Origin of the sequence: Nitrobacter sp. Nb-311A, assembly GCF_000152905.1 — a bacterium.
Classification (GTDB): Bacteria; Pseudomonadota; Alphaproteobacteria; order Rhizobiales; family Xanthobacteraceae; genus Nitrobacter.
Genome location: NZ_CH672420.1, coordinates 1 through 57,671 on the forward strand (window position 1 = coordinate 1; position 57,671 = coordinate 57,671).

48 protein-coding genes and 2 tRNA genes are annotated in these 57,671 nt (G+C 60.3%); 27 read left to right on the top strand and 23 right to left on the bottom strand.

Features of this window, described 5'->3' with window-relative positions:
- The first annotated feature begins 120 nt into the window (after positions 1-120).
- The 4 genes from istA to NB311A_RS15960 all read left to right on the top strand — a co-directional run bounded on the left by istA (position 121) and on the right by NB311A_RS15960 (position 3,535).
- Complete coding sequence (gene istA, locus NB311A_RS15945) at positions 121-1,620, top strand: IS21 family transposase (RefSeq protein WP_009799666.1); 1,500 nt, start codon at positions 121-123, stop codon at positions 1,618-1,620.
- Positions 1,620-2,483 (top strand): IS21-like element helper ATPase IstB, encoded by an 864-nt coding sequence (gene istB, locus NB311A_RS15950; RefSeq protein WP_009796681.1) that lies wholly within the window; start codon positions 1,620-1,622, stop codon positions 2,481-2,483. Before istA ends, istB begins: the two co-directional genes overlap by 1 nt.
- Before the next feature lie 430 nt (positions 2,484-2,913).
- Positions 2,914-3,165, top strand: coding sequence for a hypothetical protein (locus NB311A_RS15955; protein ID WP_009799667.1), 252 nt, complete (start codon positions 2,914-2,916; stop codon positions 3,163-3,165).
- A gap of 85 nt (positions 3,166-3,250) precedes the next feature.
- On the top strand, positions 3,251-3,535 hold the full coding sequence (locus NB311A_RS15960; RefSeq protein ID WP_009799668.1) for a hypothetical protein: 285 nt from the start codon (positions 3,251-3,253) through the stop codon (positions 3,533-3,535).
- Positions 3,536-4,042: 507 nt separating this feature from the next.
- On the opposite strand, the gene NB311A_RS22700 is transcribed toward NB311A_RS15960, so the two are convergent.
- Positions 4,043-4,258: a hypothetical protein gene (locus NB311A_RS22700; RefSeq protein WP_245257019.1), complete on the bottom strand. Its 216-nt coding sequence runs from the start codon at positions 4,256-4,258 to the stop codon at positions 4,043-4,045.
- 46 nt (positions 4,259-4,304) lie between these two features.
- Here NB311A_RS22700 and NB311A_RS22705 point away from each other — a divergent pair, with 46 nt between their 5' ends.
- A complete protein-coding gene (locus tag NB311A_RS22705; RefSeq protein WP_245257020.1) occupies positions 4,305-4,811 on the top strand; it encodes a tyrosine-type recombinase/integrase in 507 nt (168 codons plus the stop codon).
- 25 nt (positions 4,812-4,836) lie between these two features.
- Here NB311A_RS22705 and NB311A_RS15970 read toward each other — a convergent pair.
- Together NB311A_RS15970 and NB311A_RS15975 are read right to left on the bottom strand one after the other, a co-directional pair.
- Positions 4,837-4,921 (bottom strand) — tRNA-Leu (locus NB311A_RS15970).
- Positions 4,922-5,049: 128 nt separating this feature from the next.
- Positions 5,050-5,292, bottom strand: a complete 243-nt coding sequence (locus NB311A_RS15975; protein WP_009799670.1) for a FliM/FliN family flagellar motor switch protein — start codon at positions 5,290-5,292, stop codon at positions 5,050-5,052.
- Positions 5,293-5,356: 64 nt separating this feature from the next.
- Between NB311A_RS15975 and lipB the strand changes: the two genes are divergently transcribed.
- The gene (lipB, locus tag NB311A_RS15980; protein ID WP_009799671.1) at positions 5,357-6,052 is read left to right on the top strand and encodes a lipoyl(octanoyl) transferase LipB; all 696 of its coding nucleotides are present in this window, start codon (positions 5,357-5,359) and stop codon (positions 6,050-6,052) included.
- Between the two features lie 68 nt (positions 6,053-6,120).
- Here the strand turns inward: lipB and NB311A_RS15985 are convergent, their stop codons facing one another.
- The 6 genes from NB311A_RS15985 to NB311A_RS16010 form a co-directional block, all read right to left on the bottom strand.
- Positions 6,121-6,894, bottom strand: coding sequence for a TonB-dependent siderophore receptor (locus NB311A_RS15985; protein WP_009799672.1), 774 nt, complete (start codon positions 6,892-6,894; stop codon positions 6,121-6,123).
- Positions 6,895-7,003: 109 nt separating this feature from the next.
- Positions 7,004-7,990: a FecR domain-containing protein gene (locus NB311A_RS15990; protein ID WP_040675720.1), complete on the bottom strand. Its 987-nt coding sequence runs from the start codon at positions 7,988-7,990 to the stop codon at positions 7,004-7,006.
- Between the two features lie 105 nt (positions 7,991-8,095).
- On the bottom strand, positions 8,096-8,599 hold the full coding sequence (locus tag NB311A_RS15995; RefSeq protein WP_040675723.1) for an RNA polymerase sigma factor: 504 nt from the start codon (positions 8,597-8,599) through the stop codon (positions 8,096-8,098).
- Between the two features lie 254 nt (positions 8,600-8,853).
- The gene (locus NB311A_RS16000; protein WP_040675726.1) at positions 8,854-9,153 is read right to left on the bottom strand and encodes an acylphosphatase; all 300 of its coding nucleotides are present in this window, start codon (positions 9,151-9,153) and stop codon (positions 8,854-8,856) included.
- 75 nt (positions 9,154-9,228) lie between these two features.
- Positions 9,229-11,244, bottom strand: coding sequence for an acetyl/propionyl/methylcrotonyl-CoA carboxylase subunit alpha (locus NB311A_RS16005; protein ID WP_009799676.1), 2,016 nt, complete (start codon positions 11,242-11,244; stop codon positions 9,229-9,231).
- A gap of 395 nt (positions 11,245-11,639) precedes the next feature.
- Positions 11,640-12,212 (bottom strand): hypothetical protein, encoded by a 573-nt coding sequence (locus NB311A_RS16010; protein ID WP_009799677.1) that lies wholly within the window; start codon positions 12,210-12,212, stop codon positions 11,640-11,642.
- A 373-nt stretch (positions 12,213-12,585) separates the two neighbouring features.
- On the opposite strand from NB311A_RS16010, the gene NB311A_RS16015 reads away from it, so the two are divergent.
- Both NB311A_RS16015 and NB311A_RS16020 read left to right on the top strand, forming a co-directional pair.
- Complete coding sequence (locus tag NB311A_RS16015; protein WP_009799678.1) at positions 12,586-13,245, top strand: peroxiredoxin; 660 nt, start codon at positions 12,586-12,588, stop codon at positions 13,243-13,245.
- Positions 13,246-13,460: 215 nt separating this feature from the next.
- A complete protein-coding gene (locus NB311A_RS16020; protein ID WP_009799679.1) occupies positions 13,461-14,588 on the top strand; it encodes an S-(hydroxymethyl)glutathione dehydrogenase/class III alcohol dehydrogenase in 1,128 nt (375 codons plus the stop codon).
- A gap of 64 nt (positions 14,589-14,652) precedes the next feature.
- Here NB311A_RS16020 and NB311A_RS16025 read toward each other — a convergent pair whose 3' ends face one another.
- Both NB311A_RS16025 and NB311A_RS16030 read right to left on the bottom strand, forming a co-directional pair.
- Positions 14,653-16,914 carry a CHASE2 domain-containing protein gene (locus tag NB311A_RS16025; protein WP_009799680.1) on the bottom strand — a complete coding sequence of 754 codons (2,262 nt, stop codon included), beginning with the start codon at positions 16,912-16,914 and terminating at the stop codon, positions 14,653-14,655.
- 367 nt (positions 16,915-17,281) lie between these two features.
- Complete coding sequence (locus NB311A_RS16030; RefSeq protein WP_009799681.1) at positions 17,282-18,625, bottom strand: lipopolysaccharide assembly protein LapB; 1,344 nt, start codon at positions 18,623-18,625, stop codon at positions 17,282-17,284.
- Between the two features lie 346 nt (positions 18,626-18,971).
- Here NB311A_RS16030 and NB311A_RS16035 point away from each other — a divergent pair.
- The 4 genes from NB311A_RS16035 (at position 18,972) to NB311A_RS16050 (ending at position 23,828) form a co-directional block, all read left to right on the top strand.
- Positions 18,972-19,048 (top strand) — tRNA-Arg (locus tag NB311A_RS16035).
- A gap of 1,471 nt (positions 19,049-20,519) precedes the next feature.
- On the top strand, positions 20,520-22,076 hold the full coding sequence (locus tag NB311A_RS16040) for a SulP family inorganic anion transporter (RefSeq protein WP_009799684.1): 1,557 nt from the start codon (positions 20,520-20,522) through the stop codon (positions 22,074-22,076).
- Positions 22,077-22,439: 363 nt separating this feature from the next.
- Positions 22,440-23,090: a carbonic anhydrase gene (locus NB311A_RS16045; protein ID WP_009799685.1), complete on the top strand. Its 651-nt coding sequence runs from the start codon at positions 22,440-22,442 to the stop codon at positions 23,088-23,090.
- Between the two features lie 387 nt (positions 23,091-23,477).
- Positions 23,478-23,828 (top strand): GrlR family regulatory protein, encoded by a 351-nt coding sequence (locus tag NB311A_RS16050; RefSeq protein WP_009799687.1) that lies wholly within the window; start codon positions 23,478-23,480, stop codon positions 23,826-23,828.
- 264 nt (positions 23,829-24,092) lie between these two features.
- Here the strand turns inward: NB311A_RS16050 and NB311A_RS16055 are convergent, their stop codons facing one another.
- Positions 24,093-26,774, bottom strand: coding sequence for a PAS domain S-box protein (locus NB311A_RS16055; protein ID WP_009799688.1), 2,682 nt, complete (start codon positions 26,772-26,774; stop codon positions 24,093-24,095).
- A gap of 134 nt (positions 26,775-26,908) precedes the next feature.
- The gene (locus NB311A_RS16060) at positions 26,909-30,403 is read right to left on the bottom strand and encodes an indolepyruvate ferredoxin oxidoreductase family protein (protein WP_040675732.1); all 3,495 of its coding nucleotides are present in this window, start codon (positions 30,401-30,403) and stop codon (positions 26,909-26,911) included.
- Positions 30,404-30,893: 490 nt separating this feature from the next.
- Between NB311A_RS16060 and NB311A_RS22710 the strand changes: the two genes are divergently transcribed.
- On the top strand, positions 30,894-31,154 hold the full coding sequence (locus NB311A_RS22710) for a GCG_CRPN prefix-to-repeats domain-containing protein (protein WP_009799690.1): 261 nt from the start codon (positions 30,894-30,896) through the stop codon (positions 31,152-31,154).
- A 314-nt stretch (positions 31,155-31,468) separates the two neighbouring features.
- On the opposite strand, the gene NB311A_RS16070 is transcribed toward NB311A_RS22710, so the two are convergent.
- Both NB311A_RS16070 and NB311A_RS16075 read right to left on the bottom strand, forming a co-directional pair.
- A complete protein-coding gene (locus NB311A_RS16070; RefSeq protein ID WP_009799692.1) occupies positions 31,469-33,589 on the bottom strand; it encodes a sodium-translocating pyrophosphatase in 2,121 nt (706 codons plus the stop codon).
- A gap of 247 nt (positions 33,590-33,836) precedes the next feature.
- Positions 33,837-35,024 (bottom strand): pyridoxal phosphate-dependent aminotransferase, encoded by a 1,188-nt coding sequence (locus tag NB311A_RS16075; protein WP_009799693.1) that lies wholly within the window; start codon positions 35,022-35,024, stop codon positions 33,837-33,839.
- 224 nt (positions 35,025-35,248) lie between these two features.
- Here NB311A_RS16075 and NB311A_RS16080 point away from each other — a divergent pair, with 224 nt between their 5' ends.
- The 9 genes from NB311A_RS16080 to aat all read left to right on the top strand — a co-directional run bounded on the left by NB311A_RS16080 (position 35,249) and on the right by aat (position 44,272).
- On the top strand, positions 35,249-36,688 hold the full coding sequence (locus NB311A_RS16080) for a M48 family metalloprotease (protein WP_009799694.1): 1,440 nt from the start codon (positions 35,249-35,251) through the stop codon (positions 36,686-36,688).
- A 38-nt stretch (positions 36,689-36,726) separates the two neighbouring features.
- Positions 36,727-37,494: a DsbA family protein gene (locus NB311A_RS16085; protein ID WP_009799695.1), complete on the top strand. Its 768-nt coding sequence runs from the start codon at positions 36,727-36,729 to the stop codon at positions 37,492-37,494.
- A gap of 376 nt (positions 37,495-37,870) precedes the next feature.
- Positions 37,871-38,341: a type II 3-dehydroquinate dehydratase gene (aroQ, locus tag NB311A_RS16090; RefSeq protein WP_040675647.1), complete on the top strand. Its 471-nt coding sequence runs from the start codon at positions 37,871-37,873 to the stop codon at positions 38,339-38,341.
- Between the two features lie 41 nt (positions 38,342-38,382).
- Positions 38,383-38,865 carry an acetyl-CoA carboxylase biotin carboxyl carrier protein gene (gene accB / locus NB311A_RS16095; RefSeq protein ID WP_009799697.1) on the top strand — a complete coding sequence of 161 codons (483 nt, stop codon included), beginning with the start codon at positions 38,383-38,385 and terminating at the stop codon, positions 38,863-38,865.
- Positions 38,866-38,890: 25 nt separating this feature from the next.
- Complete coding sequence (gene accC, locus NB311A_RS16100) at positions 38,891-40,246, top strand: acetyl-CoA carboxylase biotin carboxylase subunit (RefSeq protein ID WP_009799698.1); 1,356 nt, start codon at positions 38,891-38,893, stop codon at positions 40,244-40,246.
- A 126-nt stretch (positions 40,247-40,372) separates the two neighbouring features.
- Entirely contained in the window at positions 40,373-41,905 is a 1,533-nt protein-coding gene (locus NB311A_RS16105; RefSeq protein WP_009799699.1) for a CHASE3 domain-containing protein, read from the top strand.
- Complete coding sequence (locus NB311A_RS16110) at positions 41,902-42,342, top strand: response regulator (protein ID WP_009799700.1); 441 nt, start codon at positions 41,902-41,904, stop codon at positions 42,340-42,342. The genes NB311A_RS16105 and NB311A_RS16110 overlap by 4 nt, the downstream gene beginning before the upstream one ends.
- Complete coding sequence (locus NB311A_RS16115) at positions 42,339-43,427, top strand: sensor histidine kinase (protein WP_009799701.1); 1,089 nt, start codon at positions 42,339-42,341, stop codon at positions 43,425-43,427. The genes NB311A_RS16110 and NB311A_RS16115 overlap by 4 nt, the downstream gene beginning before the upstream one ends.
- Positions 43,428-43,594: 167 nt before the next feature.
- A complete protein-coding gene (gene aat, locus NB311A_RS16120; RefSeq protein ID WP_009799702.1) occupies positions 43,595-44,272 on the top strand; it encodes a leucyl/phenylalanyl-tRNA--protein transferase in 678 nt (225 codons plus the stop codon).
- Positions 44,273-44,309: 37 nt separating this feature from the next.
- Here the strand turns inward: aat and NB311A_RS16125 are convergent, their stop codons facing one another.
- Positions 44,310-45,227: a DUF2155 domain-containing protein gene (locus tag NB311A_RS16125; protein ID WP_040675735.1), complete on the bottom strand. Its 918-nt coding sequence runs from the start codon at positions 45,225-45,227 to the stop codon at positions 44,310-44,312.
- A gap of 310 nt (positions 45,228-45,537) precedes the next feature.
- Between NB311A_RS16125 and NB311A_RS16130 the strand changes: the two genes are divergently transcribed.
- Positions 45,538-47,289, top strand: a complete 1,752-nt coding sequence (locus NB311A_RS16130) for a FecR domain-containing protein (RefSeq protein WP_040675652.1) — start codon at positions 45,538-45,540, stop codon at positions 47,287-47,289.
- A 54-nt stretch (positions 47,290-47,343) separates the two neighbouring features.
- Here the strand turns inward: NB311A_RS16130 and NB311A_RS16135 are convergent, their stop codons facing one another.
- Positions 47,344-47,754, bottom strand: a complete 411-nt coding sequence (locus NB311A_RS16135) for an NADH:ubiquinone oxidoreductase subunit NDUFA12 (protein WP_009799705.1) — start codon at positions 47,752-47,754, stop codon at positions 47,344-47,346.
- 266 nt (positions 47,755-48,020) lie between these two features.
- Here NB311A_RS16135 and NB311A_RS16140 point away from each other — a divergent pair, with 266 nt between their 5' ends.
- A complete protein-coding gene (locus NB311A_RS16140) occupies positions 48,021-48,302 on the top strand; it encodes a GNAT family N-acetyltransferase (protein ID WP_009799706.1) in 282 nt (93 codons plus the stop codon).
- Between the two features lie 324 nt (positions 48,303-48,626).
- Here the strand turns inward: NB311A_RS16140 and NB311A_RS16145 are convergent, their stop codons facing one another.
- Positions 48,627-49,001, bottom strand: coding sequence for a DUF3597 domain-containing protein (locus tag NB311A_RS16145; protein ID WP_009799708.1), 375 nt, complete (start codon positions 48,999-49,001; stop codon positions 48,627-48,629).
- A gap of 415 nt (positions 49,002-49,416) precedes the next feature.
- Between NB311A_RS16145 and NB311A_RS16150 the strand changes: the two genes are divergently transcribed.
- From NB311A_RS16150 to NB311A_RS16160, 3 genes are all read left to right on the top strand, one after another.
- Entirely contained in the window at positions 49,417-50,346 is a 930-nt protein-coding gene (locus NB311A_RS16150) for a DUF2189 domain-containing protein (protein WP_040675656.1), read from the top strand.
- Positions 50,347-50,621: 275 nt separating this feature from the next.
- Complete coding sequence (gene trmFO / locus NB311A_RS16155) at positions 50,622-52,055, top strand: methylenetetrahydrofolate--tRNA-(uracil(54)-C(5))-methyltransferase (FADH(2)-oxidizing) TrmFO (RefSeq protein WP_009799710.1); 1,434 nt, start codon at positions 50,622-50,624, stop codon at positions 52,053-52,055.
- A 28-nt stretch (positions 52,056-52,083) separates the two neighbouring features.
- A complete protein-coding gene (locus NB311A_RS16160; protein WP_009799711.1) occupies positions 52,084-53,184 on the top strand; it encodes a serine/threonine protein kinase in 1,101 nt (366 codons plus the stop codon).
- Between the two features lie 5 nt (positions 53,185-53,189).
- Here NB311A_RS16160 and NB311A_RS16165 read toward each other — a convergent pair whose 3' ends face one another.
- The 5 genes from NB311A_RS16165 to yajC form a co-directional block, all read right to left on the bottom strand.
- Positions 53,190-54,047, bottom strand: coding sequence for a phytoene/squalene synthase family protein (locus NB311A_RS16165; protein ID WP_040675738.1), 858 nt, complete (start codon positions 54,045-54,047; stop codon positions 53,190-53,192).
- Between the two features lie 144 nt (positions 54,048-54,191).
- The gene (locus tag NB311A_RS16170; protein WP_009799713.1) at positions 54,192-54,578 is read right to left on the bottom strand and encodes an Mth938-like domain-containing protein; all 387 of its coding nucleotides are present in this window, start codon (positions 54,576-54,578) and stop codon (positions 54,192-54,194) included.
- Positions 54,575-55,615, bottom strand: coding sequence for a protein translocase subunit SecF (gene secF, locus NB311A_RS16175; protein ID WP_009799714.1), 1,041 nt, complete (start codon positions 55,613-55,615; stop codon positions 54,575-54,577). Before secF ends, NB311A_RS16170 begins: the two co-directional genes overlap by 4 nt.
- Before the next feature lie 16 nt (positions 55,616-55,631).
- The gene (gene secD, locus NB311A_RS16180) at positions 55,632-57,233 is read right to left on the bottom strand and encodes a protein translocase subunit SecD (protein ID WP_009799715.1); all 1,602 of its coding nucleotides are present in this window, start codon (positions 57,231-57,233) and stop codon (positions 55,632-55,634) included.
- A gap of 43 nt (positions 57,234-57,276) precedes the next feature.
- The gene (gene yajC / locus NB311A_RS16185) at positions 57,277-57,663 is read right to left on the bottom strand and encodes a preprotein translocase subunit YajC (protein WP_009799716.1); all 387 of its coding nucleotides are present in this window, start codon (positions 57,661-57,663) and stop codon (positions 57,277-57,279) included.
- Positions 57,664-57,671 lie beyond the last annotated feature (8 nt).

Here is a 57,671-nt window from a genome sequence, read left to right on the forward strand (position 1 = left end):
CCTTCTTTGTCATTCGGCATGCAAAATTGACCCCGTAAGCCGGGGGATCGGCGTCCAAAATTGACCCCCTACAGGTTGGCTGTTGCGCTGCCTGCTTTGTCATGAAGCAGGTGGTCGGGGATGCTGATCGTGGAGACGATTGCGCGGATACGGCGCGAACACTTCATCAAGGGCAAGACGATCAAGGAGATCGCCCGTGACCTGAAGGTGTCGCGGAACACGGTCCGGAAGGTGCTGAGGTCGGGCAAGACCTTGTTCGAGTATGAGCGTTCGATCCAGCCGCGCCCCAAACTCGGGCGTTGGGCGGCGGAGCTTGATGAACTGCTGGCGGCGAACGCGGCCAAATCGGCTCGCGAACAGCTGACGCTGATCCGGATCTTCGAAGAGTTGCGCGGACGCGGCTATGACGGCGGCTACGATGCCGTACGGCGTTACGCCAGGCGTTGGAGCAAGGAGCGCGGGCAATCGACCGCGGCGGCCTATGTTCCGTTGAGCTTTGCGGCGGGCGAAGCCTACCAGTTCGACTGGAGCCATGAGATCGTTCTCCTCAACGGCGTGACGGCGATCGTGAAGGTCGCTCATGTCCGGCTGTGCCACAGCCGCATGCTGTTCGTGCGGGCCTATCCGCGGGAGACGCAGGAGATGGTATTCGACGCCCACGACCGGGCGTTCGCACTGTTCAAGGGTACCTGCAGCCGCGGCATCTACGACAACATGAAGACGGCGGTAGAGACGATCTTCGTCGGCAAGGATCGCCGCTACAATCGCCGCTTCCTGCAGATGTGCAGCCACTATCTGATCGATCCGGTCGCCTGCACGCCGGCGTCGGGCTGGGAGAAGGGTCAGGTCGAGAACCAGGTCGGGCTGGTCCGGGAACGGTTCTTCACGCCACGGCTGCGGTTCAAAACCCTGGACGAGTTGAACGCGTGGCTTCTGGATAAGTGCATCGCCTACGCCAAGGCGCACCGACATCCAGAACTGGCCGAACAGACGGTCTGGGAGGTGTTCGAAGCCGAGCGGCCCAAGCTCGTTCCCTATGCTGGCCGGTTCGACGGATTCCACGCGGTGCCGGCATCGGTCTCGAAGACCTGCCTGGTGCGCTTCGACAACAACAAATACTCGGTCGCTGCCAGCGCCGTCGGGCGCCCGGTCGAAGTTCAAGCCTATGCCGATCGCATCGTGATCCGTCAGGACGGGCGCATCGTTGCGGAGCATCCGCGATCGTTCGGACGCGGCGAGACGACCTACAATCCCTGGCACTACGTGCCGGTGCTCGCGCGCAAACCCGGGGCCTTACGTAACGGCGCACCCTTCAAGGACTGGGTGTTGCCGGCCGCGATCGAACGGATCCGGCGCAGGCTCGCCAGCACCGACGACGGCAATCCACAGATGGTCGACATCCTCAATGCAGTGCTGACGGACGGTTTGTCGGCGGTCGAAGCCGCCTGCGCCGAGGCGATCGCTCATGGCGTTCATTCCGCTGACGTCGTTCTCAACATCCTGGCTCGCCAACGCGAACCCGCTGCACCGGCCAACATTATGACGCCGGCGGCACTGACGCTCCGCCATGCGCCGATCGCCGATTGCGCCCGTTACGACAACCTCCGGAGGACCATCTGATGGAACGAACCCAAATCTTCGACCTCATGGGTGAGCTCAAACTCTACGGAATGAGGGCTGCCTTCGACGAGATCATGGCGACGGCCGTCAAGCGCCAGCACGAACCTCAGCACATCGTCGGCGACCTGCTCAGCGCCGAGATCAACGAGAAGCAGGCGCGGTCGATCAAGTACCAGCTCACCATCGCCAAGCTGCCATTGGCCAAGGATCTCGATGACTTCCAGTTCGAAGGCACGCCGATCAATCAGACGCTCGTCAATGATCTCGCCGGCGGCGGCTTCATCGCCCAGCAGCGCAACGTCGTGCTCGTCGGCGGCACCGGCACAGGCAAAACCCACCTGGCCATCGCAATCGCCAGAAGCTGCATCCGATCCGGCGCCCGCGGTCGCTTCTACAACGTGGTCGACCTCGTCAATCGCCTCGAGATCGAGACCCGTAACGGACGTCAGGGCCGGCTTGCCGAACATCTGACCCGGATGGACTTCATCGTGCTCGACGAACTCGGATATCTGCCCTTTGCCCAATCCGGCGGCCAGTTGCTGTTCCATCTCGTCAGCCGGCTCTACGAGCGTGCTTCCGTCATCGTCACCACCAATCTCGCCTTCGGCGAATGGCCCAGCGTGTTCGGCGACGCCAAGATGACCACCGCGCTGCTCGACCGGTTGACCCACCACTGCGACATCGTCGAAACCGGTAACGACAGCTGGCGCTTCAAAAGCCGCGACGACGATCACGCCACCCGCGCTCGTCTCGTCTCCGCAATCCCGGCCAGCTCCGACGAGTCGAGCGCTACCCTCAAACCACGCCGCGCGAAGGGGTCAAAATTGAACGCCGATACGGGGTCAAATTTGCGAGCCGATTGACACAACGCAATTGATGCGCTCGTCCGCCTGCGAAAAACGACGAAATGGGTGCCGATCGGCCTACTGAAACGATCCAGAATCGGCGCTTCGCGTCGGTGCACCGTCGACCACTCAACGGCTCCAAACAGCAAGAGCCCGAGACCGACGACCACGCCGGGCGGAAACGCACCGCCGGCAGCCGCGACGATGATTACCGGTCCGGCCGCAGTTACGACCTTCCACCAGGCATCGAGACTGAAGTCCTTCATGTCCGTGCCATCGCCAGACATCGAACGAGTCTCCTTTGCTGTCCTCAGAGGGGATTCCAGACCCGTCGCCGACGGCGAATCGGCGGCGGGTCGCTTTTGGCAACCTACCCAAAACCGCACTGCCGCATCCCGCAGATTTCACACCTATCCACGCCGGATCACACCGACATCAGGAGATACACATGCGCTCCGCTGACGTAGGCAACGTCGTTCCCCTGCCACGCTCGCGCTCGAACGACACCAGCGGCGACGTAGTCGATCGCATGGTCGCCGATCTCATCCGCTTCGAAGCAACCGGCACCGAGACCGACGCGATCCGCTCGCTGATGGCAACCCGACGCTACAGCTACGGCGATATCGCAACACTCCTTGACGATGCCCTGACCGCAGCGCGTCAGCGGATCGTGGCCGCTGAAATGGCGAGGGCGTCATGAGCAGGATCGCCACCAACATTCTGCTCTGGCTCTACATCGGAGTGTTGCTCGCCGGGACCGTCATGGACACATGGCAGGTACCCCGATGAGAAACCGCCCCTCACCCGCATTCACCGCGAAGGTTCTCGGCGCGCTGCCGGAGGACGGCAGTCCGATCACCTCACGAGGCGTTTTCATCGCCATCGGCGAGATCTCGACGCCGGCTTATGTCCGCATCGTGCTGCGCCAGCTGGCGATCAACGGCCACCTCATCGCGACCGGCCCGGGCGGCCAGCGCGTTTATCGGAGACCGCCGGCGCAACAGAAAGTCGCCGGCCGCCTGCTCGACGCCGTCACCCATGACGCCATGCCGGAGGCGACGCCGCTATGAGCAGGACGCCCGCGCGCATCACCCAGGCTGACGTTTCCCGCGCTCTGCGTGCAGCAAAGCAGGCCGGCGCCGGCTACGTTGAAGTTATGCCGGACGGGACAATCAGGATCAGCTTTTCCCCGCAATCCACTGTTCCAACAAGCAGAACCCCAGAAACTCAGCTTGAACGGCCGCCGGATGTCATCCTGTGATGGCCGACATGGCAAGGCCCCGCCCTCCTTATCTGCTAAGTGAACGAACCCGCCACGGCAAGCGGGTCTGGTACGTCCGTATCGGGACCGGCCCGAGGATTCGGATTAAGGGCGAGTACGGCAGTGCAGAGTTTATGGAAGCGTACCATGCCGCCTTGGCAGGCGAGCGCCCCCAGCCCAAGAGTGAGGCGGCGCGCGGTACGTTGGAATGGCTTTGGACGCTCTATCGCCAATCGTCGGCCTGGGCCGACCTATCGGCAGCGACCCGAAAGCAGCGCGAGAACATCATGAAGCATGTTCTCAAAAGCGCCGGTCATCAGCCCTTGTCCCATATCACCCGCGCGTCGATCGTCGCCGGGCGTGACCGCAGAGCAAAAACGCCGTCCCAGGCGAAGAACTTCATCAGCACGGTTCGCGGCCTCTTCGGCTGGGCGCTCGATGCGAACCTGGTCAACTCCGATCCGACAGCCGGCGTGAAGCGGCCGAAGCGGAAACGCTCGGAAGGATTCCAGGTCTGGACAGAGGATGACATCGAGAAATTTCAGAAGCGATGGAATCGAGGAACGCGGGAGCGCGTGATGTTCGATTTGTTCCTCTTCACTGGACTGCGACGGGGCGACGCTGCCCAAGTTGGCAAGCAGCATGTCAAAGACGGCTCCATTTCCATCAACACGGAAAAGACCGGCATCCGCGTCACCATCCCGATTCAGCCAGAACTCCAAGCCACGTTGGATGCCGGCCCGGTCGGCGATCTGGCGTTCATTGCAACTGCCGCAGGCGTTCCGATGACGAAGGAGTCGCTTGGCAATGCATTCCGTGATGCCTGTCGATCCGCCGGCATTACAAAATCGGCGCATGGCCTTCGCAAAGCTGCGGCGACCAACGCGGCGAACCGCGGAGCAACTGAGCGCGAATTGGAGGCCCTGTTCGGATGGGTTGGTGGCCAGATGGCATCGCTCTACACGCGATCGGTAAACCGGGAGGCTCTATCAAAAGGAGCCGCCGCCAAGATGTCGAGGGACGAAACGGAAACTTCTATCCCCGCACCTTTGGACGAGGTGCGGGTTTCAGGACGAAAACCTTAGTGATATCAAAGAGAGTTTCGAGGTGTGGTGCGCTCGAAAGGACTCGAACCTTCACGATGTTACTCACTGCCACCTCAAGGCAGCGCGTCTACCAATTCCGCCACGAGCGCTAGAACTGGTCAGGCTTTTGCCCAACCAGTCGACGGCACCGATGTAACAAAACAATGATGGAGGGACAAGGCCCCGCGAGACCTCCCTCCTCCCGACCGGTGGATCGGAAAAGGGCCGGGAGAAAACGTTACCGGCGGTCCGGCGCGCGCGGCAGCATCTGTTTGACTTCGACCGTGATGCGGTTCCGGTTGACCATCACGACGCCGCTGGCGATCGGCAGGTTGTTGACCAGGATCTTGACCTCGTCCTGCTCGGTGGCGTCAAGCTCGATGATGGCGCCACGGCTGAGCCGCATGACCTGATGAACAGGCATGGACGTGGTGCCCAGAACCACCATCAGATCGACCGATACTTTATCGAGCGTCGCCACGAAATACAGACTCACGAACCGTGCAAATTGCTACGGTTCCAGACCACCACATGATGGTTAGCCAATGATTAACAGCCGCCAGACCCTCGATTTGAAGCTGTTCGCGGCCTCGCCCGGCGAGCCGGTGGACTGGCGTCGGTCGGATCATCCCGTGCCCTATCCGGAAGCGGTAGAGGCGATGGAAAGGCGCGCCGCGGCAATCGCCTCGGGCGAAGCCGCGGAGCAGGTCTGGCTGCTGGAGCACCCGCCGCTTTACACCTCCGGCACCAGCGGACGCGAAGCCGATCTGGTGAAGGCCCGCTTTCCGCTATTTGAGACCGGCCGTGGCGGCCAGATCACCTATCATGGCCCCGGCCAGCGCATCGCCTACGTCATGCTGGATTTGAAGCGCCGCCGTCCCGACGTGCGGGAGTTCATTGTCTGCCTGGAGGAATGGATCATCCGCACGCTCGACGCCTTCGGCGTCAGGGGAGAAAGGCGCGAGGAACGGGTCGGCGTCTGGGTGGAGCGCCCGGACAAGGGGCCGGGCCATGAGGACAAGATCGCGGCGATCGGCGTGCGGCTGCGCCGCTGGGTCTCGTTTCACGGCGTCTCGCTCAATGTCGATCCCGATCTCAGCCATTTCGCCGACATCGTGCCCTGCGGCGTCACCGACCCGCGTTACGGCGTGACGAGCCTCGCGGACCTTGGTCAGCGTGTCGGGCTGACCGATGTCGATGACGCCATGAAGCGCACCTTCGGCGAGGTCTTCGGCTGCTGAAATCCCCCGCATTTATTTGACGGGATCGATGGCTGTATCGATCCCATGGGCAACCATCAAAGCGTAGCCTAAAACCTCGCCCGCGCGGTCAGCATGAAATTGCGCGGCGTGCCGTAGAAATTTCCACCCCAGGGATTGCTCTCCGTCACGTAATAATACTTCTTGTCGAAGACGTTGTTGACATTGAGAGCCAGCGACCAGTTCTTGCTGATGTCGTATTGTACAAGAAGATCAACCACCGCGCGGCCCGGCTCGGTGAAATCAAAGGGCGTCTCTGGGCCATCGTAAACCCCGTTGTTGAATGTTCTTATGAAACCTCTCTGATAGTAAGAGCTTTGTGCCGTCACGCCGCCGCCGACTTTAAGACCTTCAAGCTGGCCCGGAAACGCATAGGTTGTCCATAGTTTGAAAAGGTGTTTTGGCGTGATGGTGCTGTATGCGCCTCCCTCCGCCTGGTTCTCGTTGTCGTTGAAGGTATAGCCGGCATGAACCCGCCAGCGATCGACGATCTCGCCGCTGACCTCGACATCCACACCCTGACTCATGATGCGGCCGCTTCCGAGATAACAGCAGTCGGTGCCGAAATTACCGGGAGTGGGCGGATACGCCATATCCCGTATTGCCTGGCCGAAGGCGGCGAGCGCTTGATTCAAGGGTCCGGCAGGAATGTTGAAACTGGTCTGGGCCTGCGCGAGCGCCTGGCTTTGCGGGACCGCGCTGCCGCCAATCACCGCCGTGGTCGCCAGCAGCGCCGCGATCAGCGCCTTGCGAATGCCTTCGCAAAAGTCGTTCCCGCGAAACCCATAACCTAGAAACTCTTGCCCCAAAGTCCCCTGCCACATGTCCGAACCACCCCGAGCGTCATTCGGGACTGGCAGCTCGCTGTTCGATGCAGTCCCTAAGGGCTTTACGAACGGACCGTCGAATTTTCCTGTTTTTCGTGCGGATTTTTCAGACAGGCGAAATGATGGTCATGAAAGGCGTGACGGTGCGCACCTTCGCGCCGAACGGCCGAACCACGGCTTCGAGCGCCCCAAGCGGATCGGCAAGATCGAAAACGCCGCTCACCACGCGGGAGCCGAGAGAAGGATCGGCCATGACCACGCTCCCCCGCTGCCATCGCGCGACTTTAGCAACCATTGCCGAGACGGTCTCCCGCTCCGCTACGATCATTCCCTCCCGCCATGCCGCGATCTGGGAGGCTTCGCGCGTCCCGCGGGCGATCGCGTGCGAGGAATTGTTGAAGGTGATCCAGTCGCCGGGATTCAATCGTTCCGCGAGGCGGAGTTCGGAATCGGCCGCTCTCGCCTCGACCGCGCCATGGTCCACGGAGACCGAAACGAATCCCGCGTCGTTGGACACGTCAAAAGCGGTGCCCAGCGCCGTGGCCGTGAGATCGCCGGACAGGACCGAAAACGGCCGCGACGCATCGCGCGACACATCGAAATAAGCCATTCCCGCCAGAAGCCCGATGGTCCTTCGCGCATCGGTAAAATCGATCGCGACCGCGCTATCGGGGCCCAGGGTGAGTTCGCTGCCGTCGGACAAGGTAATGCGCCTGATTTCAGCGGTGGACGTCATGTGGTCCGCCCGCGCGCGCAGGAGAGCGCCCGGCACCGTCAACGATCCAGCCGCGGCAACGCCCGCGCCGATCAGGCCGCCGACGACCAGCGTGCGCCGCGAAATGCCGGCAACCCCGTTTTCAGCGGTCTTGCGCTCAGTCTTGCGCTCGGTCTTGCGCTGCTCGGTCAGAACCTTTCCGGTCATGCCGTGGATCGCGGCGACCCTGGCCCAGGCCGCCTCGTGCCGGGGACTGCGCGCCACCCATCTCCGCGCCATGTCGATGGAAACCGGGTTGGCCGGGTCGTTCTGAAGGCGGATGGCGAGGTCCGCCGCTTCGCGAAACAATCGGCGGTCCTCTGCTTGCGCCTCGGTCATGGTCTGCATCCATCATCCCGCGCTAGATTAGCGCGCGAAGCCTTCCTTCTTATCGAAGAATACGAATTGCAGGCCGAAATTTTCAGTTTTTCGAATAGCAGCCTATCAGAGGCCGGTCAGCCGGGCATCAATATGATCGTAGGCGTCCCGGATGAGCGACCAGACCCGGGACGTCGAGAGACCGAGTTCAGCCGCGACCTCGGCAATCGTCATTTCATCGAGCCGGTGCATTTCGAAGGCGATGCGGGTGCGCTCGGGCAGCTCAGCGAGCGCGGCTCTGGTCAGCGCCAGCTTCTGACGGTCGTAGACGGCGACTTCCGCAGATGGCGTGGGGTCGATGATGGCAGCAAAATCCTCGGCCGACAGATCGACGCGACGCAACACCCGCTCGCGGCGCTGGTGATCGATGCCCAGATTTCGCGCTACCCGAAACAAATAAGCTGCCGGGTTATGAACCGTCACGGCATTGCCGGGCGGCGAAACAAGAATCTTTACGAAAGTGTCCTGGGTAATATCCGCCGCCGTTTCCTCACTCAATCCCCGACGCCGCAGCGCTGCGGTAATGTCGCGTGCATGGCGTACAAACAGTCTGTGAAGGTCCCATTTCATGAACGTCTCACTGGGCGCTTGCCCGAAGCCATCCTTTGCCCGCACACGGATTCGACCAGCGAAAGGCGCCGCAGCCAAAGAGAAATGGAAGACAAAAGAACCATATTGCTAACGTGAAACAGCCAAGGTTGAAGAGACGCCGACGGATTGCCCCTCGCGCGATCGACTTTCAATCGTTTATGGCGTCCAAAATTCTTCCGCAACCGCAATGATTTGGATTGATTCTAGAAAGCGCCCTGGAAAAGACTTTCTACCTACACCGTCGGAAGTTGTGAGAAGCGTTCGCCGGTCCGGATCATCTTCAACGCGTTCTCCGCCCCTGGCTGATCCTCAATGCCGTCCACACGCGCGAACTCCGGCCCGTTCCGGCATCGCACCGCCATCTCCGCGACGGCTTCGGCCGGTCCCACAAACAACGCCTCGACGCTCCCGTCACGCCGGTTTCGCACCCAGCCGCCAACGCCGAGACGGATGGCTTCGCGCATCGTCCAATAGCGGTAACCAACGCCCTGAACGCGACCGCGGATCACAACCTGACGAACGACCTCATGCATCCGGTGCTCCGATCGGTTGCCGCCCAGCGAAAGCACGGTACGCAGTTTCAATACTTGGAGACGCCATGGAAGGATTCAAGCGAATTCGAGGATGAGCGCATCCACCGCCAGCGTCGCTCCAGGTACGGCTGCAATCGTCTTGATCGTTCCGTCTTGCTCCGCACGCAGTACGTTCTGCATCTTCATGGCCTCGATGACCGCCAGTGTCTCGCCGGCTTTGACCTCCTGTCCTTCGGTAACAGCGATCGAGACGACGAGGCCGGGCATTGGGCATAGCAGCTTCTTGCCGTTGTCAGTGGCGGTCGCCACCGGCATGAGCCGCGCAGCAGCCGCCTCGGTTTGGGTAAACACATAGACCGCGACATCGAAACCCTGATGCGCAAGCCGGAATCCGTTTATGATCGGTCTCACCTGTAGTGCGACCGGATGCCCGTCGAGCGTGCCCTGCCAGATCGGCTGGCCGGGTACCCATTGCGAGAGCAATCGATGGGCTTTGCAGACACTTTCGTCCGCATTTATAAAGCGAACCGCCATGGCGTCGCCATCGCGCGCGACATCGAGCAGGATTTCATCGTGATCGAGCCACACCGCGCGGCGGCCTTCCCTCGTTACCGGACGACCGTTCATCTGGCCGGAAATCCGCCGCTTGCGCTCGCCGAGCACATGATCGATTGCAGCCGCTACCGCCGCAAGCCTGCGCGCGGTCTCGTCTTCCGGCGCGCGCGCGGTGAACCCTCTCGGAAATTCCTCTGCGATGAACCCGGTCGAGAGATTGCCAGCGCGCCAGCGCGGGTGACGCATCAAAGCTGACAGAAACGGAATGTTGTGCCGGATTCCGTCGATATAGAATTCGTCGAGCGCACGAGCGTGCGCTTCAATGGCAGCGACGCGAGACGGCCCATGGGTCACGAGCTTGGCGATCAGCGGATCGTAATGAATTGAAATCTCGCTGCCCTCGTACACGCCTGTATCGTTGCGCACGGTGACATCATCTCGGTTCAATTCCGCCGGCGGCCGATATTTGACAAGGCGTCCGATTGAAGGAAGAAAATTTCGGAAAGGGTCTTCTGCATAGACGCGCGACTCGATTGCCCAGCCCGTCAGCGTCACGTCTTCCTGCACTATCGGCAGCTTTTCTCCTGCGGCGATACGGATCATCTGTTCGACCACATCGATGCCGGTAATCAGTTCGGTGACCGGATGCTCGACCTGTAGCCGCGTGTTCATCTCGAGGAAGTAAAAGCTCTTGTCCTGCCCGACAACAAACTCGACCGTGCCTGCCGAGTCGTAGTTCACCGCCTTGGCTAGCGCCACGGCCTGCTCGCCCATCTTGCGCCGGGTGATCTCGTCGAGCAGCGGCGACGGCGCCTCCTCGATGATTTTTTGATTTCGCCGCTGAATCGAGCACTCTCGCTCGCCAAGATGGATCACGGCGCCGTGCTTATCGCCGAGCACCTGGATTTCGATATGCCGGGGATCGACAATAAACTTCTCGATGAAGACGCGATCGTCGCCGAACGAGGCTTTCGCTTCTGCTTTCGCAAGATTGAACCCCTCGACCACCCCGGCGCTGGAATGCGCAACGCGCATGCCCTTGCCGCCGCCGCCCGCGGATGCCTTGATCATCACCGGATAGCCGATCTTCTCGGCGATCTCCGTCGCGTGCTTGTCGTCCTCGATCACGCCGATGAAGCCCGGCACCGTCGAGACTCCCGCTTCCGCCGCCACCTTTTTGGATTCGATCTTGTCGCCCATCGCGGCGATTGCGTTGGGATTGGGTCCGATGAAAACAACGCCGGCATCCGCGAGCGCTCGCGGGAATCCCTCGCGTTCGGACAGGAACCCATAGCCGGGATGGACGGCTTCGGCGCCGCTCTTGCGGCAGGCCTCCACGATTTTCTCGATGACGAGATAGCTTTCAGCGGCCGGCGGGGAACCGATCGGCACGGCCTCGTCGGCCATATTAACGTGAAGCGCATCGCGATCCACCTCCGAGTACACGGCGACGGTTTCGATGCCCATCCGGCGGGCGGATCTGATGATCCGGCAGGCGATCTCGCCGCGGTTGGCGATCAGAATTCGTTTGAACATGCCTGGCGACCTGCAACCTTCAGGCGCGGTCCAATCTTCAGCACGGTGTACGCGGTCCGGCCTACGACGCTGTAATGTTTCCTCGTACAGAAAAACCAAACAGCCGCAAAGGCTTTTCAGCAGGAACGAGCGTCGAAAGAGCCTCGACACGCCGCCCGGTTACAGAGGAATTTTCCCGCTCATTGCCCGTGACCTCGCCAAGTCGCGTCAATTGCGGCCGCGTGGTCCGGAACCCGACAAAAAACGGCAGGAGAATAACCCGCCGTTCGTTGGCTTAGAGACTTTCACCGCTTCATGGAAACGGTGAAAGTCTCTATCTTTATGTTTTGACGCGTTTTCTTCACGCGAACCGGATTCCACTTCGCTCAAAAACGCTATAGTGCGTTCCGCGCGCCTTACATGCCGAGATCGAGGATGCCTGGAAAGTGCGCCAGCGGCAGGGTCGCCGCGCCGATCAGGCTGGCGACCAGCGCCATCAGTTGGCGATTGCTGCGGCGTTTGCCACGCATCTGGCTTGCAATCCACTCCAGCACTTCGATGTTGACGCCCACTGCCCGGGTCGGCGCCCAGCTTTCGATAGCGGTATCAGGAGCCAGAGCGACGCTGCGCGCCGGCACCGGAAGCCCTGAGGCGGATGCTGCGTGGTGCACAATAGCTTTGGCAAACAGATCGTCGAACCGTCCGCCATCGCTTCGTTCGGTGGCGGCATCATTGATCTCGAATAGCGCTTCAGCCTCTTCCCGGCTTACCGGCTGGTTGTCCACCGCATCGGCCGTCAGAAGACGCGCGCACCAGGACGTATCGGTGGAATCGAGCACTCGGGAGAAATGAACCCGGCCCTTGGCAGTCGGCCCCTCCCCGGTGATGACGCCGTTACGAACGGTTGCAAGAGCGGCCGCCACGTCGTTATGGCTCGCAATAGCGGAAATATCGATAGGGCCGACGGTGGGGGACATGTCGGAAAACATGGGAATGCTTCTCTCTTCTGGATCAAATCAGCAATTTCACGCGGGCGTGAATCGTTCGTTAAAATCGGACAATCCGCTGCCACGCTTTTGAAACGGCACGCAGATGATTTAGTGGTCGCCTCGATGGCGATCCCGGTTCATGGCACCACCTTTCGGCACGCGTGGGGCGACGGCGGGGCAACTTCGGGACATCTCCGATCACAATCCCGTAGGCGTTAATTCGCCACAACTGCCCGACGCCGAAAGGAAGATGCTCCACGACCCTCGCGCGGGAAAAAGATATTGTCTTTTTCGGAACAGGTTCCGTTTCGCGAAGCTGGAGCCTATAGTCCCGCCACCCCACGGCTAACAGTGTGACACGAGGACGTGACTTATGACTCTATCGATTGGTTCGACCGCCCCTGATTTCGAAGCCGAAAGTACTGAAGGCGCCATCAGCTTTCACAAGTGGCTCGGCGATAGCTGGGGGCTATTCTTCTCGCACCCCAAGGACTTCACGCCCGTCTGCACCACCGAACTCGGCGCCGTCGCCCGGCTCAAGCCGGAGTTTGACAAGCGGGGCGTCAAGCTGATCGGCATCAGCGTCGACCCGACCGATAAGCATCACCTTTGGTCCAAGGATATCGAGGAGACGCAGGGCGTCGCGCCGAACTATCCGCTGATCGCGGATGTCGATTTCAAGGTCGCCAAGCTTTACGGCATGTTGCCGGCCAGCACGTCCGGCGACGTTAACAAGCGAACGCCTGCCGACAATCAGACCGTGCGCAACATCTTCGTGATCGGTCCCGACAAGCAGATCAAGATTGTTCTCATTTATCCGATGAGCACCGGCCGCAACTGGCAGGAGGTGCTGCGCGTGATCGACTCCTTACAGCTCACGGCCAAGCACGGCGTCTCGACTCCGTCGGACTGGAAGCAAGGCGACGATGTGTTCCTGTCCGCCGCGGTTCCGGAGGAAGAGGCCCGCAAGAAGTTCCCGAAGGGCTGGAAATCGCCGAAGCCGTATTTCCGGATTGTCGAGCAGCCGAAGTAACGCCGGCAGGCTTCAATCGAGAACGCGCAAGTCAAGGGACGCCTCCGGGCGTCCCTTGACTTTTTTGGTCCCGCGGAAAGCCGGCCGACGCTCAAAAGCAGACTGTCGTCGCCCCGCCGTTGCGGCTTTGAGGACACGACCTTATCCTGGGCTGCAATAAGCATTCCCGTGCAATCCCTCTGCAATTGCAGAACACCCGCCGAAGAGAAGTCTCCATGCATATTCGCGCCGCAGTCGCCCTTGCCGCCGGCAAGCCGCTTGAAGTCACGACCGTGGAGCTCGATGGCCCGCGCGAAGGTGAGGTCATGGTCGAGATCAAGGCAACCGGCGTCTGCCACACCGACGAGTTCACCTTGTCCGGCGCGGATCCGGAAGGGTTGTTTCCGGCGATCCTCGGTCACGAGGGCGCCGGCGTTGTCGTCGATATCGGCAAGGGCGTGACTTCGGTGAAGAAAGGCGATCACGTTATCCCGCTTTACACGCCCGAATGCCGGCAATGTCCGTCATGCCTGTCACGCAAGACCAATCTCTGCACGGCAATCCGCGCCACGCAGGGCCAAGGACTGATGCCGGACGGCACGTCGCGCTTCTCTTTCGACGGCAAGCCGCTTCATCACTACATGGGCACGTCGACCTTCGCCAATTACACGGTGCTGCCGGAGATCGCGGTCGCCAGGATCCGCGAAGACGCCCCTTTCGACAAGGTCTGCTACATCGGCTGCGGCGTCACCACCGGCATAGGCGCGGTCATTAATACCGCGAAGGTCGAACCCGGAGCCAAGGCGATCGTGTTCGGTCTCGGCGGCATCGGTCTGAACGTCCTGCAAGGGTTGAGGCTCGCCGGCGCCGACATGATCATCGGCGTGGACATCAACGATGATCGCAAGGCATGGGGCGAGCGCTTCGGCATGACGCACTTCGTCAACCCGACTGACGTGGGAAAAGATCTTGTCCCTCACCTGGTCGATATGACGAAGTCCGGCGCCGATCAGATCGGCGGCGCGGATTATACGTTCGACTGCACCGGCAACGTAAAGGTGATGCGCCAGGCGCTGGAAGCCTGTCACCGCGGATGGGGACAATCGATCGTCATCGGCGTCGCGCCCGCCGGCGCGGAGATTGCGACGCGGCCGTTCCAGCTCGTCACGGGTCGTGTATGGAAGGGCACGGCATTTGGCGGCGCGCGCGGCCGCACCGATGTGCCGAGGATCGTCGACTGGTACATGCAGGGCAAAATCCAGATCGATCCGATGATCACCCACGTCATGCCGCTCGACGACATCAACCGAGCCTTCGACCTGATGCGCAAAGGCGAGTCGATCCGCAGCGTTGTGATGTTCTGAAAGCCCCTCTGCTATGCCGGAATCAAAAGCGGATTTTTATGATTTCTGAATTGACGCGTTGTCTTCACGTCGCGTGGAGCGGTACGATCCGTTCGGCCAGGCGGTGATAGAAATCCTGCATGTCTTCGCCGGCGAACTCTTGGCACCGGGCCAGGGCGACCGTCGCCTCAAGCGCATGGCCGGATTCGATCGCGGTCAACAGCACGCCGTGCTGTCCCTTCCATTCGGTGAACTCCGGCGATGCCGCCACCGAACCGTCGCCGACGATCGCGTAAATTTTTGTGGGCCGTGACTTTCCTTTCAACAGGATCTCGCCCGCCTCGAGAAGCGCAATTCCTTTGACCCGTCTGGCCACGTCTTCCGAAACCAGAAGGTCCACATCAAGCACCTTGCTTGCCGACTCGATTCGTGCCGCCACATTCACAACATCGCCCATGGCCGAATAATTGAATCGCCTTTGCGATCCCATATTGCCGACGCAAGCCAGTCCGGCATTGATGCCGATCCCGATCCTCACACGGGAGTCTTCAAACCCACGCGCAGAGAATCCAAAGACGTCCGCATCGTTGAGCGCGCGGAGCGCCTCACGCATCTTGAGAGCGGCTTGGCAGGCCCGGGTCGCGTGATCGGGTACGTCGGCCGGCGCATTCCAGAATGCCATGATCGAATCGCCGATGTACTTGTCGATGGTCCCCAGTTCATCCTGTATCGCATCCGACAACGGCGCCAGCAGCGTATTGATGAACTCGACAAGTTCGGTCGCGGTCAGAGCTTCAGAGATCGGAGTAAACCCGCGAACATCCATGAACATCACGGAAATATCTCGGGACTCGCCACCGAGGCGCATCCCTTGCGGCGAATTTTCAAGCTGGGTGAGCAATTCCGGCGCGAGATACTGACCGAAGGCCTGCCGCACGAATTTCTTCTCTCGATCGGATGCAACGTGAAGCACGCGCTCTACGGCGATATAGACTGCCAGCGCCGCCAGCGACGGGAAGATGGGATCAATCAACAGTCGAAAATGCGAGAAGGCGATCCACGATCCCGCAAGCCCCGCGACAAATCCCACCACACCAGCATAGAACGAGAACCGGGCGCCGAATATCAGGACGAGGCCGGCGACCAATGCGCCAAATAATACGGTCAGAACGATTTCCAGTCCGTCGGTCCAATCCGGACGCTCGATGAAGTCCTGTGCGAGGATCTGCTCGATCAACTGCGCCTGGATCGCGACGCCCGGAACCGGGCCGCCCAGAGGCGTTGCGCGCGAATCCATCAAACCGGCAGCCGATGCGCCGACGAGGACAATCGCGCCGTCGATCAGCGGCTTCACCGCGACCTCCTTTGCGGGATCGAGAATGTCCTTTACCGATACGTAACGTTGTGGCCGGTCGCGACTGAAATAGATCCGGGATTCGCCGTTGCTTGTTAACGGCAACTTGAACGCGCCGACCCGCATATCGATTAGCGCGTCGCTGCCCGTATCAGTGTCGCCGCTCGCTCCCGTCCCTCGCACGACGATGCTTTTCTGGTTCTGAGCGACACGCAACGCCTCGATCGCAAGGCTGGGATAGATGCTCACGCCGTCGGAAAACAGCATAGGAACCCGGCGCACGATGCCGCCACGGTCGTGCGAGCTTAGATTGATGCCTCCGATGCCTGACGCCTTTTCGTTGAGTGCCGGCAGGCTCGACACCGTGCCATGGAACGGCGCAAGCACCTTTGTCGGATTGACGCCGACAAAGGCCAGTCCGGCCCGGACCGGCGGGCGCTTGTCATTGGCGGTGCCGAGGGCGGCAAAGCCGAGTACGACCCCTGTCTTGCCTATAGCATCGGCGAACGCCTGATCGTGGTCAGGCAGATTCGCGAGCAGCTTCACGGTCTGATCGATATCCGGTGCGCCGGAATCCTTCAAATCGTCGGCGAGCCGGCGCGGCGTCGTACGATCCGGTTCGGAAAAGATGACATCGTAGGCGACCACGCCGGCACCGAGATCGGCAAGCCGACGGGTTAGCGCGGCAAGACGTGTCCTCGGCCAGGGCCACTGGCCGTATTCCGAAATCGAGGCTTCATCGATATCGACGATCCGCACAGGCAGATCGGTATAGGCGCGTGGCTTGAGCCGCTGATAGGTGTCGAACGTACGTTCCTTCAGTTCGGTGACGATGCGCGGGTCATAAGCGCGTAGCGAAGTGAGAAGCACAAGGGTCAACACCGCCGCACCGACCGCACGAAGATTCTTGTTGCGCGTCAGTCTGCGCAGGCGCGCCCACGCCAGCATCATCCGTACGCGCAAGGTGCTGCGCAAACGCGTCGCAGCCTTCATCGGTCCGTCTCGGCAGATGTGAACAGACGAACATGATGGCCGATACAGTCTGAAAATCTTGTCGGCTCGCGACCCGCTTCCGCGGACCTTCTGCGCAAGCCTGACTCAGCGCAATCAAGGGACGACAAAGGGTCTGGATCCCGGTTTAATGATTCTATGATCGGCTCAACACTCGCGGACACAACGACACCGCGAATATAACCGGCACATTAGCCGAATCCGATCCGTTTGGCGCACAAAAACAAAATCGATCAGACTCATTTCAGATGACCGCTGATGCATCGGCGAAGGACGCGGTCGTACCTGGCGGTTCACTGTCGGCTTCGCCGCCCGGTTTTGACGTCAGGCGTATCGGCGCAGGCTAGGCTCAGAACCGCGCGGTCGGTCCGATCGAGACTGAGAAGTTGTCGGTCGTGTAGTTCGGCAGCGACGAGTCGATCTTGGTGTACAGGATCTGAGTCCGCAGGCCGACGTTCCGGTACACTTGAGCATCGAAGATCGCGCCGTACCGTTGCTCCCTATCGTTCCGCACCTGAAAAGGATCGACGATCGGATTGGGCGCATCAAAATTGGCCCAGCTAAAGCCAATCGTCGGCGCGATCACGAATCGGTGCGGCGTGCCGAACACCGGCAAGATGAACCCATACGGGAAAGCCATGTCGATGGAATAGCGCTTGTAGGAATAATAATCGAAGATAGCACGATTTTGCTCGAATCCGGCGCGCGCCGTCCAGTGCAGCGGCCCGAAGCGTAAATCCGAGGTCACCACCGCCGATAGCAGGTCTCCGGTCTGTTGGCCGGCCGTCGGAAAGTTGGACGAGTTCGAAAAATCGCGGTGCCGCTGCTCAACGAACGCTTCCAGAATACCGCGATCGCCGAGCGCCGTGCGCGCGGACACGCCGCCGCCGCCGGCCGAAAAGTAAGTGGCGTCCCCAAGCCACGCCTGGTCGCCGATGCCGTAAAGTTTGAACGATGCGTTCTGTCCAATAGCAATGCGCGGGCCGACCACGAGCTCGACCAGGCCAAGGTTGAACTGATTGAGTCTGTATTGGCGCGAATTGACGCCCAGGAAACTAGCTTCGATGGCGTCCCCCCGCGTGCCGATCTTATAGGCATAGTTGGCGGTAAGTGTCTGGAACATATTCCAGTCTGGATTCTTGCCGTACGCACTGTTGAGAATCGCGTCCTGACCGAGCGCGCGCACCATGAGGCTTGAGGGACCGAGGTTGGCGTTGGTCTGATAGCGCAGGCCGGCGGTGGTAAATACGCTGAACTCGTACCGCGCAAGCCGGCGATCGATCTCGGTCAGATAGGCGCGGACCTGAGCGCGAATGTCGTCAGGGGCGTCAGCCGCCTTGATCGCTTCCTGAAAATAGCTGCGTGCCAGTTCGTATGAGCCGAGCTTGAAATACAGCACGCCCAGTTCGAGTTTGACCCGCGGCAAATTGGGATTGAAGAACAGCATCCGTTCAAGGGCGCCGATAGCGGCTTCATAATCGCCGCGTTTGACGGCTTGCTCTGCGAACTTGAAACTGACCTCCAGGTCGGAGGGGTTTTTGTACATCTGCTGGAACAGCGCATCGTAATCCTGCTGAACGGCGGAAGCCGCTGAAATAGGAGATGATGTCGTCGATTGCGCCGCGGCCCCCGAGCAACAAGCAGTCATCGTCAACAAGACGGACGCGACTTTCGCGGTCTGAATAAATTTCACGCCACTACCCAAAACTAACTTCGATGCGAGGCTCCTTTCCATCTCCGTGGAACTAAATATGGAGCAAATTCACAGCGTTATGACGGCCAGATTAGCGACAGGCTCTCCGATTGGAACAACGATAGCCACACGTTGGCACGATTTTAGATCGGCGTCACCTTTTTACCACACATTGGTTCAGTAAAATCAATAACTTGGCGGAGGCAGCTCCAACCTGCGGCGAGAACGACCTGAGCTTCACCCAAGGATTGAGGCAGTCTGAGCTGAAGTCGCCTGATCCATGCTGAAAGTTGGGCCTTGCAAATCGCGTGACATCGGGACCCCGCAGTTCCTATAAGGAGGCCGTGCGCTCGTAGCTCAGCTGGATAGAGCATCGGATTTCGATTCCGAGGGCCGGGAGTTCGAATCTCTCCGAGCGCACCACTTAACTCCGAGTAAAATAAACACTTTCCGGATCTTGGTTTGCATCATCGCGATCGTTCGCGCGCACGCTGCCAGCATCTCTTCTCTGTTGGCTCGAGGTTCGCTGAGCCCTCCCCCTCCCACGCTGAGGCTAAGGAATCATCCTCACACGGAGCGCTTTCGCGCGGGTGTGATCCAGATTACGGTCCGCTGATTCTGAGGACGTTATCCGGCTTTCATGAAGAGAATTGCCGATGCGAAAAACGTTGATTGCTGCGGCCCTGTTCGGGTTCACTGCTTGGGCGATCGTCACGTTTGCTATGATGGTAGCGAAGTGGACCAGCCAAGTGGGGAGTGAGTCTGGATCCAACGTCACCAGCCATAGGTGACGCCAACGATCGGCAATCTGATTCTAAGCGTCCGGCTTACCCGAGAGACCGTATGGTGCTCTATTAAGAGCGCGTTCTCACGTCGCAAATAGAAACCTCACGAGAGTTACAAGCGACGGCGCGCGGCCGACAGCCGCGCGCGAGCCATAGCTCATCCCAAATTCAATGCCCGGCCCCATGCCAGCATGACGGGCCTGCCATGCTCGGCGATCGGGAGCGAACCACGGCTGCAGGTGTATGTTCAGCAGGAGGGCGGACACACACATGGAGCGTGACGTTGGAACAACACAAGGATGATGCCCGAACCAAGGCAAGTCGAACTGATCGGAAACGTAGGGAAATAACGCCGCTCGAAAAATACGTGATGGCGGTTGTCGTGCTTAGTGTCCTCGTTCCGATGGTGGCGTTATACTTTCTGCCACTCGCGTCCGGATAGAAAAGCCCCGTCGAAACGGAGCGGGCGGGCTGCTGCTCCGAAGGTAGCCAACTCGACCTTTCCCTAAAATCATTTCTCGCTGCTCGTGGCGTATCGAAACGTCACATACGAGATCTCGGTCACAAGCTGCCCGATCTCCTGCATCCTTGCATGGAAGCAGGAGATGCCGACTGTACGAGATCTCGAATAAAACATGCCTCGTTACGCAATAGGTAACAGGCCATTCCTGCTGTGAAAAGGGAACCGACCTATCCGGGTCAGAACGTCAACCCAAGCAGTTCACTTGCAGCACCGATCGGCGGAACCCTCCCAAGCGGGTCGCTGTTGGCAAAGAGTGAGAGAACCCGTTTACACCGTCGGACATTCCACTCGAACCATTTCACAAGTTTACCCGAGCCTTGATTGCTGCGGAAATTCGTACTGTGGTTGACACCCTCTGCGGAACACCGAGGAGCGGTCATTGGCTATCCTGACTAAACCTTCCACCCGGTAGAAGATTTTCCGCGCGCTCCTTGCAAACAGGTCATTAAGCGGCGTGGACATCTAGACCATTGGGCCATTAGGCTCCGTAAATGAACTCGAGCATGGAAATCCGGCTTTCGGCGCCGCCAGAGCGGAGGGCAAGGTTCCCTTATTATTTCTTTGCCGGTTCGAGGAGGAGAGGCTCATGCTTCTGTTGAAGGCGCCGCATGCGCGATCGCTCGGGCATGACATTTTCGCATCCGTCGTGGTTTTCCTTGTGGCGCTGCCGCTGTCGATGGGCATAGCGATCGCCTCCGGGGTGCCGATGGAAAAGGCGGCCTCCGTGGGCTTGGTGACGGCGATCATTGGCGGCCTTGTCGTCGGACCGCTCTCGGGCAGTCCCTTGCAGGTGAGCGGCCCCGCCGCGGGCCTCACGGTAATGGTCGTCGATTTCATTCAGAAATATGGCTTCGAGACGCTTGGGATCATCGTGACGATCGGCGGACTCGTTCAGATTGTCGCGGGGCTCTTTCGGCTGGGTCCCGTATTCCGCGCCGTGTCGCCGTCGCTCATTCAGGGAATGCTCGCGGGCATCGGCGTGCTGATCTTCGCCTCGCAGTTTCACGTCATGGTCGACGACATCCCGCCCGGCACGGGTAGGGAGTTTGGCGGCGTCATCAATCTGTGGCTCATTCCGAAAGCAGTTTTCAAAGGCATCACCGAACCAGCGCATCGGCCCGCGGCCGTCATCGGTCTCCTGACGATCACGATCCTCTTCCTATGGGCGGCCCTCGCCCCAAAAGCGCTAAAGCTCGTGCCGGCCGCGCTGCTCGGCGTCGTCGCCGCCACGGCGGCGGCATCCTCATTCGATCTCGACGTGAGGTGCGTGCCTGTGCCGGAGCGTCTGCTCGACGCGGCGCGCGCGCCACGCCTTGCCGATCTTGACGCACTGCGCGACATCGGCGTGTGGTTCGCCGGTCTGTCCCTCGCCTTCGTCGCCAGCGCGGAATCCCTGCTTACCGCCACGGCCGCGGACTCCCTCCAGCGCCACGCAGAGCGCACGGGTTACAACCGCGAACTTATCGCGCAGGGAACTGGCAACATCCTGTGCGGTCTCCTGAACGTCCTGCCGATCACCGGCGTGATCGTGCGCACCTCCGCCAATATCATGGCGGGCGCGCGCACACGCCTCTCGAGTTTTCTGCATGGCGCCTGGATGCTGCTCTTCGTGCTGCTGTTGCCGCAACTCCTCAGCATGATTCCCATCGCCGCTCTCGCCGCCATCCTCGTCTACACCGGGGTGAAGCTCATAAAAGTGGATTTCGCCAAAAACCTCTGGCGGCAGGATCGTATCGAAGTCCTCGTCTTCGGCGTCACCTTCGCAGGCGTCATCGGATTTGATCTCCTCACAGGCATCTTGCTCGGCATCGGCGTGTCGCTGGCCAGGCTTGTTTACACTTTCACCCATCTCGCCATCAGGATCGAAAAGGATGACGATTCACGCTTCGTGCATATGTTCCTGGACGGCGCCGCGACGTTCATCCGCCTGCCGAGGTTCGCGAGTGCTTTGGAAGAGATTCCGCCAGGCTATCACGCGCATATCCATCTGGGCCGACTTACCTATATTGATCACGCTTGTCTGACGATGCTCATAGACTGGGGGAAGAATTTCGAAGCAGCGGGCGGTCGTCTCCATCTCGACCGGGACATATTGCACCGCCTCTTCGACGAACAGGCATCGCGCTCGGCGAATGCGACCTGAGCGTGGTGCGCTTTCCGATGCAGTGCGCCACGCTTTCGGCCGGTGGTGCGGCCCTGGCCCGGTAGGAATGTGCAATCTCTATTCGATGACGAAGAACATCGACGCGATCGTCGACTATCCGGGGCGATCAATACCAGGTCGGCAATCTGCCATCCCTGCCCGGCATCTGATTACCCTGCCCCGATCGTGCGTAATGCGGTCGGCGCTAGACTAGTATTGTGAACGACGTATAATAGGTGGACTGCTCCGGATGGTCAGCGCAACAATGGCATTTGTTTTTTTAAATTTTCGCCAAGGCGCGGTTACTCGTGAAAACCATATCGCGATCCTTGTTTTGTCCGGTGCCGCTTTTCCCGGTGCGACATGAGCGCTTTCCCACAACGCCTGATCGACGGCTATCGCGCCTTCACCACACAACGGCTACCGATCGAGCAATCACGCTATCGCGCGCTGTCCGAACGCGGGCAGTCGCCTGAAACGATGGTGGTCGGCTGCTGCGATTCGCGCGTTTCCCCGGAGGTGATTTTCGATGCCAGGCCCGGCGAACTGTTCGTCGTGCGCAACATCGCCAACCTGGTGCCGGTCTATCAGCCCGACGCCAGCGCTCATGGTATCTCGGCCGCGCTGGAATTTGGGGTGGAAGTCCTCAAGGTGAAGCACATCGTGATTCTCGGTCACGCGCAATGCAGCGGCATCAGCGCCATCATCAACAAGGCTGCGCCGCTATCGTCCGGCGATTTCATCGGCCGGTGGATGGCGATGGTCATCAAGCCCGGCGAGGTCATCGAGCAGCGCGAAGGGGAGACGAGGAAAGAATTCGCTACTCGCATCGAAAAGACGGCGGTGTTCCGCAGCATCGAGAACCTGATGACCTTTCCGTTCGTGCAGAGATCCGTCGAGAGCGGGCATCTTCGCCTGCATGGCGCCTATTTTGGCATCGCCGAGGGTTCGCTCTATGCGCTCGATCGGGAGAGCAAGGAGTTCCGCAGAGTCGAGGGCAACAGCCTCGTCTGACTGGTTTCGGGGCCCTCGAGCATCGAGCGCGTCGGTCCAATGCTGGACATTGCCGATTATCGTCAGTTTCCGCTCGCAGCGCCGCTGTTTCCGCGCCGGCATCCGGCGACGAATGCCTGCCGATCCAGGGCCATTGCCGCCGCGCGGCTCCAGCTACTTTAACGGTGATGGTACGCCCGCGGATGGCGACGCTTTGCTCTTGCGGGTGCGATTATGCGTCGCGCAGGCTGGAGCGCGGCGCAGGCTGGCGTAGTTGGCACACAGTGACCGTGACACCACCCAACTAATAGGAGGTCGGTCCGAGCGTTGCCGCATTGACGCGCTCGCGTCCTCTTTGACATAATGACACCGGGACAAGATAAAATTTGCGGCTGCGAGCGGATCACCATGAAAAATGGGTTGTATTCGGTTCATATCGCCTTGCTTGACGGGCGTGTGGGCAAGGGCAGTGGCGTAGTGATGTTCCGCAATGGCAAAATTCTCGGCGGCGACGCCTATCTATTCTACACGGGCAGCTATTTCACAAAAGAGGATGGTACGTTCAGGGGTGAAGTTCTGGTTCAACGCCATACGCCAAGTCGTGACGTGAACCTGCTGTTTGGCAATTCGGAGTCGGTGGGAATCGGTGTTACCGGGACATTCACGGATACGACCGGCACGATGAACGGCACGGCGCTTGTCGGAAAGGCGAGTCAGATTTTCGAGGCCACGCTGCGAAAGCTGGCGGAAACGGATTGACCGCTATCCTTCCCACCGTTTGCGAGGGCGTCGGGCCCCGGCAATCCAATTCCCTGGAAACTCTCGGCCTGGTGTAACGCTCAGGTTCCAACTTTTCCCGAACTCACGATGCTGGAATGAACCGGACGTTTTGTTCCGAGGTAATCGCCAGCAGGCGATCCAGAGTCTGTTTCAACCTGCGTTGAACCAGACTCGTCGCTTATCTTTTTATTTGACCATGATCTTTTCCGAAAACCGGTTTCCACTTTTCGGGATCATGCTCTGTCATTCCGCGGCGAGTTCCATCGGGGCGACCCGCGGTAAAATGATCCTTATCCGCGTGCCCTGCCCGGTATCAGAATCAAGCTCGAGACGCCCTCCCAGGCGGTTCGTCACGATGTTGAAGACGATGTGCAAACCAAGACCGGTGCCGCCTTGATCACGCCGCGTCGTGAAGAACGGATCGAATGCCTTGCGCCGCACGTCCAGGCTCATGCCGCAGCCGTTGTCGGAGAACAAAATCTCGACATTGTCCGCGCCAAGTCCCCTCACGTTGATATCGACCGCCCCGCCCTTGCCGTCCGGAAAGGCGTGCGCCACCGAATTAAGGAAAAGGTTGGTCAGCACCTGACCGTAAGGTCCTGGATAGCTGCTCATCGTGAGATCCGGCTCGCAATCGACCGTCAGCGTCACATTGTGCTTGCGCAGACCGGGGCGCAGACTCATCACGACCTGTTCGGTGAGTTCGCCGAGATCGAAAGTTCGCTTGTCCGAATAGTTGCGGTCAGCGGCAACCTGCTTGAACGACTGAATCAGTTCGGCAGCGCGATTGAGGTTTGCAACAAGTTGAGACGCAGCATTACGATTGGCCGCGATGAAATCGCTGAGGCTTGAGCGCCGCAACTGACCACGCTCGACCTCCTCGGCGAACAGGGCAATTTTGCGTTCCAGCGAAGAGGCCACCGTCAGGCTGATGCCGACCGGATTGTTGACCTCGTGAGCAACGCCCGCCACCAGACGACCGAGCGCCGCAAGTTTTTCCGCCTCGATCAGCGAGTTCTGTGTTTCGCGCAGATTACGCAGCGCCGCCTCGGCCGCGTCCTTAGCGCGTCGCATCTCCTGTTCGCTTCGCTTGCGGTCGCCGATATCGAGCGCGACCGTCACGATGTTCTCGACGTGGCCGTCGGCGCTGAGGATCGGCAGCTTGTTGACCAGCCATTGCCGCATCTCGCCCGACGCATCCTTATACTCTTCTTCGTAGAAGCCAAGTTCCTTACCACTTTCAAGGACCCGCCTGTCGGTTTCATCCGTCTTCGCCGCATCGTGACGCGACATGACCTCGTTCGCCGTCAGTCCGATCGCGTCCGCGGGTTCGATCCCGAAGATGCCCGCCATGTAGCGATTCATCAGCACGTAACGCAGTTCGGCATTCTTGACGTTGATCACCGCGGGCACGGTGTCGATCACCAGTTGCAGCAGGCGCCGTCCTTCGGCAATCGTCTCTTCAGCTCTCCGCTGATCTGTGATGTCGCGAACCACGCCTTCATAACGGACAATGCGGCCGTTCTCGTCGCGTATCGCGGTGGCGCTATCGGAGAGCCAGAGGATGTCGCCATTGCTCTGACGCACCTGGTATTCGAACCCGCGGACGGTTCCGTCGCGCTCCATTCGTAACTGATATTTGGCGCGCGCATCGGCATCGACGTAAACCGTCTGCGCGCTGTCACCGATGCCACGGATGAGATCGTCGGGGGTATCATATCCCATTATCCGCGCCAGCGCCGGATTGGCATCGAGCAGCTGACCGGCCGGCGTCGTAACATAAATTCCGTCGACCGAACCTTCGAAGAGCTTACGATAGCTCTCCTCGGCGAGGCGTTGCTCGGCAAGCGCTCGAACGGCTGCTTCACGCGCGGAGTCCGCTTCAACGAGCGTTCTGCGAAACACCTCGGCGGCCCGTGCGATATCCCCGATTTCGTTTTTGACATCGGTTGACGGGATCGATTTTTCCTTCTGGCCGCCAGCTAGCTTCCGGATCGCCCTCGCGATCGCTTTCAGCGGACGGACCGTCCGGCGGACCACGAACGCCGCCGCAAGCAACCCGATCACGATTCCAACGCTGCCAAGAACGATGCTCTGCCATTTGGTTTCAGCAAGCGTCCGGGCAAAATCGCCCGACAGCACCCGCTCACGTTCCGCGCTGAGTTCGCGCAACAGCTCCGTTACTCGCCCGATCAGCCGCCCTTCCGCGCCCAGCACATCCCTGTCGAGATTTGCTATCTTCCGCTCCCTCAAGGATATCGCAATGACGGCATTGGCGTACGCCTCAACGGCTGCGCGCACCTTGGGTTCGCCGACATGAATGGCGCGCATCTTTTCGGCTGCCTGCTCCGCGGTCGTGGGATCATGCCCAAGCAGCGCGGCAGCGACATCGCTTTGTGCACGAAACAGTGTCCTTGATGTAGACTGATCGGCGGACTGTTCGATGACGCGTTCGAGCTTCTCGCGAAGCGGCGGCAGCGTTTCGATCAGATTCGCACGGTCCGCAATCAGGTTCGCCGCCTGCTCTATCCCCTTGCGATAATTCTCCAGCCGTGGTGTGACGCCATCGATCATCTCCTGCTGTTCCGGAGCGAGCTTGATGCGCGTCTTTTTAAGCAGTTCGTTAAACGACGACGTGGCGCCCCACACTCGGCTGGATTGAGCGGTCGGATCGGTGACGTAGTCTCGCGCCGCCAGCCGCAATTCGTTCATGCGGCGGTCGAGTTCCTCGGCGAGGTCGACGACACTATCCAGCCGCTGTAATTCGGCGAAGGTATTGTCGAGATGACGCGTCGCAACGACACTGGCTGCACTGGTTATCACGATGATCGCCAGCACCAGAAAGAAGCCGCCGAAGGTAATCTGGCCGATCGACAGCGAAGACGATCGTATCCGCTTAAAAAATACTCCGAACCCAGATGGCATGATGTTTGGACCGGCTTCCGATGGCCCTATATAGGACGGATCGCCGCTTCGGGGAACACAAGGATCGACCCCGCGGGGAGCATCGCTGGGTTACGGGAAAGCGTCCATTGGCCCCGGATCGCCGATGCAGCCCCCTATTCCGCCGCCATCTGCCGCGGCACCGGAGGAGGACTCGCCAGGTCGCGCAGCAACTCCGCATGCCGGATCTTGGCGTCAGCCGCCGCCTGCTCCTTGACCGGACCGTAACCCCGGATGCGATCAGGCAGCGACAGCAGTTCGATCGCGGTTTCGACATTGGCCGGCGAAAGCTTGTCGAGCACAGCGGCCACATCGGTTTCGTATTGCGCTATCAGGCTTCGTTCAAGCCGGCGCTCCGCGCTATATCCGAAAACGTCGAAGGCGGTGCCGCGCAAGCCCTTCAGTTTCGCCAGCAAACTAAATACCGGCATCATCAGCGGCTTGCCATAGGACCTCTTGGCAGGCCGGCCGAGCGCGTCTTTCTTGCCGTCGAACAGTGGCGGCGCAAGATGGAAGCGGATCTTGTAGTCGCCTTCGAACTGATCGCTGACCTGCTTCCTGAAGCGGCCATCGGTATAGAGCCGAGCCACCTCGTATTCGTCCTTGTAGGCGAGTAATTTGGCGTAGTTGATCGCAACCGCGCGCGGCAGGGCATCGCCGTAGCCACCCTCCTTTGCTGCCCGCCGGACCCGGCTCACTGTCGCCCGATATTTGTCCGCAAGCTTCGCATTCTGATATCCGGCAAGGTGAGCCGAGCGATGCACAATGATCTCGTCCAGCGACATGTCTTCAAGCGCCTTCGGCGGGGCCGCTTCATCGGTCCCTTTCATCATTGCGACCAGACGAGCCGGATCAACCACAGCAAGCCGTCCAAGCCGGAAGGCCTCGACATTCATTTTCACGGCAACACCGTTCACTTCGATCGCCTGCTCGATTGCGGCCGCGGTCAGCGGCAGCAAGCCCTTCTGATAGGCATAACCCATCATCATCATATTAGTGGCGATGGAATCTCCGAGGAGAGTCTCTGCCGGTCTGGTAAAATTAAAGAAGGTGGAATCCTTGCGTAGCGCGGTTTCGAGGACGCGGCCAACCTTGGCGCTCTGGAAATTGAAATCCCGATCAAGCACGAAACCGGCGGTCGGAATGAGATGAGTATTGATAAGACCGTAGGTACGGTTCGACTCGCAGAGCGTGATCGTTTCCTTGGCGGCCGCGACCACTTCGTCGGCAGCAATGACGAGATCGGCCGTGCCGGTGACAATGCGCGAACATGTCACCTCTGCGGGGTGCTGTGACAGCCGGACATGACTCAAGACCGCGCCGCCCTTCTGGGCGAGACCGGACATGTCGAGGATCATGCTGGCCTTGCCCTCGATATGCGCCGCCATGCCGAGCAGCGCGCCGATGGTCAGCACGCCGGTGCCGCCTACCCCTCCGACACCAATATTGTAGGGCCGGTGCAGCGAAGGCCGCGAAACCGGTTCGGGCAGGTCGCCTATCTCGCCGAGATCCGCCGGCGCGCGCTTTCGCAAGCGTCCGCCGTCGATCGTGACGAACGACGGGCAGAACCCTTTGAGGCAGGAGTAATCCTTGTTGCAGGACGACTGATTGATGGTGCGCTTGCGCCCCATCTCGGTCTCCAGCGGCTCCACCGAAATGCAGTTCGATTGCACCGAACAATCGCCGCAGCCTTCGCAAACCGCGGGATTGATAAGCACCCGGCGCGGCGGATCTTCCAAGATGCCGCGCTTGCGCCGACGCCGCTTCTCGGCGGCGCACGTCTGCACGAACACAATGGCCGAAGCTCCCTTGGTCTCGCGGCAGGTTTTCATGACCGCATCGAGGTCATCGCGATGCGCGGTCCGGGTGCCCGGCGCGATATCGGCAGCCGGATAGCTGTCCGGATTCTCCGACACCAGATAAATGTCGCGGATGCCTTCGGCGTAAAGCTGAGAGGTGATCCGCTGCGGCGACAACTCGCCGTCGATATGCTGCCCGCCGGTCATGGCAACCGCGTCATTGTAGAGAATCTTGTAGGTAATGTTCGCGCCGGAAGCGGCCGCCTGCCGGATCGCCAGACTCCCGGAATGGAAATAGGTGCCGTCGCCAAGGTTGGCGAAAATGTGCTTCTCATCGGTGAACGGCGCGGTACCGACCCAGGGCACGCCCTCGCCGCCCATATGGGTATATGTTTCAGTGTTGCGATCCATCCATATCGCCATGAAGTGGCAGCCGATGCCGGCCATGGCGCGGCTGCCGGCTGGCACCTTGGTCGACGTGTTGTGGGGGCACCCCGAGCAGAAATACGGCACACGCGCGATCGTGGTCGCCGGCTGCATTTGCGACGCCTGGCGACCGTTGAACCAATCAGCCTTGGCGCGAAGCATTTCGGCGATTTCGGGATTAAGGTTCAAGCGCAGTAATCGCTCGGTCAGGAACGTCGCCAGGGAGGCGACGCCCAGTTCCTGCGCGAACGGCAGGAAGCGCCTGTCGTGATCGTCCATCTTTCCGATGATGCGTGGCCGTACGTCGTCGCGCCAGTTGAACAGCTCCTGCTTGACCTGGTTCTCGACGATTTCGCGGCGCTCCTCGACGATGAATATCTCCTCCAGGCCGACGGCGAATTCGCGCACGCCCTGCGGCTCCAGCGGCCATGGCATTCCGATCTTGTAAAGCCGCAAGCCAATTTTTGCCGCGACCTGTTCGGTAACACCCAGCTCACGCAACGCCTGGCGAATGTCCTCGTAGCTTTTTCCCGACGCCATGATTCCGAACCGCGCGTTCGGCGAATCCATGGTCACGCGATTGATCTTGTTGGCGCGCGCGAACGCGACGGCGGCAAAACCCTTGTGATCCTGCAAGCGTCGGTCCTGATCGTAACGGTCGTCGGGCCAGCGCAGATTCAGTCCGCCCGGCGGCATTTCAAAATCGGGCGGAAGAATGAACTGCTTCATCTCATCGGTCAGATCAATCTCGGCTGTCGTTTCCACCGTCTCGGTGATGACTTTCATCCCGACCCAGCAGCCGGAGTAGCGCGACATCGCGATGCCGAGCAGCCCCATCTCAATCATTTCGTGGATGCTGGATGGATAGAGATACGGCATCAGCGCAGCGATGAACGCATGGTCGGACTGATGCGGCAGGGTCGAGGATTTGGCGCCATGATCATCGCCCGCCAGGCACAGCACGCCGCCGTTCTTCGCCGAACCCGCAGCGTTGCCATGGCGAAACACGTCGCCGCAGCGGTCGACGCCGGGCCCCTTGCCGTACCAGAGCCCGACGACGCCGTCATAGCGCGCACCCGGCGAAAGATTGAGTTGTTGCGAACCCCAGACCGCTGTCGCGGCCAGATCCTCGTTCACGCCGGGCTGGAATTTGATGTCGTGCCGGTCGAGATGATGACGGGCCGCAAAGAGCTGCTGATCGTAGCCACCGAGGGGCGAACCGCGATAACCGGAAATGAAGCCTGCGGTGTGGAGGCCAGCGGCTCGGTCGCGGCGGATCTGCGCCATGGGCAGCCTGACCAGCGCCTGAATGCCGGTCATGAAGACGTGACCTGATCCCTGGGTGTATTTCTGATCGAGGCTGATAGGACCCTGATTGATACCCATTGCGCCCTCTTCGTGCTTGGCCGCCCTCTTAAAGTAGTGATGCAAATCCTCCAGAACCAGTCTCGTCGCCTCATGAACCAAGTACATTAAAAAATCAGGTCGCTGGGAATTAGCCTCTCTACTGAGCGTAATTTCGTTACGATAAATTGCGCGGCGATTTCGGCTTGTGTCGTTGCAAGCCTGTCTTGGGAAACGACGTGTTATGCTAGGTAGAAGTTCGACTGAAACCCGCCGCACTCTCCGGACCTCCGGGTCCAGCGCGCGGTTAGGCATGACAAAATCAGCCGCCCGCCCACGCCGTGCGCGCCAATGCACCGAAGACACTGAGACGCCGCCCGCCGTAAAATCAGCGCTTCGGTAACGCCGAGACCCGCTCAACTTTTCAGCGAATTGACCCGGTTTGCCAGATTGTGGACAGAGTCATGGCCGACTTTCCCACGGCGAGTCGCTAAAGTCGCCGCGATGTCGCGGCCGAACCAGAGGACGATTAATGAAATCGATTTTTGCAGCAGCCCTTCTAGTTGCCACCGTCTCGACCTTCGGTATCGCCGACGCCATGCCATTGGCGCCGCCAGCCTCTGGAGCGAATGCGGATGTCATTCAGATCACCGGCGGCTGCGGTCGTGGCTTCCATCGCGGCCCATATGGCCGCTGCCGCGCGAACCGTGGTGCGCCTCCGGTTGTGGTTCGCCCGGGTCGTCGGTGCCGTTACTGGGGCCCTGGCCGACGCGTCTGCCGCACCTGGTGGTGAGCGAGGCATAAGAATCCCACATTCAGCGGATTCGTGTTCCATATTTGCGCAGAGGGCGGGATTGATCCCGCCCTTTTTTATTTCAATCTTTTGGGAGCGTCTTAACGGCAGCGCTCACAACCGCATCGAACTCGGGGCTACCGGCCTGACGTTTCGGTGCATCGACTTTCTGCCTTCGCGGTTTGATGTTTCTGCGGCTTTATCGCTTGCTGTGGCCAGTTTACGAGCGACCTCCATCGGTCGTATGCATGCCCGGATGCAAGAAGACCCGCGGCTCGCGCCGCGGGTCTCTCTTTGAATCGCATCGTGATGGCTCAGCGCGCCAGGACCGCCAGCAGCAACAACGCCACGATATTGGTGATCTTGATCATCGGATTGACCGCCGGGCCAGCCGTATCCTTGTAGGGATCGCCTACCGTGTCGCCGGTGACCGCCGATTTGTGGGCGTCGGAGCCCTTTCCGCCATGATTGCCATCCTCGATATACTTCTTGGCATTGTCCCATGCGCCGCCGCCCGAGGTCATCGATATCGCAACGAACAGGCCCGTCACGATCACGCCAAGCAGCATGGCGCCTACTGCTGAGAATGCGGCGGATTTGCCGGCAGCACCGCCGCCGGCGATCGTGTAGATCAGGAAGTAGACAATGATCGGCGACAACACCGGTAATAGCGACGGAATGATCATTTCCTTGATCGCCGCTTTCGTCAGCAGGTCCACCGCCTTGCCGTAGTCGGGCTTATCGGTGCCTTGCATAATCCCCGGCTTCTCCCGGAACTGACGACGCACCTCCTCGACGATCGCGCCCGCCGCACGTCCCACCGCAGTCATGCCCATCGCGCCGAACAGATAAGGCAGCAAACCGCCGAACAGCAAGCCGACCACGACATAGGGATTGTTCAGCGAGAAATCCGGGTTGACGCCCTGGAAGTAAGGGTGTTGCGCGGCGTCGCTGATGAAGAACTTGAGGTCCTGGTTATAGGCCGCGAACAGCACCAGCGCGCCCAGACCGGCCGAGCCGATCGCATAGCCCTTGGTGACGGCCTTTGTGGTGTTGCCAACCGCATCCAGCGCGTCGGTTGACTTGCGCACTTCCTTCGGAAGACCGGCCATTTCGGCGATGCCGCCGGCGTTGTCGGTCACCGGACCGAAAGCATCGAGCGCAACAACCATGCCGGCCAGCGCCAGCATGGTGGTGGTGGCGATCGCGATGCCGAACAGGCCGGCAAGGCTATAGGTTACCAATATGCCCGCAATGATGACAATCGCCGGAAGCGCCGTGGCTTCCATCGAAATCGCGAGGCCCTGAATAACATTGGTGCCGTGCCCGGTCACCGAGGCCAAGGCGATCGACTTCACCGGACGATAGTCGGTGCCGGTGTAGTATTCGGTAATCCAGATGATCAGACCGGTGACGACCAGACCGGCAACGCCGCACGCGAACAGCGCAAGTCCGGTATAGCGGACGCCCTCCAGCGGACCGAAGCCGACCAGCCAATAAATGGCGGCGCCGACGCCGATCAGCGACAGGACGCCGGTGGTGATCAGGCCTTTGTACAGCGCACCCATGATCGACTCGCTAGTACCGAGTTTGACGAAAAACGTACCGACGATCGAGGTGATGATGCAAATGCCGCCGATGGCGAGCGGCAGCGTCATCATATTTACCAGCAACGGCGAGGTCGCAAAAAAGATCGCGGCGAGCACCATGGTGGCGACCGCGGTCACTGCGTAAGTTTCGAACAGGTCGGCGGCCATGCCCGCGCAGTCGCCGACGTTGTCGCCGACGTTGTCGGCAATCGTCGCCGGGTTGCGCGGATCGTCTTCCGGAATGCCGGCTTCCACTTTGCCGACGAGATCGCCGCCGACGTCGGCGCCTTTGGTGAAGATGCCGCCGCCGAGACGGGCGAAAATTGAAATCAGCGATGCGCCGAAGCCGAGCGCAACCATCGCATCGACAACCGTGCGGCTGTTCGCGGCGTAACCACTAAAGTGTGTCAGATAGGCGAAATAGATCGTCACACCGAGCAGCGCCAGACCGGCAACCAGCATCCCCGTGATCGCGCCCGCCTTGAAGGCGAGTTCAAGTCCGCCGGCCAGCGACTTGGTAGCAGCCTGCGCGGTTCGAACGTTGGCCCGGACCGAGACGTTCATACCGATGAAACCGGCTGCACCGGACAGGATCGCGCCGATGGCGAAACCGACTGCCACGAGCACCCCAAGGAAGTAGGCAAGCAGTCCGAAGATCACGATGCCGACTATTCCGATCGTCGTGTACTGTCGGCGCAGATAGGCTTGCGCACCCTCGCGCACGGCCGCGGCGATTTCCTGCATCCGCGGATTTCCCGCATCAGCTCCCAATACGGACGAAGTCGCCCAGATGGCATAAACGATCGAGAGCGCTCCGCAGAGCACAATCACCCATAGTGCTGTCATTGAATTTGCCTCAGAATTCCGGAAGTTGCCCCGACAATGCCGCGAGCCCGCGAACGGTCGTAGTTAAGGGAAGTCCGCTTTGTCGCAAGGCGACGTCAAATCGGCGGGACCATGCCAAAATCGAACCCCCTGCGCAACGTCGGCTTATGGCTAAACGACCGAATTTTCGTCAGGAATTGCAATAAAATGGCAAGACTTGCGGAAGACTCCAAGCGCCGGACGGGGTAAGCCGGACGACCGCGGAGGCTTAAGTCAGCCACCGCCTGATGCGGGCGACCGCGTCGTGCATCTCAACGCTCGAACGGGCGTAGGAGAATCGCAAGAATGAGCGGCCGCGCACCGGATCGAAATCGACGCCGGGGGTCGCGGCAACGTGCGCCTGCTCAAGCATCTTGCGCGCGAAATCATGGCTGTCCGTCGTGAACTTTGAAACGTCTGCATAGAGGTAGAACGCGCCATCCGCGGGCAGGAATTCGCTCAAGCCGGCCTGCGGCAGACCTGCAATCAGGATCTGACGATTTTCCTCATAGCCGCGCTTTACGATCTCCATCTCGTCGCGACCTGCAAAGGCTGCCTCGGCGGCGATTTGTGACAGCGTCGGCACCGAAATCGACAGGTTCTGCTGCAACCGCTCGATCGGCCGCGTCAGTTCTTCAGGAACCACCATCCAGCCGACGCGCCAGCCGGTCATGCAGAAATATTTCGAGAACGAGTTTATCACCACGGCGCGAGGCGCAAGCTCTGCGGCGGTTACGGCGGGAAACGCATAGTCGAGACCGTGATAGATCTCATCGGAAATAAAGCGGATGCCTTCGCTTTCGGCGGCCGCCATCAAATGCGCCAGCGCCCCGCGCGACATCATCGTACCCGTGGGATTAGCCGGGCTTGCGACCAGCACGCCTTTCAACGGCGCCTTGCGGTGCGCCGACAGCAGCGCGTCGCCGGTCAGGGCATGGCGGGTTTCGCTTGATGTCTCGATCAGCACCGGCTCGCAGCCCAGTGCAGTCAGAATGTGCCGGTACGGCGGATAGCCCGGCACCGTCACTGCCACGCGGTCGCCGGGCTCGAACATCGAAAGAAACGCGAGAATGAAGCCGCCCGATGATCCCGTCGTCACGACGATACGCTCCGGGCCAACCTTGCAGCCGTAAACCTCGCGGTAGTGTCGCGCGATCCGTTCTCGCAGCGAGGAGATACCGAGCGCGGGCGTGTAATCGATTCGGCCGCGTTCCAGCGCGGCACGGGCGGCGTTCAGCGCGATACGAGGCGCCGGCGCCGAGGGTTGCCCGACCTCCATGTGAATGACGTGTCCGCCCCCGGCCTCGATCCGCGCCGCCGCCGCCATGACGTCCATGACCATGAAGGGTGGAACCTGGCTGCGGCTAGATGCCGCCAACACGCCGGCGGCCCGCTGTCTCGATGTCGCATCGACCATGGAAATCTGCTAATGCGCTTTCGCCTAGTGTCCCGAATACCGAGGGGATACTAGCAACCTTGTAGTATCCAGCGTGGATTGGGTTCGGAAGCTCGTTTGTCGGATTCGCCGGAACAACGAAGCAAACTTCTGAAACCGCCACACTCAAGACAAACCGCTTGAGGCCGCGTTACCGCCGTATTCGGCAGGTTACTAGGACATACAATGTATTCGAACCAGCGCCAATGATTCCGAAGGCATTGACCAGAGAACAGGTGATCCGGCGGCCCCTCGCCTCCGCACGTCGTATTGTCTCGAATCTGATTACGCTTGTCACCGTCTGCGCACTCGCCAGCGCCTCTTTACCGGTCCATGCCCAGCAAGCCCAAGGATTGCCGGTGTTGCGCGACAGCGAGACCGAGCAACTGCTGCGCGACTATACGCAGCCGATCCTGCGCGTGGCGGGGCTGCAGAAGCACAACATTCAGATGGTCATCATCAATGACAAGTCCTTCAATGCCTTCGTCGCCGACGGTCGCCGCATCTTTGTGAACTACGGCGCAATCATGCGATCGACCACGCCGAACCAGCTGATCGGCGTGCTCGCGCACGAGACCGGACATCTCGCCGGCGGACATCTGTCCAAATTTCGCGAGCAACTCGCCCGAACCCAGACCCAGCTCATCATCGCCATGCTGCTCGGCGCCGGCGCTATCGCCGCCGGAGCCGGCCGCGGCGGAAGCAACAGCGCCGGGAGCAATATCGGCGCGGCCGCAATCAGCGCACCGCAGGAGATCGCGCGCCGAAGCCTGTTGGCCTACCAGCGCCAGCAGGAGGAAAATGCCGACCGGGCCGGCGTGAAATTTCTCAACGCCACCGGGCAATCCGCCCGGGGGATGTACGAAACTTTCAAGCGCTTTACCGACGAAAGCCTGTTTGCCTCACATGGCGCTGACCCCTATGTGCAGTCGCACCCGATGCCGGCCGACCGTGTCGCCGCACTCGCGGAACTCGTCAAGACCAGCCCCAACTGGAACAAGAAGGACGATCCAGCCCTGCAAATGCGCCATGATATGGTACGCGCCAAGATATCGGCGTTCATGGAACGTGAGGATACGGTATACCGGCGCTATCCGCGCTCCGACACCAGCCTGCCCGCCCGATACGCGCATGCCATCAGCACGTACCTGCATGGCGATCTTCGCTCGGCCGTTGAACAAATCGATGCGCTGATCAAGCTGCAACCCCGAAATCCCTATTTCCACGAAGTGCGCGGACAGGCTCTGCTCGAGGGAGGCCGTCCCGCCGAGGCCATCGCGCCGCTCCGGCAGGCCGTCAAGCTCTCACATAACGCTCCGCTCATCGAGATGTTGCTGGGTCAGGCGCTTGTGGCCTCGAACAACAAGACCAATGCCGACGAAGCTATTGCAATTTTGCGGGCGGCGCTGGCGCGGGAGCCGGAGGCCCCGCTCGGTTATATGCAGCTTGCAATAGCTTACGGCCGCAAGGGCGATTATGCACAAGCCGATCTGGCATCGGCTCAAGCCGCGTTTCTGCGAGGCGATAACAAGACAGCGCGAGAACTCGCATCGCGCGCAAAAACCCGTTTCGCCATCGGCACACCCGGATGGGTCAAGGCCGACGATATCGTCTCGACCAAGATGCCGGACAAGAAGCACCATTAGACAGCTCCGCCACGCTGCCCCTTTCAAAGGATTTGAAAATGCCCTCTCTCCGTTTTCTCGCTCCGGCCCTTCTTACGCTCGCATTCGGCGCAGCGCCCGTTACCGCATCGGCGCAGAGTTTCTCCGACAGCCAGCGCGGCGAGATCGAACAGATCGTCAAGCACTACCTGCTCGCCCATCCTGAAATCCTGGAAGAGGTTTCGACCGAACTCAGCAAGCGCCAGGCAACAGCCGAAGCACTCAAGCACGAGACTGCGGTCACGGAGAACGCGAACTCTATTTTCAACTCACCGCGCGGCGTAACGCTCGGCAATAAAAACGGCGACGTCACTTTCGTCGAGTTCTTCGATTACAACTGCGGCTACTGCAAGCGCGCGATGGCCGACATGCTTGAGCTTTTGAAGTCGGATCACAAGCTCAAGGTCGTGCTGAAGGAGTTTCCCGTGCTTGGCCAGAGTTCAGTCGAGGCCGCGCAGGTGGCGGTGGCGGCGCGAATGCAGGATCCCACCGGCAAGAAATACCTCGACTTTCATCAGAAACTTCTGGGCGGCCGCGGTCAGGCTGACAGGGCGCGAGCGCTGGCCGCGGCCAAGGAAGCCGGATTCGACATCGCCAAGATCCAGAAGGATATGACAAGCCCCGAGGTGCGCGCCACGCTCGAGGAAAACTTCAAGCTTGCCGAATCCATGGGGATGAACGGAACGCCAAGCTACGTCATCGGCAAGCAAGTTGTCGTGGGAGCCGTGGGTCTCGAAACTCTCAAGGAGAAAATAAACACGGCGCGCTGCGGCAAAGCCTCCTGCTGACTGGGCGAGTCCCTGTTTCAAGGCAGCGCTCGAGGCACGAGATTGTTGTCGCCGACCCGCATACCCTGGAGATCATAGCGGTTCTGGAGTCCTGATCGAGGTTCCCCATGGGCGGCGCGGGTCTTCCATCCTGGACTGCCCTTGGGGCTAAGGAATGGTACTTAGGATCGGTCCGAGTGGCGGACACTCAATCTAGCAATGGCGCTTACGGTTAGTTAACAAAATATTTCATTATCTTATACGAAGATCCTCACAAACCGAGTGAGACATTTGAGGTTTGAATCGGGAAGTGTTCAGGCTTCCCCTTGGCTCCCTTGTTACATATAACGACCCGAAACCCGGCGCTCAGCGGCGGATGACCGTTTCGGGAATTCTGATGGCCAAAACAATTTACGTGCTCAACGGCCCGAACCTTAACATGCTAGGGACGAGAGAGCCGGATACCTATGGCCACGCCACCCTTGCCGACGTCGAAAAGCTTTGCGCCGAAACAGCCTCGGATTTTGGACTGACTGCGGACTGCCGCCAGTCAAATAGCGAGGGTGAATTGATCGATTTTATCCACGAAGCTCATGCAAAGAAGGCTGTGGGTATCATTATCAACGCCGGCGGCTACTCGCACACATCCATCGCGCTTCACGACGCGCTTGCTGCGGTCAAAATTCCGACCGTCGAAGTTCATATCAGCAACATCCACGCCCGCGAGGATTTCCGTCATCATTCCTTCACGGCAAAAGCCGCGTTCGCCACCCTGTCCGGGTTCGGGATTGATGGCTACCGGCTCGCGATCACTGGCCTTGCCGCCAGGATCGGCGCGGTGAGCCTGTCGAAAAAAGTTAAACCCTGACGTCTCAGTGTCATTTTCACAGAAAGTTTCGGATCGAGATCATGTCCCGCCAGCCCGGAGAACCTGCAAAAATCAAAGCCGGCAACGAACTGCGCGAGGAGAGCGACGTGATCCGCGAACTCGCTGCGCTGCTCGACGAGACCAGGCTTTCGGAAATCGAAATCGAGCGCGATGGACTTCGCATACGTGTCGCACGCAATATCACCGTCGGGGCCGCAATGCCGGCTACCTATCAGGCTGCGCCAGCGCCTGCCGCCGCGCCTACCGCGAGCGCCGACATCAGCAAACATCCGGGCATGGTTCCCTCGCCGATGGTCGGAACGGCCTATTGGGCATCGGAGCCCGGCGCCAAGCCCTTCATCGAGGTCGGCTCCAAGGTCGCCGCAGGCCAGACGCTGCTGATTATCGAGGCCATGAAGACCATGAACCAGATACCGTCGCCGCGTTCCGGCACCATCATGCAGATTCTCGTCGAGGACGGCCAGCCCGTCGAGTTCGGCGAGCCGCTGGTCATCATTGAATGACGCCGTTCGAACCGCGGACGCACTGATGTTCGACAAAATCCTGATAGCCAATCGCGGCGAGATCGCCCTGCGCATCCTGCGTGCCTGCAAGGAACTGGGTATCGCGACCGTGGCGGTCCATTCCACCGCCGACGCCGACGCCATGCATGTCCGGCTTGCGGACGAGAGCGTCTGTATCGGTCCGCCGCCGCCGAAGGACAGCTACCTCAACATTCCAGCCCTGCTGGCAGCCTGTGAGATCACGGGCGCCGACGCCGTACATCCAGGATACGGCTTTTTGTCGGAGAACGCTCGTTTCGCCGAGATTCTCGCCGATCATCGCCTGCATTTCATCGGACCCAAGGCCGAACACATTCGCCTCATGGGCGACAAGATCGAAGCCAAGAAGACCGCGAAACGGCTCGGCATTCCAGTGGTCCCCGGCTCCGATGGCGGCATTGGCCCCGATGACGACGCCATGGCCATCGCCAAAGCGATCGGCTTTCCTGTGCTCGTAAAAGCGGCCGCCGGCGGCGGCGGGCGCGGCATGAAGATCGTTAAGACGGCCGACGACCTGACGATGGCGATCTCGACCGCGGGGAACGAGGCCAGAGCGGCGTTCGGCGATGCTTCCGTCTATCTGGAGAAATATCTACAGAAACCACGTCACATCGAAATCCAGGTGCTTGGCGACGGCCGCGGGGGCGTCATTCATCTGGGAGAACGCGACTGCTCGCTGCAACGGCGGCACCAGAAGGTCTGGGAAGAAGGTCCCTCGCCCGCGCTGACGGCAGCCGCCCGAAACAAGATCGGCGAAATCGTAGCCAAGGCGATGAGTGAGATACGGTATCGCGGCGCCGGAACGGTCGAATTTCTCTACGAGGACGGCAGGTTTTATTTCATCGAGATGAACACTCGCATTCAGGTCGAGCATCCCGTCACCGAGATGATCACCGACATCGATCTGGTGCTGGAGCAGATCCGCATCGCCGCCGGCGGCGACCTTCCCGCCACCCAGAAGGAGATTGTCGTCAGCGGCCACGCGATCGAGTGCCGCATCAATGCTGAGAATCCCGTCACCTTCCGCCCTTCCCCCGGTAAAATCATGCAGTTCCATCCGCCGGGCGGGCTCGGCGTCCGGATCGATTCCGCTGTCTATCAGGGGTATGTGATCCCCCCCTATTACGACTCACTGGTGGGCAAGCTGATCGTTCACGGCAAGACGCGCGCTGAATGCCTGATGCGGCTGCGGAGGGCTCTCGACGAGATGGTTGTGGACGGTGTCGACACCACCTTGCCGCTGTTCCGGGCGCTGGTCCGCGAGGCGAGCATTATCGACGGTGACTACCACATCCATTGGCTGGAGCAGTACCTCTCCAGCGGCGGTCTTGCGGGAACTTGAGCCGCTCGGTCAGGACCAGGATTATGTTAAAGGGTCTGGAACCGATGGCGCACGAGGACGTTCGGTAGAGTAGCCAGCAACGTGCGGGGACCAAGCCTGTTTCGACCCGAACATGATGCGATCAGGGTGCCACCCACCGGATCGTCGCGGACTGCGCTTGGCCAGCTGATTCTGCTGACGGCAGGTCTGGTGGTTTTGACGCTGATCAGCGCAATCTCCATTTATTTCGTCAACAAGGCACGCCACGACGCTCGCTGGGTTCTGCACAGCATGAAAGTCGAGAATGAAATCTCGCTAACCCAGTTGCAGATGCAGCGGGCGGAAACAGCGCAGCGCAGCTTTCTGCTGACGCAGCATCCGGAATTCCGCGCCGCGTTCGAGGAAGCAGCCGGTCAGATTCTGCCGGGTTTCGAACGGCTGGAGAAACTGACGATCGACAACTCCTACCAACGACAGCGCCTCCAGCAAATTGTTCCACTAAACAATCAGCGGATCGAGCGATTGAGGCGGGGTATTGATCTTGCGCTGACGAACCAGCTCGATGAGGCTGTCGAGAACGCACGACGAGAGGCCGGCCGGGACGAGATGCGACACATCCGTGACCTCGGGAACGAGATGCGAGCTGAGGAAAGCCGCTTGCTCGCTGCACGAACGGCGTCAGCCGATGCCAGCCAATCGTTTTCAGCATTGATTACCGCCATTGGTTCGGGGCTGATTGTGCTGTTTGCGGGACTTTCAATCTACCTCGTGCGGCGCTCCAGCCGGGAGCGCGACCTGGCTAATGCCCAGTTGCGCGATATCAATCTGAACCTGGAATCGACCGTAGAGAAGCGCACCAGCGATCTCCGAGAAGCCAACGATGAAATCCAGCGTTTTGCCTATATCGTCAGTCACGATTTGCGCTCGCCGCTGGTCAACATCATGGGCTTCACCAGTGAACTTGAGGACCTGCGCGGCAACATTTTTCGACGGATCGCGGAGCTGAGCCGGCCGGACGGCCTTCCGCCTCCGGCAATGGACGATTCAGCCCGTGTGGCCAAGCCGACTCTCGAAGGACCGGACGAGCAGTTGTCGCAGGACTTCACCGAGGCTCTAGGCTTCATCAAGTCGTCTATCGCCAAAATGGATCGGTTGATCGGCGCGATCCTCAGTCTCACCCGCGAGGGCCGACGCGAATTTCACCCCTCTGCGATCGCCACGCGGGATCTGATCGAGAGCATCGTATCCACCGTGGCTCATCAAGCCGCCGAGGCCAATGCCCAGATCCGGGTCGAGCCGTTGCCGGATATCGTCAGCGACCGCATCGCAATCGAACAGATTTTCTCCAATTTGATCGACAATGCCTTGAAATACCTCAAATCTGATGGTCCTGGAGATATCGCCATTCGCGGCCAGCGCAAGCTCGGTTTTGTGATCTTTGAGATCACCGATAATGGCCGCGGCATCGATCCGAAGGACCACCAGCGCATTTTCGATTTGTTTCGCCGGGCGGGACCTCAGGATCGGCCGGGCCAGGGTATCGGCCTCGCACACGTCCGTGCATTGGTGCGAAGGCTCGGAGGCACCATATCGGTCTCGTCAGAGCTCAATAAAGGCACCACATTTACCGTTACGCTTCCTGCCGCATGGATGGGCACCAACCGGGACGAACAGACATGAGCGCGCCAGTCACCATCATCATGATCGAAGACGATGAGGGTCATGCCAAGCTGATTGAGCGCAATATCCGGCGTTCCGGTGTCAACAATGAGATCAAGCCGTTCACCACCGGTACGGAGGCCGTCAATTATCTGTTCGGCGCGGATGGTAACGGCCTGCCTCATAAGGGAGAGTCGCTGCTGATCCTGCTCGATCTCAATCTACCTGACATGACCGGCATCGATATCCTCCGGCGCATGAAGGAAAACAGGATTCTAAAGTGCGCACCCGTGGTCGTGCTGACGACAACGGACGATTCACAGGAGATCAAGCGTTGCTACGACCTCGGATGCAGCGTCTACATCACGAAGCCAGTAAATTATGACAGTTTCGCCAACGCGATCCGGCAACTCGGTCTGTTTTTCTCCATCATCCAGGTGCCCCAGGCCACTCCATGAAAATCAAGCCTACCCTTTTGTACGTGGATGATGACAAGGCGCTGGCTCGTCTGGTGGAGCGCGGCCTGACGCGCCACGGATTTTGCGTGGAATACGCGCCCGACGGCGAGGCCGGCCTCGCGCGCATCGCGCTCGGCGGCATCGATGTGATCGCGCTCGATCAATACATGCCCGGCCTGGACGGGTTGGAGACACTGGGACGGATTCAGGCAATTCCCGGTGCGCCTCCCGTGGTATTCGTCACCGCCTCGCAAGATTCAAAGATCGCGGTGACCGCGCTTAAAGCGGGCGCCGCCGACTATCTTGTCAAAGATACGCTCGGTGAGTTCGTTCCGCTGTTGCATGTCGCGGCGGAAGTAGCGATCCGGCAGGCGCTCATTCAAAAAGCGCGCGACGAAGCTGAAGCCGAAGTCCGCGCCTCGCGCGACCGCTATGCGGCGCTGGCCGCCGAGCGCGAGATGCTGCTGCGCGAGGTCAATCATCGCATCGGCAACAGTCTCCAGATCATCGCGTCGCTGCTGCACCTGCAAGCCAATTCAAGCCCCGAGGAGGACATCAAGGCCGCCCTTACAAATGCAATGGGACGGGTGGCGGCGGTCGCACAAGTGCATCGTCGGCTCTACACCTCACACGACCTGAAAAGCGTCCTGCTGAACCAGTATCTTGAAGCACTGCTCGAAGACCTCCGACGCTCCGCCGAAGGCAACCGGATGTCGCGCCTCGACCTGAAGGCTCAACCCATCGAGATCGATCCCGATCGCGCCGTGGCTATCGGAATCATCGTCAATGAGCTGGTGATGAATTCGGTCAAATATGCCTATCCCGACGGCCCCGGCCCCATCCACGTCGAACTCGTGACCAATGGGGATGACGTCGTACTGTCAATCGCCGACGACGGCGTTGGCCTCAATGCAAAAGCCGATCCGCGCTCGACCGGAATGGGCCAGCGGATTGTTTCCGCAATGGCGCAGAAACTCGATGCTCAGGCCGAACGCGATCCCACCCATGCGGGCACGCGTATCGTACTGCGGTTCCGTCGCGGAATGCCAGACGTCACGGACCCCTTATCGGCGACCGCAGCCTGAGCCCCGGTCGCGGTAAACGCCAACAACGCCGCGAACGGTCTCAACTTTTTGAGCGTTTCGAGCGAAGTGGATACCGCTTCGCGTGAAGAAAACGCATCAATTCAGAATCACAGAGCTTTAGCAGATTATCGGCGCAGAAGCCTTGCGCCTCTGCTATAAGATACGGGATGTCCCGCGAGACCGCCTCGTCCGAGATCACGCCTGAGTTGCTGCTGCGCGCCTATGCCTGCGGTATTTTTCCGATGGCGGAAAGCGTCGATGATCCGACGCTCTTCTGGGTCGAGCCGAAGATGCGCGGTGTCATTCCACTCGAAAGCTTTCGAGTCCCGTCGCGGCTCGCGCGCACCGTCCGATCCGACAGTTTCACCGTGACGATCGATACAGCCTTCGACGAGGTAATCAACGGTTGCGCCGCGCCACAACCAGGACGCGACAATACCTGGATCAATCATCGTATTCGCGAACTCTATATCGGCCTGCACGAACTTGGCCACTGTCACAGTGTCGAGGTCTGGCAAAATGATGAACTCGCGGGGGGCCTCTATGGCGTCAGGCTCGGTCGCGCGTTTTTTGGGGAGAGCATGTTCCATGTCGTGCGGGACGCATCGAAGGTCGCGCTCGTGCATCTGGTCGCCCGATTGATCGCGGGAGGCTTCGTCTTGCTCGACACGCAGTTCGTGACCGACCATCTGCGGGGGTTCGGCGCAATCGAAATCCCGCGCCGGCGTTACCGGGCGTTATTGGACGTTGCGCTGGAAGGCCACGCCGATTTCGGGGCGTTGCCGCTTGACCGGCCGGTGCCGGGCGCGGAAGCGCTCAGGTCCATCGCCCGCGGCCATTCTTAAAGTCCTGAAGCGCGAGCAGAGAGGCGAAACACACCCGCTACCTTTGGAAGGGCGGAAAGAAAGGATTGCTCTGCGGCTGCCGCTGCGGCGGAGGTGATGGCGCCGGTTGCGCCGACGGCGCCGCCTGACGCGGCTGACGGGTGGATTGCCGCGATCGCCTGGCTGGCGGCGGCGGTTTCGGCTGATCCGGCTGCGCGGCGATAACGGTCGTCTCCGGATCCTTGCAGTCGGTCAACCAGACGTCATAGATCGGATGCTCAACGCCATGCAGGCCAGGGCTCGCCGCGAACATCCAGCCGGAGAAAATCCGCTTCACCTCGCCCTGAAGCGTGATCTCATCGACCTCGACGAAGGCGTCTGTATTAGCGGCTTCGGTCGCGGGACGCGTGTAGCAAGCGTCGGTCTTTACCCGCAGCGCGCCGAACTGCACGGTTTCTCCGATATCCTCATCGAAATGGATGATGCGGCCGGTGATCTTGTCGAGGCCGGAAAATACAGCCTTCTTGTTGATGACCTTTTCGGCCGGTGCCTCGGTGACGACCTCGTCGCCGGGTTGCAGCGTGGCCGGCGTCGGCGGAGCCGGTCGCGCGGAGTTATGATCGGAAGTCTGAGGGGGTGAAAGCGGCGCAACGGCCACGCCACCTGGAGCATTCTGCGGAACCATGGTTGTTCCGGGCGGCGGCGGCAACGGCTGGGATTGAACCGGACCAGGCGGCGGAGCACCCTGACCCGGCGCTGGATGCATCGGCGCCGGAAGCACCCGTCCCTGCGGCAAGTCGGGCACCTCTTCCTCATCGTCCTCGGGCGCGACCTGCCCATGTGGAATGGAGCCCGGCGGACGCGGCGGAGAGTCCGAAAAAATATTGCCAATTTGAGCACGCGCTGAAGGCGCGGCAATAACGAGTGCGACGCCCGCAAAAACCGCACAACCGGCTATAACAATAATTCGAAACATCATGCGCGGCTTTGTAGGGCTCGAATCAGGGCCGGACCATTGTACAGGGATTTAAGGCTCCAAGCCGCTCGCAACATCCGGTTAACACGTCGATTGCGGCGGGGAAAGGGCGGCCTGCTCCGCGTCCACTGACCGCTGCGGCAATGCTTTCTTCGACCCAGTGACGTCATGCGTGGCGTGGATTTACAGCAACAGATATGATCAATCGCTCACGGACGGCGTTTTGGTGGACGATCTGGGGTTGGCGCATACGGACTATTCAAGCGTATACTTATCCTGGATTTGTCAGTTTTGAGTATCGGGAATTGCCATGAGCCGGGCGGGGGGCCTTTGTATCGCGATGTCGGGGGCTGCGCTGGCGCTGGGGGGCGCGGCGGCGCAGGCTCAGCAGGTCGGCACCGCATCGGCCGTGAATCCTGCCGCAACCGCCAACCTGAAAACCATCGTCATCGGCCAGTCGATCGCCCACAAGGAGCGCATCCAGACCAAGTCCAGCGGCTCGGTGCAGCTGTTGTTCCTCGACAAGACCTCGATGACGATCGGTCCGAACAGCGACCTCACAATCGATGAATACGTCTATGACCCGAACGCCAACACCGGCAAGCTGGCGGCAACTCTCGGCAAGGGCGCGCTGCGTTTCGTAGGTGGCCAGATCAGCCATAACGGAGATGCGGAGATTAAATCCGCGTCGGCCTTGATCGGCATTCGTGGCGGCGTGATGATGACGGATGGCAAGGGCGGCATCTATTCCGGCTATGGCACAATGACCGTCACATCCGGCGGCCGGACCGTCACGCTGGGCGCCGGCGAATTCACCCAGACGCAAACAGGCGCCCCCCCAACGCTACCCGGCCTGCCGCCACCAGGGTTCGTGCAGCAGCAGATCGCGATCTTCCAAAGCGCCGCCGGTCAAACGGGGGGCGTGCGCGCAAGCGCGGCATCCGCAAAGAATATTGCGGCGGCCGCGCAAAGAGCGACGGGATCATCCAGTGGGCTGGTGACCGGATCTGGCGCTCCTCCCGCACCCGCTCCGCCCCCTATTGTCGAGCAACTCAGCGCAATCACGTCAGCCTTCACGCAGTCGATCCAGATTTCCAATCAGGCAGAGGCGGTGGAGCAGATCGCGCAAGACCGGTCGCCCGGTAACGACCACCCTCCGCCGACAAATAATATCCCCCTGCCCGAAGCACGGCCGTCGGTGACGCTGAGCGGATATGTCGGCGGACTGGACGTCATCCCTGATAACGATAATCCAATCAGACCGGTAAGCGGTACATCTGAAATCACGCTCGACGCCGCCAACAATCGCGTCGAGGGAAAGCTGGACATATACGCATACGACAAGAGCAATCCATTCACGCAGCTTGCCGGTACGATTCATGCGCTGTTCCAGTTCGGCTCGAAAGGATCGAGCGGCCCGGCCAACAGCGCCTATGTGGATTACAACAATTTCTATGCGAACACGCCCGACAACTCCGTCGTCAACGGCGTACCGATCAAAGGCGTGATGGTGTCAGCCAACGGCGTCGCCTCCGACCAGATCGTCACCGACGCAATTCCGAACCTGACGCCCTGTCAGTGTGACTATACGCGCTGGGGTTTCTGGCAGATCGAAGCGACAAGCGCTGACACGAACACCACGGAGCAAACTCCGCGCGAATTCCTCGTTGGCACCTGGGTCGCCGGCCGGCCCGTGGGCAGTATCGGCGATGTACCCACGACAGGCACTGCAACCTATACCGGCCATGTCATCGCCAATGTGAATAATGCGGGTTTCGTCGCGGGCGGCTTCTCCAACGCGGTCGATTTCGGAGCGCGAACAGGTGCGGTGAACGTGACCAATCTCGACAACACCAACTATTCCGGCACCGTGAACTTCAACACCGACCCGCGCAATTTCGGCGGCACGCTCAATGGCGATACTGGCAGCCGTCAAATGGCCATCGACGGCAGTTTCTTCCAGGGCGTTCACAGCCCGGTCGGAGAGATGGGCGGACGCGTCGGAATCTCCGGCGCCGGCGGCTATCTCGGCAGCGGAATCTTCGCGGCCACCAAACAGTGACACCGCCTGCTCGCACGTTCGTGCAGCGCCCCGCGTAACCTGATACGGATGTTTCTACTGTCCCGGTGTCCAGGGCTGGTAATCGCCGGTTGCCTTCGGACGACGGCCGCTCGCCAGCGTCGAGCCGGCGGGCCGATAAGCTACCGGCGTCCCGGTCATGTTCGGTACATGGGGCTTCTGCCATTCGCGCGGCTGATAGTTCTCTTTGGTGGGTGGAACATCCACGACGTGGTGAATCCAGCCATGCCATTCAGGCGGAATGCGGCTGGCTTCCGTATAGCCATTGTAGACCACCCAGCGCCGCTCGAAACCAAGCGTCGGGTCGATCTTTCCACCGCGTGTCCGGTAATAGGAGTTGCCCTCGCCGTCTTTGCCGACCAGTTCGCCAAATCGCCAGGTCCAAAGCTGCGTGCCAAAGGTCTGGCTATTCCACCAGGTAAAGAGTTTGAGGAAAAACTGCTTCATTGCCGCAAATCCGCCACAGGAGCTTCACGGACACCCTCCGCTAGGGTCGCACCCCGTCAAGGTTTGATGCCATCCCGCTGAGGGCTTGTCCAGCCAACCGCGGCCAAATAGTGCGACCTGGCCGCACCCGGAGCAGCGCCGGACGGGCGTCATTCCCGATGCCAATGGGCGCAGCGATGACAAAGCCGTAAGGATTCTACGGCGGTTGACTGGCCCACGAAAACTTTGAATGTTGCCTTTCAGGCAAAGAGAACAAAGGCTGCGAAATGTCCGAAGTCGTCAACAACATGGCAAAACATCGCTACGAACTCGAAGTAGACGGGCACGTTGCCGCAACCTACTACCGATTTCTTGACGGGGTCCTTGTCTTCACACACACCCAGGTGCCGCCCGAACTTGAGGGTAAGGGCATCGGCTCAGAACTGGTGAAGGGAGCGTTGGATCAGGTGCGCGCGGATAAATTCCGCGCCAGCGCTCAATGCCCCTTCGTGAAAGCGTGGCTCGACAAGCACCCGGATTATGCCGACCTGCTGAGGCCGAATTTGTGAAAAGGCGCAAAGCCTCGTTTTGAAGAACGGTGCTCAAGTCGGTTCCGGATCTCGTGATCCGGCGACTTGCGAGAATGCGGCCGTTAGCCGTTTTGAACTGGAGTCGCAGGTGGCGTCGCTTTTGCGAACCATCGCGTTGCGCCAGGCGCAGCCCGCTGCGGATTCGTAGCCGCTTATCTCGACAGGCATCCGAAAGAAGCAGACAGTAGCGTGAGACCGCATCAAACATTGCGTTCGCGGCCTCATTCAAACTACAAACGCCTTGCTTCATCGAGACAGCGTGTGTCGTCGCGGAACTTCCCGAACGCGTGCTCTTTTATCACATCAGGGCTTCATGTCGGGCGGTAGCTTACCCCCGTTGGCTGCGAGTTGAGCCATCATTTGTTTATGCAACCAGACGTTCATCGCCGCGGAATCATTGATGTCGCCGGGGTATTTCAAGTCCTTCGCCAGCTCCTTGCGAGCGCTCAAACTGGAGTCCACATCAAGCGCCTTCATCAGATCAACGATCGAGGTCCGCCATGCTAGCTTTTCCTTCTTGGCGGCGACGGCCTTGTCGAGAATGGCCGCGACATCGACGCTCTTCGTCGTCGAACCGTCCGACGAAGGCGCAGCACCACTACCTGCCTCGCCTGCTGGTGTTGCCGCTTCGGCGTGAGTGCCGAAGATGGCGCCCATGATCTTTCCGAATATGCTCATCGTGCCGCTCCCATTTATTCAGATCTCGTCCCGGATCCGGAGTGGAACTTTCGCGTCCGTGTCCGCCGATAACTTCAAAGAGTAACCGCCTCGCCGCGGCTTGCCAATGCAGCCAACGGCCCGCCGCCGGCGAAGTATTCAGCCGCCCGCTTGTACCCGAGCCTTTACATTTCGCGGCAACCGCAAACTTCACCTAAGCGGTCGAACCAACGCGCGGCATACCGATGGCGCAAAAAAAATTCACTCAACCGTGAGCAACCAAAATCCCTGATCTGAATTAGAATGACCTTACAGGTCGCGGCAAGACCAGGTTGGTTGCCCTCGCGTCTGGTCTTGATCGTGATCGTTTCCGAAGGGGCGAACTCGCGCCTTCCGGCGGTCAGAGATCGGACCCCGCGAAAGGGAGACAACGAACATGGCCACCTCTTATCCCGTTGACGTCACGTCACACTCGGGAATGGCCGGCGCAGACAGACCAGTGGTCCGTCACATCGGCCTACCCGACCTGCTCGATGCATTGCGGCTGGGCTGGGAAGACTTCAAGGCTGTCCCCAGCCACGCCATCGTCCTTTGCGTTATCTATCCCATAATCGGAATTCTGCTGTGGAGAATGGTCCTTGGCTATTCGGTCTTGCCGATGCTGGTTCCGATCGCCGCCGGCTTTGCTCTCATCGGGCCGTTTGCGGCACTTGGACTTTATGAACTGAGCTATCGCCGCGAACTCGGCATGGAAGCGTCCGCCTGGCACGCATTCCGCGTGTTGCGGGCGCCATCGTTTGGCTCGATGCTTGGACTGGGCGCGCTGTTGTTTGTTATTTTTGTCGCTTGGGTGGCAACGGCGCACGCGATCTACGTGTCCACCTACGGCAACACTCCGGCATCGGCAATTCCTGACTTCCTTACGCAGGTCTTCACCACGTCCGAGGGCTGGCGTATGATCATGACCGGCGTCGGCGTCGGATTCCTGTTCGCAGCCGTTGCCTTGTGCATCAGCTTTGTTTCATTCCCGCTGATGCTTCATCAACACGCCGACATGAGCGATGCGATGCTGACGTCCATGCGCGTGGTGGCGAAGAATCCAATTGCGGCTGCGGAATGGGGTCTGATCGTCGCTATCCTGCTGACGCTCGGGTCGATTCCCTTCTTCCTCGGTCTCACGATCATCATGCCGCTGCTCGGTCATGCGACGTGGCATCTCTATCGCAAGGCGATCGAGAGTCCTTTGACGTCGTCAGCGCATGAGCCTCCGGAAACGGAGAAGGAAAAACGCTACGCGGCCGATTTCCCGTCCGTCTTGTTCCCGCCTTACGGGCGCAAGCACCGGTTCTTCGATAGTTCGGATTGATGAAAGACGCTCGTTCTCGCAAAGGCTGTCCCGGTATCAGGAGCTTTGAACTCTCTCTCTGCTAACCGGGACAGCCACGGCGTCTCCAATCCTTCAAGCCCGGTTCCCCGCAAGCGGAGGTCCGGACTTGAATGCGGATGCGGGTCATCAACCATAGCAAGCGTCGGACCAGCAGGAATCCCGGATTGGGGAGGCGGATCGGAACGAGAATGCCGTCGCCATTACTCGCGCTAACGCGTTCCTTTTGACTGAAAAACGCGCTACCCCTCCGTTCCATGACTCACTTTGAACCTTCCCGCGCTACCGTCCATATCATCGGCGCCGGCCTGGCCGGCTCGGAAGCAGCCTGGCAGGTCGCAGGTCGGGGCGTTCGAGTGATTCTGCACGAAATGCGTCCGCACCGGATGACTGAGGCGCACCGGACCAGCGGCCTGGCGGAGCTGGTCTGTTCGAATTCGTTCCGATCCGACGATGCTTCCAACAATGCGGTCGGACTCTTACATGCCGAGATGCGCCGGCTGGAGTCGCTGATCATGCGTTGCGCCGATACTCATCAGGTTCCGGCAGGCGGCGCGCTCGCAGTGGATCGCGACGGCTTTTCGGCTGCCGTCACCGAAGCTCTCGAAGATCATCCGCTGATCGAGATTGACCGGGCCGAGATCGACGGCCTGCCGCCCGCTGACTGGAGCAACGTCATCGTCGCCACGGGTCCCCTCACCTCGGCCCCCCTCGCCGCTGCGATCCGCGCCTTGACCGACGAATCCGCGCTCGCCTTTTTCGACGCGATCGCACCCATCGTCCATCGCGACTCCATCGATATGTCGAAAGCCTGGTTTCAGTCCCGTTATGACAAGGCTGGTCCTGGCGGCAGCGGCGCCGATTACATCAATTGTCCGCTGACCGAGACGCAGTATCACGCTTTCGTGGACGCGCTGCTTGAGGGCGAGAAGGTCGACTTCAAAGACTGGGAGACCGATACCCCGTATTTCAACGGCTGCCTACCGATCGAGGTCATGGCTGAACGCGGCCGCGAAACTCTGCGCTACGGTCCGATGAAACCGGTGGGTCTTACCAATCCGCACGATCCCACCACCAAGCCCTACGCCGTCGTCCAGTTACGCCAGGACAACAAGCTGGGAACGCTTTACAATATCGTGGGCTTTCAGACCAAACTGAAGCATAGCGCGCAGACGCGTATCTTCCGCACCATTCCGGGCCTTGAGAACGCGGAATTCGCCCGCCTCGGCGGTTTGCATCGCAACACATTCCTGAACTCGCCAAAACTCCTCGACAACCGGTTGCGACTGCGTGCCGAGCCGCGGCTGCGCTTTGCGGGACAGATGACCGGATGCGAAGGTTACGTGGAATCCGCCGCAATCGGCTTGATCGCCGGACTTTATGCCGCGGCTGATGCACGGACCCACACGCTTGAAGTCCCGCCGCAGACGACGGCGCTGGGGGCGCTGCTCGGCCACATCACGGGCGGCCACATCGAAACTATTGATGCGGGACCCCGCTCGTTCCAGCCGATGAACATCAATTTCGGATTGTTTCCGCCGCTCGCCAATCCACCCAACAAGGCGCCTGACGGCACGCGCCTGCGCGGCAACGAAAAGGCAATCGCAAAAAAGCAGGTAATCTGCGCGCGCGCGCTGTCGGATCTCGATCGCTGGATCGCCGATGCACTTCATCCGGCAGTTGCGGCATAGGTTCAACACACCATCTCCAGGATCATTCATGCCCCTTCCGACGCAGGATGCAGCATTCCTGTCCACGAGCTGGACCGAAGGAGTCTTGCTGAAGCGCGACGTGTTTTCGACCGTGGAGCGCGGGCGTCTTCGGATGACGTCCGGCGAGATCAACGCGGTGTTGCGGCGGCTGGATCAGGTGCCCTGGTGGTCATATCCCGTGGCGAGGCATTTGTTCGAGCGGGAACGCAAGGCGCTGACGCTCGCTCGTGGTCTCGACGTCGGTCCAGAACTTTTGTGGAGCGGGCGCAGCGCATTGGTGCGAGGCTTCATCGATGGTGTGGCGCTGCATCTCGCCAGGCCCCATGGCGACCTATCCTATTTTCGGTCAGCCAAGGCAGCGCTTCGCAAGCTGCATCGCGCGGGCATCTGCCACAACGATCTTGCCAAGGAACAGAACTGGCTGCGCGGCAGCGACGGCAATGCCTACCTGACGGACTTCCAACTCGCCGCGTGCTTCAAACGGCGATCGCGTCTGTTTCGTATCGCAGCTTACGAAGACCTGCGGCATCTTCTCAAACACAAGCGCACTTATGCGTCCGACGCCCTGACGCCACGCGAGCGCAAGTTACTTGAGCGCAAGTCGGTCATCGCGCGCGCGTGGCTGATGACCGGCAAGAAAGTCTACAAGGCCATCACGCGCGGCCTGTTCAATTTCACCGACCGCGAAGGTGGCGGCCGACGTCTCGTCAACGACGCTCCTGTTCTGATCGCGCGCATCAGGGAGAATCCTGCGGTACGTGATGCCGCCATCGTTGCCTTCGCGGACCGCCGCAGCGGCGTCGGACTTTACGCCTTTGTCGAGGCAGATCTGCCCGGACTCGAAGCGCGGTTACGCTCCATTCTCGCCGCTGCAAACGAGCCGAAGCCTCCCGAGCACATCCAGGTCATTCCGCGTCTTCCACGAGGCGCCGACGGCAAGGTGCGCACTGAGATCCTGCAACTCATCGCCATGAATCAGATCGATCTGATTGAGCCATTGATCACAAGTCCGGAAGACCGTGAATTCTTCCGCGATACCCTGGGTAGCCGGAAAAATCTTCGAGACCGCTTCAATTTTGAATCGCGCGATCAGGCGCTGCCTTCCTGACCCGTTCAAACGCTAAACGGCCGAGTGCGCGATGCCCGCCACATCGTCCACAGGATACGCAGCCGCGATACGGGCCGCGGCACAAAGGGATTGATGTCAGTGTCGCCAGCGTTCAATGCGCGACGCACAAGCGCGAGCGGAAGATAGACACCGCGGGACTGCGGCGGCAGGTCGGGTAGCAGACCGAACGCCACCTCCAGATGCGATCGCGCTTCATCGGCCAGTCCGCCAATTGCAGCGCGAACTGAAGACGTGTCCTGCCCCGCGAACACCTGTTCCAGATCGGCGCTGTGCTGCTCCAGCAACTGCAGCGGCACATACGATTGCCGCCGCGAAGCATCGAAACCGAACTTAGCGATAGTTTGAGCGATGCCGGCCGCGAGACCCGCGTGTCGCGCCAGATGATCCGTTTCTTCCGATCGCTGTCCGACCACGCGCGAGGCAAGCGAAAACAGCGCGCACGATGTATCGCCGAGATATCGTTCAAACGCTGCCATGTCCGGCATCGGATCGTTGTAAAGATCGAACTGATGCGCCTCGATCAGTCGTGACAACAGCTCGACCGGCAGACCATGCTCCTGGATCGCGAGCAAAAGTTCTGCCGCGACCGGATTACCTTCAACGCCGCCGCGCCCGGCGCCGTCGATCATATCGATCCACCATTGCAAGCGGATTTCGCCCGGCAACGGCTGGGTGATCTGCTCTCGTATCCTGACGATCTCCACGTTGAAAGCATAAAGCGCCAGCAGCGCACGGCGGAATCGGAGCGGTGCGAACAAAGTCGTTGCATAGTTGGCAAAGTCGTGGGTGCGCACCAGTTCCGCGCAGAACGCAGCGGACGTGTTCTCCTTGGTACCGTTCATGACACCGCGATCACGCGCCCCATGGAGCATATAGACATAGCGCTTACCACCGTACGGCGATGAGCCAGGTCAGCCAGTGCCGATGATGAGGCAATCATGGAACGGCTATCAGCGCCGTCAGGCGCTGCCTCGACCTCGCGTTTATCATGGTACGGCTATCAGCGCCGCCGCGACCCTGCGCCGCTCTCCCAGCATGATGTTGTAAGTCCGGATCGCCGGCCCCGTGAGCATGGTGTCCACTCCGATGTTAACGCGGCGCAGGGCGGCGCGCAGCTCGGGGGGAACGGGCCAGACGTCTGTTCCTGTACCGATCAGCAACGTATCAATGTCAGCTGACCCCTTGAACACGCGCGCCAGCGCATGACGATCGATGTCCTCCGCCCGCGTAATGGGCCACGCCCAGACGCCGTCCGGGAGGCAAAGCAGGGAACCGCGATGCGACATGGTATCGAAGCGAAAGCCACCGTTGCCATAGGCCTCGATTACGGCCGGCCGCGGAAGATGCGGCGCGTCCGGCGGGTCGGCACTCACAGCTTGGCTAACTTCTGCGGCTTGGCTGGCTTCTGCGGTTTGGCCGGCTTTTCCTCAACCTCGGCGCGGTTCTCGCCGACGCCCAGATAGATCAAAATCGGGGCCGCGATAAAGATCGAGGTGTAGGTGCCGACCAGCACGACGCCGAACGTCATCACCGCAGTGAAGCTGTGTATAGCCGGTCCGCCGAACAGCAGCAAAGCGAGCAGCGCGAGGGTCACCGTGGCGTGAGTGATGATCGAGCGCGAAAGCGTCGAATTGATCGATTCATTGAGCAGGTCGGGCATCGGCATTTTCTTGTAGCGCCGCAGCATCTCGCGGATTCGGTCATAAATGACGACGGTGTCGTTGAGCGAGTAGCCGAGAATGGTGAGAAGCGCCGCAATACTGGTGAGATCGAAGTCGACCTGCGAAATCGACATGAAGCCGATGGTCAGCACGATGTCATGGACGTTTGCGACCATGGCGCCGAGCGCGAACTGCCACTCGAACCGGAACCAGAGATACATCAGAATGCCGAGGATCGCCAGCATCAGTCCGACCATGCCGTAAGCAAGGAGTTCGCCAGACACGCGCGGTCCGACGACCTCGACCCGGCGGTAGTTGACGCTATCGCCCAGCGCGCCGCGCACCTTCTGCACCGCCGCCTGCTGCGCGGCGTCTCCGCCCGGCTGCTCGGCAACGCGGATCAGCACCTCGGTCGGCCCGCCGAACTGTTGAAGCTGAACCTCGCCCAGATCGAGCTTGCTCAGCGTCGTGCGCATGCTTGCGATGTCAGCCTCGCCCGACTTGGCCTGCACCTCGAGCAGCGTACCGCCCTTGAAGTCGATGCCGAAGTTCAAGCCGTGTGTGAAGAACAATGCGATCGCGACGATCGAAAGCACGGCGGAAATCGGAAAGCTGATGCGGCGGAATCGTGTGAAATCGAAATGCGTGTCATCCGGAACGATCCGCAACGAAGGCAGCAAGCCGAAACAACTGACGATGGTCAGTACGACGATGAGGGCACCGAGCCCGAGTAAAATCCATTGGGTCACAGCCGGCTCCGCATCATCAGATCGGCACGGTTTGCGGCCGCTTCCAGCGCACCCAGGTCGCAACGATCAGCCGGGTCACCTCGAATGCAGTAAACACCGTCGTCATGATGCCGATGCCGAGCGTTACGGCGAAGCCGCGCACCGGGCCGGTGCCGATGTAAAACAGCACGGCGGCAGCGATGAACGTCGTGATGTTGGAATCCAGAATTGTCGCCAGCGCCCGCTTGAAGCCGGCGTCGATGGCCGAAATGGCGGTGCGACCGGCGCGGATTTCTTCACGGATGCGTTCATAGATCAGCACGTTGGAATCGACCGCGATGCCTACCGTCAGCACGATGCCGGCGATGCCCGGCAGCGTCAGTGTTGCGTTCAGCAACGATAACACGCCGAAGATCATGGCGACGTTGATGGCGACGGCGATGTTGGCAAACACTCCGAATAGCCGATAGGTCAGCAGCATAAACAGGATCACCATGATCGATCCGACATAGGCTGCGAGTTCGCCTTTTTCGATAGAATCCTGCCCGAGTCCGGGGCCGACGGTTCGCTCCTCAATGATTGTCAGCGGCGCCGGCAATGCGCCGGCACGCAGCAGGATGGCAAGATCGTTGGCCTCCTGCACCGTGAAATTTCCGGAAATCTGACCAGAGCCGCCGGTGATCGGCTCGCGGATGACCGGCGCCGAAATCACCTCATTGTCGAGGATGATGGCGAACGGCTGTCCGACGTTTTCGGTCGTCGCCTGCGCGAATTTTCGTGCGCCGTTGCTGTTGAAGCGGAAAGTTACGATCGGCTCGCTGGTGCGCGAATCGAACCCTGGCTGAGCGTCAGTCAGATCGCCGCCGGAGACAAGCACCTGCTTCCTGACGACGTACGGCGTCTTGGGCGCCTGCGAACTCATCAGCACCTCGGAATCGGCAGGCACCTGACCCTGCGCGGCCTGATCAGGAGAGACACTGGAATCGACCATGCGGAAGTCCATCTTGGCGGTCTTGCCGAGAATTTCCTTCAGCCGTGTCGGATCCTGCAATCCCGGCACCTGCACCAGAATGCGGTCGGCGCCCTGACGCTGAATCAGAGGCTCGACGGTGCCGAGTTCGTTGACGCGCCTCTCGATGATCTGAATCGACTGTTCGACCGACTGGCGGATGCGGTCGGTGACAGCCGTCTGCGGCACGGCCATGCGAACCAGCCCGCCGTCCGCGCTGCTAACCTCAAGGCTACGCTGGCCGCTGGAGCCGAGCAGACCTCCAAGCGGCTGCGATAATTCACGCAACTTACCGAGCGCGGTCTGGAATTCCTCCTCCTTGCTGATGCGGACCTCGACCGCGCCGTTCTTTATGGCAAGACCGGTATAGGCGATCCGGGCGTCGCGCAGCGTCTTGCGGGCGTCGTCGCGAACCTGATCAAGTTTCTCCTTTTTGACGTAGTTGGAATCGACCTCAAGCAGGAGATACGAACCGCCCTGAAGATCAAGTCCGAGCACGAGGTGACGCTGCGCCCATTTCGGCCATGTCTTGACCTGTGCCTCGGGAAAGAAGTTCGGCACGGCGCACAGGCAGATCGCGAGGGCGGTCACGATGATCGCCAGCGCCTTCCACCGCGTAAAATACAACATCGAGGTAACTCGTCAGATTCGAGGAATGATCGTCAGGGATCACCTAACTCGCTGCAGTGTCGCCCTTGGAGTTATCTCCTTTAGCGGCGCTCTTTGCCGATTCACCTTTTGTCGGCTCGCCCTTAACTCGGACGATCGAAATCATTTGTCGCATCTGTCGCACCCGGACGCCGTCCGCGATCTCGAGCTCGATCTGGTCTTCATCCACCACTTTGGTGACCTTTCCGACGAGACCGCTTGTCGTGATGACGGTGTCACCACGGCGGATATTCTTCACCAGTTCGTTGTGCTCTTTGACCTTCTTCTGCTGCGGCCGGATGATCAGGAAATACATGATGATGAAGATCAGCGCGAACGGCAGCAGCGACATCAACAAGTTGTTGGTGTCGCTGGCGCCGGCGGCCTGAGCAAAGGCGGGGGTAATGAGCATTCGGGCTA

Bases quoted from the DNA above. Each gene is read 5' to 3' on its own strand.
- istA (WP_009799666.1), top strand. From the start codon at position 121: ATGCTGATCGTGGAGACGATTGCGCGGATACGGCGCGAACACTTCATC.
- istB (WP_009796681.1), top strand. From the start codon at position 1,620: ATGGAACGAACCCAAATCTTCGACCTCATGGGTGAGCTCAAACTCTAC.
- NB311A_RS15955 (WP_009799667.1), top strand. From the start codon at position 2,914: ATGCGCTCCGCTGACGTAGGCAACGTCGTTCCCCTGCCACGCTCGCGC.
- NB311A_RS15960 (WP_009799668.1), top strand. From the start codon at position 3,251: ATGAGAAACCGCCCCTCACCCGCATTCACCGCGAAGGTTCTCGGCGCG.
- NB311A_RS22700 (WP_245257019.1), bottom strand. From the start codon at position 4,258: ATGTCATCCTCTGTCCAGACCTGGAATCCTTCCGAGCGTTTCCGCTTC.
- NB311A_RS22705 (WP_245257020.1), top strand. From the start codon at position 4,305: ATGTTCGATTTGTTCCTCTTCACTGGACTGCGACGGGGCGACGCTGCC.
- lipB (WP_009799671.1), top strand. From the start codon at position 5,357: ATGATTAACAGCCGCCAGACCCTCGATTTGAAGCTGTTCGCGGCCTCG.
- NB311A_RS15985 (WP_009799672.1), bottom strand. From the start codon at position 6,894: ATGTGGCAGGGGACTTTGGGGCAAGAGTTTCTAGGTTATGGGTTTCGC.
- NB311A_RS15990 (WP_040675720.1), bottom strand. From the start codon at position 7,990: ATGACCGAGGCGCAAGCAGAGGACCGCCGATTGTTTCGCGAAGCGGCG.
- NB311A_RS15995 (WP_040675723.1), bottom strand. From the start codon at position 8,599: ATGAAATGGGACCTTCACAGACTGTTTGTACGCCATGCACGCGACATT.
- NB311A_RS16000 (WP_040675726.1), bottom strand. From the start codon at position 9,153: ATGCATGAGGTCGTTCGTCAGGTTGTGATCCGCGGTCGCGTTCAGGGC.
- NB311A_RS16005 (WP_009799676.1), bottom strand. From the start codon at position 11,244: ATGTTCAAACGAATTCTGATCGCCAACCGCGGCGAGATCGCCTGCCGG.
- NB311A_RS16010 (WP_009799677.1), bottom strand. From the start codon at position 12,212: ATGTTTTCCGACATGTCCCCCACCGTCGGCCCTATCGATATTTCCGCT.
- NB311A_RS16015 (WP_009799678.1), top strand. From the start codon at position 12,586: ATGACTCTATCGATTGGTTCGACCGCCCCTGATTTCGAAGCCGAAAGT.
- NB311A_RS16020 (WP_009799679.1), top strand. From the start codon at position 13,461: ATGCATATTCGCGCCGCAGTCGCCCTTGCCGCCGGCAAGCCGCTTGAA.
- NB311A_RS16025 (WP_009799680.1), bottom strand. From the start codon at position 16,914: ATGAAGGCTGCGACGCGTTTGCGCAGCACCTTGCGCGTACGGATGATG.
- NB311A_RS16040 (WP_009799684.1), top strand. From the start codon at position 20,520: ATGCTTCTGTTGAAGGCGCCGCATGCGCGATCGCTCGGGCATGACATT.
- NB311A_RS16045 (WP_009799685.1), top strand. From the start codon at position 22,440: ATGAGCGCTTTCCCACAACGCCTGATCGACGGCTATCGCGCCTTCACC.
- NB311A_RS16050 (WP_009799687.1), top strand. From the start codon at position 23,478: ATGAAAAATGGGTTGTATTCGGTTCATATCGCCTTGCTTGACGGGCGT.
- NB311A_RS16055 (WP_009799688.1), bottom strand. From the start codon at position 26,774: ATGCCATCTGGGTTCGGAGTATTTTTTAAGCGGATACGATCGTCTTCG.
- NB311A_RS16060 (WP_040675732.1), bottom strand. From the start codon at position 30,403: ATGGGTATCAATCAGGGTCCTATCAGCCTCGATCAGAAATACACCCAG.
- NB311A_RS22710 (WP_009799690.1), top strand. From the start codon at position 30,894: ATGAAATCGATTTTTGCAGCAGCCCTTCTAGTTGCCACCGTCTCGACC.
- NB311A_RS16070 (WP_009799692.1), bottom strand. From the start codon at position 33,589: ATGACAGCACTATGGGTGATTGTGCTCTGCGGAGCGCTCTCGATCGTT.
- NB311A_RS16075 (WP_009799693.1), bottom strand. From the start codon at position 35,024: ATGGTCGATGCGACATCGAGACAGCGGGCCGCCGGCGTGTTGGCGGCA.
- NB311A_RS16080 (WP_009799694.1), top strand. From the start codon at position 35,249: ATGATTCCGAAGGCATTGACCAGAGAACAGGTGATCCGGCGGCCCCTC.
- NB311A_RS16085 (WP_009799695.1), top strand. From the start codon at position 36,727: ATGCCCTCTCTCCGTTTTCTCGCTCCGGCCCTTCTTACGCTCGCATTC.
- aroQ (WP_040675647.1), top strand. From the start codon at position 37,871: ATGGCCAAAACAATTTACGTGCTCAACGGCCCGAACCTTAACATGCTA.
- accB (WP_009799697.1), top strand. From the start codon at position 38,383: ATGTCCCGCCAGCCCGGAGAACCTGCAAAAATCAAAGCCGGCAACGAA.
- accC (WP_009799698.1), top strand. From the start codon at position 38,891: ATGTTCGACAAAATCCTGATAGCCAATCGCGGCGAGATCGCCCTGCGC.
- NB311A_RS16110 (WP_009799700.1), top strand. From the start codon at position 41,902: ATGAGCGCGCCAGTCACCATCATCATGATCGAAGACGATGAGGGTCAT.
- NB311A_RS16115 (WP_009799701.1), top strand. From the start codon at position 42,339: ATGAAAATCAAGCCTACCCTTTTGTACGTGGATGATGACAAGGCGCTG.
- aat (WP_009799702.1), top strand. From the start codon at position 43,595: ATGTCCCGCGAGACCGCCTCGTCCGAGATCACGCCTGAGTTGCTGCTG.
- NB311A_RS16125 (WP_040675735.1), bottom strand. From the start codon at position 45,227: ATGTTTCGAATTATTGTTATAGCCGGTTGTGCGGTTTTTGCGGGCGTC.
- NB311A_RS16130 (WP_040675652.1), top strand. From the start codon at position 45,538: ATGAGCCGGGCGGGGGGCCTTTGTATCGCGATGTCGGGGGCTGCGCTG.
- NB311A_RS16135 (WP_009799705.1), bottom strand. From the start codon at position 47,754: ATGAAGCAGTTTTTCCTCAAACTCTTTACCTGGTGGAATAGCCAGACC.
- NB311A_RS16140 (WP_009799706.1), top strand. From the start codon at position 48,021: ATGTCCGAAGTCGTCAACAACATGGCAAAACATCGCTACGAACTCGAA.
- NB311A_RS16145 (WP_009799708.1), bottom strand. From the start codon at position 49,001: ATGAGCATATTCGGAAAGATCATGGGCGCCATCTTCGGCACTCACGCC.
- NB311A_RS16150 (WP_040675656.1), top strand. From the start codon at position 49,417: ATGGCCACCTCTTATCCCGTTGACGTCACGTCACACTCGGGAATGGCC.
- trmFO (WP_009799710.1), top strand. From the start codon at position 50,622: ATGACTCACTTTGAACCTTCCCGCGCTACCGTCCATATCATCGGCGCC.
- NB311A_RS16160 (WP_009799711.1), top strand. From the start codon at position 52,084: ATGCCCCTTCCGACGCAGGATGCAGCATTCCTGTCCACGAGCTGGACC.
- NB311A_RS16165 (WP_040675738.1), bottom strand. From the start codon at position 54,047: ATGAACGGTACCAAGGAGAACACGTCCGCTGCGTTCTGCGCGGAACTG.
- secD (WP_009799715.1), bottom strand. From the start codon at position 57,233: ATGTTGTATTTTACGCGGTGGAAGGCGCTGGCGATCATCGTGACCGCC.
- yajC (WP_009799716.1), bottom strand. From the start codon at position 57,663: ATGCTCATTACCCCCGCCTTTGCTCAGGCCGCCGGCGCCAGCGACACC.